The organism is Mycobacterium sp. 852014-52450_SCH5900713 (assembly GCF_001667075.1).
In the GTDB taxonomy this organism is placed as follows: domain Bacteria; phylum Actinomycetota; class Actinomycetes; order Mycobacteriales; family Mycobacteriaceae; genus Mycobacterium.
On record NZ_LZIL01000005.1, the window covers coordinates 1 to 57015 of the forward strand.

A 57015-nucleotide genomic window follows, 5' to 3' on the forward strand; every position below is an offset into this window, starting at 1 on the left:
GCCCAGGGGGGTGAAGAACGAGCGCGCCAACGCCATGCCCGGTTCTTCATAGCGGACCAGGGCCGGGCGCCGGTCGATGAGTAAGACCGGCGATCGAGAGACCTAGCGCACCGGCCGCCGGGCCGCCGGGCCGAGCACCCGCTGCTCGATCAGGTCCGCCCCGCGCTGCACACCTCCGGTCGCGGCGAACCCGGCAGCCACGCGGCGTGCGCCGTCCGCCATCGTCATCGCCGCGCGTACCTTCGCCCTCAGCCGTGCCACGGTGAGGTGTTTGGCCGCCAGGCGGGTGCCGCAGCGAGCGACCTCGACGCGCCGGGCGACTTCGGCCTGGTCCCGCGCGAACGGCACGACGCAGACGGGTACGCCGCGGTCGAGGGCCTTCAGCGTCGTCCCCATCCCCCCGTGCGTGATGGCGCAGCTGGCCCGCTCCAGTACCGCACCGTGGGGAACGAAGCGGCATATGGTCGCGTTCGGTGGCCGGGGAAGGTCGGGCGGTATGCCCGCGGGGAACGTCGCCACCACGTGCACGGGCTCATCGGCCAGCGCCCGCAGCGCGGTCCGCCCCAGCGCGGCGTCCGGCTGTTTGATCGAGGACGTGTTCACCAGCACCACTGGCTGCTCGATGGCGGCGACCCACTCCGGCGTGGGCCGCTGGGTGGGTTCGAATACACACGCGCCGATGTGGTGAACCAAACCGTCCCAGCCGGGGTGCCGATACTCGAATGGCTCGCCGCCGACGGCCAACAGCAGCGGTGCGCGCCGCACGAAGTCGTCGACCGAGGCGACCGGCGCCACCCCCAGCCCGGCGCGAATGGCGTTGACTCGCGGCAGCATTGGCCGATCGAACAGGTGCCGGACGATCGGTCGCACCGAGGCGTCCCGCAAGTCGCCGACAATGCCGGGAAGCGGTCGAAAGCCCGGGCCGAAGGGCGGAACGCCTCGGGACCGCAGGTATGGCGTGAAGGGCGAGAACACCAGCCATGGGATGCTTCCGGCATCCGCGGCCGACATCGCCCCCCAGCAGTTCGCGTCCACGATGACGGCGTCCGGGCGGACCGCGTCCACCGCGCGCCGCAGGTCCTCGACCTCGAGCACCGCGCGCCGGCAGAGCACGTCGATGGTCAACTTCAAGACTTCCAAGGCGTTTCGGGCTCGCCAATCCTCGCCGACGATCGCCTCGATGTCCGGGGCGACGGGCTCGGCGTGCACGCCGACCCCGCGCATCGTCGCGACGCCGGCCGCCATGGTGCGGGCATGAACCTCGTGACCCCGGGCGGCGAGCTCGGCCAGCAGCGCCCCGGCCGGCAGCAGGTGCCCGAGGGCCGGCGACCCGTAGGCCAGTATCACCGCCATGTCACACGCCGCTACGAGGCTGGCGTGAGGTCGACGGCGCGCAACCCCGAAAGGCTTGCGACACCGCAACCGTGCAGGCAGACGCGAAGCTCGTCGATGAACGGCTGCAGCCAATCGACAACGGCCGCAGCGGAATCGATCGCGGCTGGCAGCAGCGGCCGAGCCACCGCCACCACGTCGGCGCCCAACGCGATCGCCTTGGCCGCGTCCATACCCGTGCGGATCCCGCCCGAGGCCACCAGCGGGATCTCCGGCAGCACCTCCCGCACCTCGACGATCGCCGTGGCGGTCGGGATGCCCCAATCGGCCAGGTGCGGGTACCGCAGCTCGCCGTAGCGGACGAACTGCTCGACCCGCGACCATGACGTACCACCGGCGCCCGCGACGTCTATCCCGGAAACGGGCAAGTCCCCTTCGTCCCCAACGAGTTCCGCGGCCGCCGCGCCGCCGATCCCGTGGCCGACCTCCTTGAGCAGGACCGGGCAATCTATCGCGTCGGCCACATCCCGCAGCCTGGCCAACGACCCGGAGAAGTCGGTGTCACCATTGCTCTGCATCGCTTCCTGCAACGGATTAGTGTGCACCGCAAGCGCATCGGCGCCCACCCGGTCGAGAGCCTTCGCGAGCTCGGGCACGGCGGCCTCGGTCAGCTGGGCCAAGCCGATGTTGCCGAACAGCAAGACATCCGGGGCCACATCACGAACGGTGAAGCTGGCCGCCGCCCGCTCACCCAGCGCGCTGTCGAGCATTATCCGCTGCGACCCGAGCATCATCCCGACACCAAGCTGTTGAGCGGCCGCGGCCAAGTTCCGGTTGATGGTGCCCGACAACTCGGCGCCGCCGGTCATCGCACCGATCAGAATCGGCGACCGCAGGTTCGCACCGAAGAATTTGGTGGAAAGGTCGATGTCGCCGAGGCTGGTCTGGGTCAGCGCGTTGTAGGGCAACCGGTAGCGCTCCAGCCCGGTACTGAGCTGCTCGTAGTTGACCTGCTCACCGAGGCACACGTCGATGTGCCGGCGCTTGCGAGTGGTCAGCGGCCCGCGGTCGGCCGTCACAGCGGGCACCCCGGCGCGACGAACCCCCGGCCCCTGACATCCATAATGTTCATAGTGCCCCTTGTTGCGTGCCGTCGGCGCCCTAATGCGTGACGATGCGTAATTTCAGTTGATTAATGGTTAATATACTGAAAGACTTTGATCCGTGGTGTGGGATGGCTTGGCCGCAGCCCTGACGGGACGGCGCTCGTGGCTGTTCGCGCTGGGCGCGCTGCTGCTGGGCATTGGTTTCATGGTGGTCGTCGGCGCAAACGCGGCGGCGGGGCAGGCGCCGTTGTCCGTGCCGCCGGCTTCCGATTCGGCCCGGGTCGACGCCATGACACGCCAGTTTCCCGCCGGGGATCACGTTCCGTTGATCATGGTCGCCAGCCGCACCGACGGCGCCGCGCTCGCCCCGGCCGACATCACCGCCGCACAAGCGGCCCGCGACCGCATGCAGGCCGCCATCCGCCCGGACGGCGCCGTGGCGGCGCCACCGGCGCAGGTGTCCACCGACGGCAAGGCGGCCATCGCGGTGGTGCCCGTCAGCGCCGATCTTTCGGGGCTGACCCTGAGCGACGCGGTCGCCAACCTGCGCAAAACGGCCTCCACCGGCCTGCCGGCGGAGCTGCAGGTCCACGTGACCGGCGGCCCGGCGTTCGGCGCCGACATCGCCGGTGCGTTCACCAATGCCAACGTCACTCTGCTCGCGGTGACGGCCTCGGTGGTGGCACTGCTGCTGATCGTCACCTATCGCTCCCCGGTGCTATGGCTGCTGCCCCTGCTGGTGGTCGGGTTCGCAGACCGGGTCGCGGCGGCGGTGGGTACCGCCGTGGCGTCGCTGACCGGGCTGAGCTTCGACGGCGCCACCTCCGGAATCACCAGTGTCCTGGTGTTCGGCGCGGGCACCAACTATGCGCTGCTGTTGATTTCGCGCTATCGGCAGGAGCTTCGGCACACAACCGAACATCGAGACGCCTTGCGCCACGCGGTGCGAATGGCGGGGCCCGCGATCGTCGCCAGCAATGCCACCGTGGTGCTGGCGTTGCTTACCTTGCTGTTCGCCTCGACGCCCAGCACACGCAGCCTGGGCGCGCTGGGGGCGTGCGGACTCGTGGTCGCCGCGGTGTCGGCCCTGGTGATACTGCCACCGCTGCTGGGACTGTGCGGCCGTCGATTGTTCTGGCCCTTCATTCCCCGCCTCGAGGACAACCCGACCACGGATTCCGGTGTCTGGCATCGCGTCGGGGAGTGGGTGAACCGGCGTCCGGCACTGGTCGCGGCCGTCACGATCGCGGGTCTGGCGGCCCTAGCCACCGGCCTACTGGGCACGCGCATCGGTTTGTCGCAGACCGAGCAGTTCCGGGTCCACGCGGATTCGGTGGCCGGTTACGACATTGTGGCCGCGCATTTTCCGGCCGGCCTGGCCAACCCCACGCTCGTCGTCGCCCCCAGCGACCCGCGGGTGGCGCAGGCCATCACGGCGACCCCCGGCGTGACCTCGGCGACCGATTCCGGCCACTCGGCGTCCGGGCTGACGAAGTGGTCGGTGGTGATCGATGCGCCGCCATCCTCCGATCAGGCGTTCAATACCGTTGCCGCGCTGCGTGATACAACCAAGTCTGCCAACCCGGCGGCGCTGGTGGGTGGAGCGGATGCGCAGGCACTCGATGTTCGCAACGCGGCTACCCACGACCGGCATGTCCTGATCCCGGCGATTCTCGCGGTCATCCTCGTCGTGCTCTATGTCCTGCTGCGCTCCGCACTTGCGCCGCCCACGCTGCTCGCGGCGACGATCCTCGGGGCACTGGCCGCGCTCGGCCTGGGCGGCTGGGCGAGCGGCCACGTTTTCGGCTTTCCGGCGCTGGACAACAGCACGCCGCTGTTCGCCTTCCTGTTCCTGGCCGCCCTCGGGGTGGACTACACCATCTTCCTGGTCACCCGCGCGCGCGAGGAATCCGCGCGGCGCGGCGCACGGGCCGGGATGGTCGCGGCGGTGTCGGCCACCGGTGGCGTCATCACCAGCGCGGGAATCGTGTTGGCCGCCGTCTTCTGCGTGCTCGGCGTGCTGCCGCTGATCGTGCTGACCCAGCTGGGAATCATCGTCGGCCTGGGCATCCTGCTGGACACCTTCGTGGTCCGCACACTGGTCATCCCCGCGCTGTTCGCCGTCATCGGTGACCGTATCTGGTGGCCCGCCGCACCGAAACCCGCCAAAGCCGTTGCAGCACAAGTCGAGTATCAACACGAACGGAGCACGCCGTGAACAAGTCAACCCTGGCCGCGACAAGCCTCGCCGTCGCCATCGCCGGCGGATGCGGAAGCATCGCGAGCGCCAAGGCCGTTCCCGTCTGGTACGCGCGGCTGCGCAAGCCGCCGTACCAGCCTCCCAATGCCGCCTTCCCGGTGGCGTGGACCACCCTTTACGGCGACATCGCGGTCACGTCCGCCGTGGCCATCGACCGGTTTCGCGCGGCGGGACAACACGATAAGGCGCGCCGCTACGCCGTGGCGCTCGGGCTCAACCTTGTTCTCAACGCCGCGTGGAGCTGGATATTCTTTCGTTTCCACAAACTCGGCGCGTCCGCGGTCGGTGCCGCTGCCCTGACGGCTAGCAGCGTCGACCTCGCGCGCCGGACCGCACAAGCCGACCCGCGGGCCGGCCTAGCCTTGTCGGCGTACCCGCTATGGTGTTCGTTCGCGACCGTCCTGGCGACCCATGTTTGGCGGCTGAACCGCTGAGGAAACCAGCGAATCATGCCGACCCTCTTATGGTTTCGCCGCGACCTGCGGCTGAGCGACCATCCGGCGCTGAACGCCGCGGCCGCCGACGGCGAAGTGCTCGGCTGTTTCGTGCTCGATCCGAAGCTCGAGGCTTCCTCCGGCCGGCGCCGCCTCCAGTTCCTGGGTGACTCGCTGCGACAGCTGCGTGACGACCTGGATGGCCGGCTACTGGTGACCCGTGGGCGGCCCGACAAGGTGATCCCGCGCATCGCCGGGGAGGTCGGTGCGTCGGCCGTGCACATCTCCGGAGATTTCGCGCCGTACGGCACGCGCCGTGACGAAAAGGTGCGTGCCGCATTGGATTCCGTTCCCCTGGTGGCCACCGGATCGCCGTACCTGGTCTCGCCGGGCCGGGTCACCAAGAAGGACGGCACCCCCTACCAGGTGTTCACCCCGTTTCTGCGTCAGTGGCGCGAGTCCGGCTGGCGGGCACCGGCGAAATCGAGTGCCGGCTCCGCGCGCTGGCTCGATCCGGCGCAGCTGCCGTTCGAGCAATCCGAAATCCCAGATCCCGGTGCCGAACTCGACATCGCTGCCGGCGAGGCCGCGGCCCGCAAGCAGTGGAAGTCGTTCGTGGACAACGGGTTGCAACGCTACGCCGAGGAACGTAATCGGCCCGATATGCACGGCACCAGCCGGATGTCGGCGTATCTGAAGTTCGGCAGCATCCATCCCCGCACCATGGTCGCCGATCTCGACCTCCGTTCCGACGGGGCCCAGGCTTATGTGCGCGAGTTGGCATTCCGTGACTTCTACGCCGATGTGCTGCATCACCGGCCGGCCAGCGCCTGGCGCAATTGGAACAGCCAGTTCGACGGCATCCGTACCGACACGGGTTCCGACGCGAAACGCCGCTTCGAGTCCTGGAAGGCCGGCGAAACCGGCTTCCCGATGGTGGACGCCGGGATGCGTCAACTGCGCGAGACCGGCTTCATGCATAACCGGGTGCGGATGATCGTCGCATCGTTTCTGGTCAAAGACCTGCACTTGCCCTGGCAGTGGGGCGCCGAATGGTTCCTGGACCAGCTGGTGGACGGGGATATGGCAAACAACCAGCATGGGTGGCAGTGGTGCGCGGGGTGCGGTACCGATGCCGCGCCGTACTTTCGGGTGTTCAACCCGACCACCCAGGGCGAGAAGTTCGACCCGTCCGGGGAGTACATCCGGCGGTGGGTGTCCGAGCTGCGCTCGGTCGACGACGCACACCTGCGCACGGGCGAGCGGCCGGCCGACTATCCGGCACCGATCGTCGACCACGGCGCCGAGCGCGCAGAAGCGCTGCGGCGCTACCAGAGCATCTGAGCCACCAGCCACGCCAGCCCACTCGGCAACGAATTGTCGCGTGCGTGAATGTTTGCTCAATCGCCCTACCCGAAGCTAGTTGGCATGCAATTATCAGCCGATTCACAGTTGTCAAGCCGCTCGGGAGGCACTAATGGCCCACTCCATCGTTCGCACGTTGCTGGTCTCCGGTGCCGCCGCGGGATTGCTGGCCGGCGTCAGCGCCTGTTCGTGTTCCGTGGACTCGTCGCACACGGTCAGCAAGAGCGATGTGGCCAGCCAGATCACCTCGAAGCTCACCGACGCCGCGGGCAACAAGCCCGATTCGGTGAACTGCCCGAACGACCTGCCGGCAAAGGTTGGGGCGCAGCTCAATTGCGAGATGAAGGTCAAGAACCAGACGTTCAATGTCAACGTGACCGTGACGAGCGTGAACGGCAATGACGTCAAGTTCGACATGGCGGAGACGGTCGACAAGAACCAGGTCGCCAGCATCCTCAGCGACAAGCTGACCCAGCAGGTGGGCAGGCGACCGGACGCGGTGACCTGCCCCGACAACTTGAAGGGTGTCCAGGGCGCGACGCTACGGTGCCAACTCGTCGACGGCAACGACAAATACGGCATCGCGGTGACCGTCACCAACGTCGACGCCGGCGACGTCAACTTCGATTTCAAGGTCGACGACCACGCTGAGCCGGCCGCCTAGTAACTCTCTAGCGTGCAGCCTTCTTGCGCTCGATGTCGGCGAGCGCCGCGGCCAGTTCCGCCCGCTGGGCGGCCGAGCTCTCCCAGGCGAGCTGGCGGTTCTTGACCACCTTGGCCGGCGCGCCGACCGCGATCGAGTAGTCGGGGATGACACCGCGGACCACGGCATGTGACCCCAGCACGCAGCCACGCCCGACGGCCGTGCCGCGCAGCACCGTCACCTTCACCCCAACCCAGGTGTCGGGCCCGATCCGCACCGGCGACTTCACGATGCCCTGGTCCTTGATCGGCAGGTTGATGTTGTCCATGCGGTGGTCGAAGTCGCAGACGTAGCACCAGTCGGCCATCAGGACCGAATCGCCAAGCTCGATGTCGAGGTAGGCGTTAATGACGTTGTCGCGGCCCAGCACCACCTTGTCACCGAACCGCAGTGAGCCCTCGTGGGCACGGATCGTGTTCTTGTCGCCGATGTGCACCCAGCGGCCGATCTCCAGCTGCGCGAGTTCGGGCGTCGCGTGGATCTCCACGTCCTTGCCCAGGAAAACCATCCCCCGGGTGATGATGTGCGGGTTGGCGAGCTTGAACTTCAGCAGCCGCCAATACCGCACCAGATACCAGGGTGTGTAGGCGCGGTTGCGCAACACCCATCTCAGCGACGCCAGCGTGAGGAACTTGGCCTGGCGCGGGTCCCGCAGGTTCGATCCACGCCAGCGGCGATGGACCGGCGCGCCCCACATGCTCGTCATGGCCGGACAGCCTAGCGATCAACCGCGCCGAGATCTCCACGGGTTACCCTCACCTGTACTCGATCGCTGCCCATGCCGACGTCCGCGGAAAGGATCTGGGGAATCCAAGTGCGTGCCCGACATCTGCTGCGTGGGCTTCGGCGTTGGTCATCCGCGCTGCTGGCCGCCGCGACCACGATGGGGCTCGGCGGTTGCGCCAACACCGACTCCTGGGTCGAGGCGTCAGCCTCGGCCGGCTGGCCCGCGCAATACGGCGACGCCGCCAACAGCAGCTACACCGGCACCAACGGCGCCACCAAGCTGGCGCTGGGGTGGACGCGCTCCGTCAAGGGGAGCTTGGCCGCGGGCCCGGCGCTGAGCGCGCGCGGCTACCTGGCCCTCAACGCGCAAACGCCGGCCGGATGTTCGCTGATGGAGTGGGAGAACGACCACAACGGCCGGCAGCGCTGGTGCGTGCGGCTGTTCCAGGGCGGCGGCTTTGCGGGCCCGCTCTTCGACGGGTTCGACAACCTCTACGTCGGCCAGCCCGGCGCGTTCCTCTCCTTCCCGGTGACGCAGTGGACGCGGTGGCGACAGCCGGTGATCGGAATGCCCGCGACGCCGCGGTTTCTGGGACACGGGCAGCTGCTCGTGGCGACGCACCTGGGCCAGGTGCTGGTCTTCGAGGCGCACCGCGGCGCGGTGGCCGGCAGCCCGATGGATCTGGTCGACGGCGTCGATCCCACCGACTCGACGCGCGGGTTGGCCGATTGCGCGCCGGCCCGGCAGGGCTGCCCGGTGGCCGCCGCACCCGCTTTTTCGGCGGCCAGCCAGATGGCGGTGCTCGGCGTATGGCAGCCGGGCGCCCCGGCCGCGGGACTGGTCGGGCTGAAGTATCACCCCGGGCAGACGCCCTTGCTGTCCCGGGAGTGGACCAGCGACGCCGTCGGGGACGGTGTCATCGCCAGCCCGGTGTTGTCCGCCGACGGGTCGACCGTCTATGTCAACGGCCGCGACCAACGACTATGGGCCCTGCACGCCGCCGACGGGAAGGTGAAATGGTCGGCGCCGCTGGGGTTCCTGGCACAGACCCCGCCCGCGGTCACGCCCGACGGCCTCATCGTGGCGGGCGGCGGGCCCGACACCCGGCTGGTGGCATTCAAGGACGCGGGCGATCACGCCGATCAGGCGTGGCGCCGCGACGACGTCGTCCCGCTGTCGTCGTCGAGCCTGGCCGGCGCCGGCGCCGGGTACACGGTCGTCAGCGCCCCGACCGCAAACGGCGCGCCCGGTATGTCGCTGCTGGCCTTCGATCCGGGGAATGGCCACACGCAGGGCAGCTACCCGCTCCCGGCAGCCACCGGATATCCGGTGGGGGTCGCGGTCGGCACCGATCGCCGCGTAGTGGCCGCGACCAGCGATGGCCAGGTGTACGGTTTCGCACCGGCATGACCGGGCCATACTGAGCCCATGGCCACCGATGACGACGAGATGCAGGGCGCTGTCGCCGCCTACTCCAGAAAAAGCGAGCGCAACCTGGCGGTGGACCGCACCGCGACCATTGTGCTGCTCGCCGTCCACGCTTTCCTGGTCGCCGTCACAATCGGCGTGCTGAGCCTGTTCGTCATGGGCACCGACCCGTGCGGCTCCCGGAAGTGCGGCGACCCGGCATGGATCGATCGCGCCATGTTCCTGGGTCTCGGCGGCGGCGCCCTCGTCTTCGTTATCGCCCTGGTCGTCGCCATCCGTCGCCTCACCCGGCGCCGCACCGCCTTCTTCGTTCCGCTGCTCGGTTGCCTCGCGCAGGTGGCGCTGGCCGTGGGCGCCGCGGCGATGGAGACACTGGCCGGGCCGGTCTAGCTGTCAGAGCGTCAGCGGCGGGATGGCGTTGCGGGGCACCTCGGCTTGGACCGGCCCGGCAAACGCCGGCAGCATCTCACCGGGCGCGAAGTAGAAGATCAGCTGATCGTCGGTGATCGCAAAGTTCTGATAGTGCGTCGGATCGTGGCCGGTCGAAGGCAAAATGGTTGCGCCCAATGGGGTTTGGCGTGCCAGGTCGCGCTGCACGACCGGGAAGATGCTGTCCAGCGGCGTGGTGCCCGGCGCAAACAGGTTGTCGAAGGTGATGGGCTGCTTCGTCCCGAGGTTGTAGTTGAACGCCTTGTACCAGATGGAGGGGTGCGACCCGCCGAGGTCCTGGAAGAGCTTGAGCACCACGCTGCGGGTGTTGTGCGGCGGCTGACCGGAGCTGCGTTGCTCGGTGGTGGCCTCCAATTGGTAGGGCTGATCGCGCGACCCGGAGCTCTGCGCGACGTTGACGAAACCGTCCCGGTTTTGCGTGATGTAGTCGGTCAGCGCCTGCTCGTCGGGATAGTCGGCGGGAAACACCATGTTGAGCATGTACGTGGGACCGGTGGCGCGCACACGGCACATCTGGCCGTCCTCCATGGCGCCGCCGAGGCTGACGCACGACGGTGGGGCGGCGGCGGCCGGCCAGCCCAGCAGGGCGGCCGATGCGAGCACCACGGCCGCTATCAGATAACGCATCCTTCTATTGTCCTTGCAGATTGGGCGGGGCTGGCGCCTCCAAGAGCGATCCCACCAGCCTACCGCGAGGGCCTGCATACGAACGCCGTCGCGCGACCGGCGGCGCCCGACCCGATGCGCGTGATGACCACGGACAGGGGCCGGCCACCGCGCAGCCGCATCCGTCGGCGCAGCGCGTCCGGATCGACCCGTACTCCGCGAACCAGGACCTCCAGCGTCCCGCAGTCCAGCGCCGACAACGCCTGGCGGAGCCGTCGCTCGTCGAACGCCAGCCGCTCGAGCACCTCGAAGCCGCGGACCGCCGCCGGCAGTGTGTCCCCCGACAGGTAGGCGATGTCGGGGTCGAGTTGCCACAGCCCGTGCCGCGCCGCGTAGTGGCGAACCAGCCCCGCCCGGACCACGGCGCCGTCGGGATCCACTATCCATCGCCCGGCGGGCCGCACCGGGCAGTCGTCCGGGTCGGTGTCCGTGATCTGCTCACCCCGGTCGAGGACGCTGGCCCGTCGGCGGACGCCGCTCTGCGCCAGTCCGCGCGACCACAGGCACGCCTCCCGTACCGCGCCGCGATAGGACGTCACCTCGATCTCGCCACCGAAGCCGAGTCGGCCCACTTCGTCGAAATCTATTCCGGGAGCAGATTTTACGACGAGATCACGGTCCTGATAGGTGTCGATCAAGGCTCCGAGGCCCGGCCGGTAGTCATCGATGCGCAAGCGGCGGCGCCCGCCGCCACGGCGCGCCGGGTCCACGAGCACCGCGGTGTCGCGGGTCACCGGCACCAGCGCGTCGGCGCGGCAGAGGTGGGCCGCCTCGCCCAGGTTGTGCCGGGCCATCGCCAGCCGCACCGCATCGATGTCGCTGCCCACCGCCCTGACCCCGACCCGGCGCAGCGCGGCCAACTCGGTGCCGATCGAACAGGTCGCGTCGTGCACGACGACTCCCGCCTCGGCGAGCCGCCTGGCGCGGTGCAAAGCCACCGGGGCCGCGGTGGCCTGCTGCAGCGCCTCATCGGTGAAAAGCCATTCTGACACCGGGATTTCGGAGCCCAGCGCGCTCAACTTCTCGGTGGCGCGCCGGCGCAGCAACGTCGTTTCCACCAACACCGCCGCCCGGTCGCCGAATCGGGCGCGCGCGGCGGCGATATCGGCGACTCGGGTGGCGTCGGTCAGCTCGAGCTCGGCGACCTCCGCCAGCGCCGCGGCACCCGATTCCGACCGCAGATAACGGACGTCCCCGGCGCCGAACGTGAGGCCGTCACTCAGGAGGGCTTGACCCCGGTGATCATCACGTTGTAGAACCAGCCCTTCGGCGCCAGGTGGCGCATGACGTTGGCGTCGAGCCAACTCAGTGTCTTCCAGCTGGTGAACGCGAACTTCGCCCAGCCCCAGCCGAGCCGCCCGGGCGGCACCGCGCATTCGAACGTGCGCAGCGGCCAGCCCAGCATCGCGGCGGTGAATTCGACGGTGGCCGTTTCAACTTCGGCCGCACCGGCGTCGACGGCCAGCCGCTCCAGGTCGTCCGGCGTGAAGGTGTGTAGGTCGACGACGGCCTCCAACGCCGCGGCGCGGGAGGATTCGTCGAGTTCGGCCTGCGGTCGCCGCCAGCCGTCCAGACCGGGCAGCTTGGTGACGTTGGTGGCGACGCGCCAGGTCAGGGTCGACAACGTGCGGGCGTAGGTGTCGCCGACGGTGGTCGGCTCGCCGGCGAATACGAACCGGCCGCCCGGCCGCAGCACCCGGACGACCTCGCGCAGGGCCAGCTCTACGTCGGGGATGTGGTGGAGCACGGCGTGCCCGACCACCAGGTCGAATGTGTTGTCCTCGTACGGAATGCCCTCGGCGTCGGCGACCCGGCCGTCGATGTCCAGCCCCAGCGACTGCCCGTTTCGGGTGGCGACCTTGACCATCCCGGGCGACAGGTCGGTGACCGATCCGCGGCGGGCGACCCCGGACTGGATCAGGTTGAGCAGGAAAAACCCGGTGCCGCAACCTAATTCGAGTGCCCGATCGTAGGGCAGCTCGCGCAGCACCTCGTCGGGCACGATGGCGTCGAAGCAGTCCCGCGCGTAGTCCACGCAGCGCTGGTCGTAAGAGATCGACCACTTCTCGTCGTAGGACTCGGCTTCCCAGTCGTGGTAGAGGACCTGCGCCAGCTTGCTGTCATGCCGGGCGGCTTCCACCTGCTCGGCCGTCGCATGCGGGTTGGGAACGGCATCGGTCGAACTCGTCGTCATGCAGGGCAGCCTAACGGGCGCCGGATTCGGAGTCGTCTTCACCGCTTCCACCAGCGGCGAACACGTCGGCGTAGCGGCGCCGCTCGGCGGCGGCCCGGTCGGCCGGGCCCAGCTCGAACACGTCGTTGATGCCGGCCTTCGCGGCGGCCAGCGCGTGCCGCGGGCCGTCGAGGAAGCGGCGCGCCCACCCCGCGGCGGTGTCGTACACGTCGTCGGGGGCCACCATCTCGTCGATCAGGCCCAGCTCCAGCGCCTCCTCGGCGTCGAAAAACCGGCCGCTGAACACCAGTTCCTTCGCCTTGCTCGCCCCGGCCGCGCGGGTCAGCCGGGCCATGCCGTCACCGCCGGGGATGAGGCCGGCCAGGACCTCCGTCGCGCCGAACTTCACGTTGTCACCGCTGACGCGCCAATCGGCGGCCAGGGCCAGCGTGAGCCCGGCGCCCAGCGCGTACCCGGTGATCGCGGCAACGGTCGGCTTCGGGATCCGCGCGACGGCGTCGATGGCCTGCTGCCGCGCCCGGGCCGCCGTCTCGGCCTCCGGTCCGGACAGCGTCCTCAGCTCGGGCATGTCGTCGCCGGCCGAGAAAATCTCGTGGCCACCGAACAGGATGACCGCCGCCACGTCGTCGCGCTCCCCCAGTTCGGCGGCCGCGGAGACGATCTCCCGGTAGAGCTGACGGGTCATCGCGTTCGTCGGGGGTCGCGACAGCAGCAGCATGGCCAGCCCGGCGTCTTGCGAGCCGTCGCTGACCACGGTGCTGACGAACTCGCTCAATGCCGCCACCCCATCCCGCCGGCTTCGCGTGCCTGGTGGTAGCGGTCGGAGTCGAAGAACTCGAAGACCCAGTTGTCGCCCTGGATCTCCAGGTGCGGCTGCACGGTGACGATCTGCCGTTCGACGGCCAGCACTTCCGCGACGGTGCGCCCAGCCAGTGAATCCAGCTGAGTCCACGTCGGCGGCAGCAGAAAACAGCGGCCGGCCGAGAAGTCGTCGATGGCGGCCTGCGGCGTGGTCCAGCCGGCGCGGTCGGATTCGGTGTTCTCGCCGTCGGCCCGCTGCCCGTGCGGCAGTGCGCCCACAAAGAAGTAGGTGTCATAGCGGCGGGTGCGCTCGGCTTCGGGGGTGACCCAGTTGGCCCACGGCCGGAGCAGGTCGGAGCGCAGCTCGAGGTTCTCCCGGCGCAGGAAATCCGCGAACGACAACGTGCCGTCGGCGAGCGCGCGGCGGGCGTCGGCGTACACCGAGGCGTCGCCGACGATACCGTCCGGGTCACCCGCGGGCCCCGCGAACAGCACCCCGGATTCCTCGAAGGTCTCCCGGGCCGCCGCGCAGACCAGCGCCTCGGCCAAGTCGGGCTCGATGCCGAACCGCTGCGCCCACCACTGTGGCGGCGGGCCGGCCCACGCGATGTCGGCGTTACGGTCGCGGTCATCGACGCCGCCGCCGGGGAACACCATCGTCCCGGCCGCGAACTCCATCTTGGCGTGCCGGCGCATCAGGAAGACCGCGATACCGCCCGGGTCGTCGCGGACCAGCATCACGGTCGCCGCGGGCCGCGGCACCAGTGGGGCCTCTTCTTTCGGTGACGTCATAGCTGCCTCCGGTGGGCTGCGCGGGTGCGGACGCGGCGGGCGAAATAGCGCCCGTCGACCACGTCGAGGGCGATCGACTGGCCGAACGCGGTGGACAGGTTCTCCGCGGTCAGGACGTCGGTCAGCAGCCCCGCGGCGACCACCTGTCCTTCGGACAGCAGCATGCAGTGGCTGAAGCCGGGCGGGATCTCCTCGACGTGGTGGGTGACCAGCACCAGCGCGGGCGCGTCGGGGTCGGCCGCGAGGTCGGCCAGCCGCGCCACCAGCTCCTCGCGCCCACCCAAGTCCAAACCGGCAGCCGGTTCGTCGAGCAGCAGCAGCTCCGGATCGGTCATCAAAGCGCGGGCGATCAACACCCGCTTGCGCTCGCCTTCCGACAGCGTTCCGTAGCTCCGAGACGCGAGGTGCTCGGCGCCCAGGCTCTCCAGCATGTCGACGGCCCGGCGGTAGTCGACGTCCTCGTAGCGCTCCCGCCAGCGGCCCAGCACCGCGTAGCCGGCCGAGACCACCAGGTCGCGCACCACCTCGTCGGTGGGCACCCGCTGCGCCAGGGCCGACGAACTCAAACCGATCCGGGAGCGCAACTCCGACACGTCGACCCGGCCCAGCCGCTCGCCGAGCACGAAGGCCACACCCGACGAGGGGTGCTCGGCGGCCGCGGCAATCCGCAGCAGCGACGTCTTGCCGGCCCCGTTCGGGCCGACGATCACCCAGCGCTCGTCGAGTTCGACCGCCCAATCCAACGGCCCGACGAGGGTGTGGCCGCCGCGCCGCAGCGACACTTTCCTGAAGTCGATCAGCAGATCGGGGTCGGCCGCCTCACTCATCTGGTCGGCTCCACCCCCGGATTCTCTCGAATCCTCGAGGCTCACCTCCGGCGTCCATTTTTGGGCACCCGACCATCGTGCCGTACCGGGGCCGCTACTCGTCGGGCGGGATCTCCACCCTGCGGACCTCGCCGTCCACCGCGTCGGCGGCCTCGATTTCGCCGCGGGTCACGCCCAGCAGAAACAGCACCGTGTCCAGGTACGGGTGGCTCAGCGAGGCGTCGGCCACCTCACGCAACGCCGGCTTGGCGTTGAACGCCACCCCCAGCCCGGCCGCGGCCAGCATGTCGATGTCGTTGGCGCCGTCGCCGACGGCGACGGTCTGCGCCATCGGGACCCCGACCCGCTGCGCGAAGTCCCGCAGGGCCGCCGCCTTGCCGGCGCGGTCGACGATCGGGCCGATGACCCGCCCAGTGAGTTTGCCGTCGACGATCTCCAGCTCATTGGCGGCGACGTAGTCCAGCATCAGCTCCTCGGCCAACGGCTCGATGATCCCCCGGAAGCCGCCGGACACCACACCGCAGTGAAAACCCAAGCGCCGCAACGTCCGCAGCGTGGTCCGGGCCCCGGGCATCAGCTCCAGCTGATCGGCGACCTCGTCGATCACCGTGGCCGGCAGACCCGCCAGGGTGGCCACCCGCTGTTCGAGCGACTGCGCGAAGTCCAGCTCGCCCCGCATGGCTGCGTCGGTGATGGCGGCGACCTTCCCCTCGGCGCCCGCCCGGGCGGCCAGCATCTCGATCACCTCGCCCTGCACCAGCGTCGAGTCCACGTCGAACACGATCAGCCGCTTGGCCCGGCGCTCCAGGGTGTAGTCCTCGACGGCCACGTCGACGCGTTTCTCGGCGGACACCTGGTTCAGGGCCGTCCGCAGCGCGGCGTCCGATCCCGGCGGCACCGAGACGCGCAGCTCCAGGCCGGTCACCGGGTAGTCGGAGACGCCGCGGATGAGATCGATGTTGACCCCCAGGCCGGCCACCGCCCGGGCCACCGCGCCGAACGCACCGGCGGTGATGGGCCGGCCCAGCACGAAGATGGTGTGCGTCGAGGGTTCCCGGATGATCGGCACGTCGTGGCTGTGCTCGATGGTGACGTCCAGGCCCACCCCGCGGATGGCCGACTCAACGTCACGGCGCAGGTCGGGACCGTCGGCGACGTCCGCGGGACAACACACCAGCACGCCCAGGGTCAGGCGGTGCCGAATCACCACCTGTTCGACGTTGAGCAGCTCGACGCCGTGCCCGGAGAGCGCCTCGAAGAGGGCCGAGGTGACGCCCGGTTGGTCCACTCCGGTGACGGTGATCAGCACCGACACCTTCGGTGGTGTGCTCACCCCCGACTCAGCCGCTACTGCTCAGGGGTCGAGCGATCGGGCTCGGTCCGTGGACCGAATCCCTTCGGCGATTCCAGAGCCGTGGCGTGGCGCCCCACATGCGCCTCGGCGCGCAGCCGCTCCACCATGTGCGGGTAGTGCAGCTCGAAAGCCGGTCGCTCCGAACGGATCCGGGGCAGCTCGGTGAAGTTGTGCCGCGGCGGCGGGCAACTGGTCGCCCACTCCAGCGAGTTGCCGTAGCCCCACGGGTCGTCGACGGTCACCACCTCGCCGTAGCGCCAGCTCTTGAAGACATTCCAGACGAACGGGAACATCGACGCGCCCAGGATGAAGGCGCCGACCGTCGAGGCGATGTTGTACGGCTGGAAGCCGTCCGAGGGCAGGTAGTCGGCGTAGCGGCGGGGCATGCCCATGTCGCCGAGCCAGTGCTGCACCAGGAAGGTGGTGTGGAAGCCGATGAAGGTCAGCCAGAAGTGCAGCTTGCCCAGCCGCTCGTCGAGCAGCCGGCCGGTCATCTTGGGGAACCAGAAGTAGACGCCGGCGAACGTCGCGAACACGATCGTGCCGAACAGCACGTAGTGGAAGTGCGCGACCACGAAGTAGGTGTCGGTGACGTGGAAGTCCAGCGGGGGGCTGGCCAGCATCACGCCGGTCAGACCGCCCAGCAGGAAGGTCACCAGGAAGCCCACCGAGAACAGCATCGGGGTCTCGAAGGTGATTTGGCCCTTCCACATCGTGCCGATCCAGTTGAAGAACTTGATCCCCGTGGGCACCGCGATCAGATACGTCATGAACGAAAAGAACGGCAGCAGAACGGCTCCGGTGGCGAACATGTGGTGTGCCCACACCGCGACCGACAACGCGGCGATCGACAGCGTCGCGTAAACCAGGGTGGTGTAACCGAATACCGGCTTGCGGGAGAACACCGGGATGATCTCGGTGATGATCCCGAAGAACGGCAAGGCGATGATGTACACCTCGGGATGGCCGAAGAACCAGAACAGGTGTTGCCACAGCAGCACCCCGCCGTTGGCCGCGTCGTAGACGTGGGCCCCTAGATGTCGATCGGCGGCCAGCCCGAACAGCGCGGCGGTCAGGATCGGGAACGCGATCAGGATCAGGATCGACGTCACGAGGATGTTCCACGTGAAGATCGGCATCCGGAACATCGTCATGCCGGGCGCGCGCATGCACACCACGGTGGTGATCATGTTGACCGCACCCAGGATGGTGCCCAGACCGGCGACGATCAGGCCCGTGATCCACAGGTCTCCCCCGGCGCCGGGCGAGTGGACGGCGTCGGACAGCGGCGTGTAGGCCGTCCAGCCGAAGTCGGCGGCGCCACCCGGGACGATGAAGCCCGCCGACGCGGTCAGACCGCCGAACAGGAACAGCCAGAACGAGAAGGCGTTCAGCCGCGGGAAAGCCACGTCGGGCGCGCCGATCTGCAGCGGCAGCACCAGGTTGGCGAACCCGAACACGACCGGCGTCGCGTACAGCAGCAGCATGATCGTGCCGTGCATGGTGAACAGCTGGTTGTACTGCTCATTCGACAGGAACTGCAGCCCCGGCGCGGCCAGCTCGGTGCGCATCAACAGGGCCATCAGTCCGCCGATGAAGAAGAAGACGAAGCAGGTGACCGTGTACATGATCCCGATCATCTTGTGATCGGTGGTGGTGATCAGTTTGTAGACGAGGTTCCCTTTGGGGCCGGTCCGGTCCGGGTACGGACGAACGGCCTCGAGTTCTCCCAAGGGGGGCGCTTCGGCTGTCAACAGCTTCTCCAAACATCCGGATAGGACAGGGGCCCCAAAAACAGAGCTGACACGAATCTTAACCGTCGATCCTGCCGACGTCAGGGCTGGTCCTACAAACTGTCGTAAACGGGTCGGCGGCGCGCTGTGTCCGTTCGGAGGGCCAAGCCGCGAGCCGGCGGGTGTTAGCGTCTGACGCGTGCTTTTCGGCGTGACCCGACCCGTGTCCCTGCGCGCGGCCGCCGCGCTGACGGCGGCGCTCGCCGTCGCGTGCAGCGGTTGCGGATCGGGCAAGCCCGGAACTATGGCGCCGACTCCCACGCTGGTCACCCCCACCACCCAGATCGCCGGGGCGGGTGTGCTCGGAAACGACCGCCGCCCCGACGAGTCGTGCGCACGGGATGCCGCCGCGGCCGATCCGGGGCCGAAGACGCGGCAGGCCCACAACGCGGCCAGCGTCACCCCGGACATGGTGCAGGTGCCCGCCGAGCCTCAGCGCATCGTGGTGCTCTCGGGCGACCAGCTCGACGCCCTGTGCGCGCTCGGCCTGCAATCGCGGGTGGTCGGCGCCGCGTTGCCGGACGGGTCCTCGAGCCAGCCTGCCTACCTGGGCAGCGCGGTGCGCGGCGTGCCCGGCGTCGGGACCCGCAGCAACCCGGACCTGGCCGGCATCGCGGCGACCCACCCCGACCTCATCCTGGGCTCGCAGGGGTTGACGCCCAAGCTCTACCCGCAGCTGGCCGCGATCGCCCCGACGGTGTTCACCGCGGCCCCCGGGGCGGCCTGGGAAGAGAACCTGCGCGGCGTGGGCGCCGCGACGGCGCGCGGTGCCGCGATGGACGCGCTGCTCAACGGCTTTGCGCAGCGGGCCAGCGACGTCGGCGCCAGGCATGACGCGTCCCACTTTCAAGCGTCCATCGTGCAGCTGACCACCGACACGATCCGGATCTACGGCACCAACAACTTCCCGGCCAGCGTGCTGGGCGCCGTCGGGGTGGACCGGCCGGCGGCCCAGCGGTTCACCGACAAGCCGTACATCGAGATCCGCGCCACCGACGACGACCTGGCCAAGAACCCGGACCTCTCCGCCGCCGATGCCGACGTCGTCTATGTGTCGTGTGCGTCACCGGCGGCCGCCCAGCGCGCCGCCACCGTGCTGGACAGCAACCCGTGGCGCAAGCTGTCCGCGAACCATGACAACCGCGTCTACGTCGTCAACGACGAGCTGTGGCAGACCGGCGAGGGCCTGGTCGCGGCCCGCGGCATCGTCGACGACCTACGCCTGGTCAACGCCCCCATCAATTAGCGCGCGGGCGAGCGGATACCCGCGGCCCTAAGGTGAGAACGAGCGGCCTCCGGTTGGCCCGGGACCATTACCTTAGCTAAACTTTTGCAGACGCGACCACATCGAAGAGGGATATTCATGAGCACTGTTTCGGCGTACGCCGCGACGTCGGCGACCGAACCGTTGACCAAGACCACCATCGAGCGGCGTGACCCCGGCCCACACGACGTAGCGATCGACATCAAGTTCGCCGGCATCTGCCACTCCGACATCCACACCGTCAAGGCCGAGTGGGGTACGCCGAACTACCCCGTGGTGCCCGGCCATGAGATCGCCGGCGTCGTCTCCGCGGTCGGCTCCGACGTCACCAAGTACAAGGTCGGTGACCACGTCGGCGTGGGCTGCATGGTGAACTCCTGCGGCCAGTGCAGCAGTTGCAAGGCCGGGCTCGAGCAGTACTGCAAGCCGGGCGCGACCTTCACCTACAACTCCGTCGACAAAGACGGCACGTCGACACAGGGCGGCTACAGCCAGGGGGTCGTCGTCGACGAGAACTTCGTCGTGCGCATCCCCGACTCGCTGCCGCTGGACAAGGCGGCGCCGCTGCTGTGCGCGGGCATCACGCTGTTCTCGCCGCTGCGGCATTGGAAGGCCGGCGAGGGCACGCGGCTGGCGATCATCGGCCTGGGCGGCTTGGGGCACATGGGCGTCAAGCTCGGTGCGGCGATGGGCGCCGAGGTGACCGTGCTGTCGCAGTCGCTGAAGAAGATGGAGGACGGCCTGCGGCTGGGCGCCAAGCACTACTACGCCACCGCCGACCCCGACACCTTCAAGAAGTTGCGGAACAGCTTCGACCTGATCCTGAACACCGTGTCGGCAAACCTGAAACTCAACGACTACCTGAGCCTGCTCGACGTCGACGGCACCCTCGTCGAATTGGGCATTCCCGAGCATCCCATGGAGGTGGGGGCGTTCCCGCTGGCGCTGGCGCGGCGCAGCCTATCCGGGTCGAACATCGGCGGGATCGCCGAAACCCAGGAAATGCTGGACTTCTGCGCCGAACACGACGTGACGCCCGAAATCGAGCTGATCGAGCCGGATTACATCAACGAGGCCTACGAGCGCGTCCTGGCGAGCGACGTTCGCTACCGCTTCGTCATCGACATCTCGAAGCTATGAGGCGACCTCGGACGGCTCTTCGGGCGTGCGGTCACGGGCGATTACTTCGGCCGCCTCCGCGTGCTCGTCGTCGGGGACAACCTCGCTGACGTCGATGCCGGCCAACGGCCATCCGGCCGCGGCCAATGTGGCCGCCACCCGGATGATGTTTTCCTTGCCGGCGTCGAATTGCGTCATGTCGGAAATGAATTCGGCGATCTCGTCGCGATCGATGGGGTGATCGATGGTCTCCGGAGACCCTTCCGTCGCGGTGATGTGACGCACCACCTCGCGGATCTGGTCTTCGGTCAGCGGTGTGCTGCGCAGCAATGCCATCAGCGGCACGCGGTCCGGGCCGGGGACGCCGTTCGGGTAGCCGACCTGCAGCCACTGGATCACTGAGCGGCAGAAATGGTGGCGGTGATCCTTCTCGGAGGATGCGGTTTTCGTCACCAGAACAGTGTCAGGGCAGTGGCATCACCGGCGCTAGCGAGCCGTCGCTCCCTGCCCACAATTCACATGCCGTTCATTGCCCGAACATGTCCGGGACGGGCGCGGCGCCTGAGGTTAAATGGCACGTCTTGTCGCTGCCCATCCCTACGATCGAGGCGTGCTCAAGGCGCTCGTCGTGCTCCCGTTGGCCTGCGGCGTGGTCGTCGGCGTCGTCGACCACAGCCCTGCGACGGGTTTCGTGGCGTTCTACCTGATGCTGCTGCTCGAGGTGCTGGTCGGGTGGTCCACCAACCGGCAATGGCCGCGCGGGGGACGGGCCGTATTCGCGGCCGTTGACGCGATGGACGGGGTCGAGTTCGAGGGCTATGTGGCCGCCCGCCTGCGCCGCGCGGGGTGGCGGGTCGCGTTCACGCCGCCGGTCGGCGACTACGGCGTCGACCTGATCGCGGAAAAGGGTGGCCACTCGGTGGCCGTCCAGTGCAAGCGCCACGGCAAATCGGTGGGCATCGCCGCCGTCCAGCAGGTGGTCTCCGGCGCCCGCCACCACGGGTGCGTCAGGAGCATCGTGGTGAGCAATCAGGAATTCACCCGGGCCGCAAAGCAATTGGCGCATACCCATGGCTGCCAATTGATCGGCCGCAAAGTATTGCAGGCTTGGGTGCCGCCGCCGGCATGGAGCGCCAAGAATCCCGCGGGAAGAAAATCGGCCCAGCCGGCGTCTGAATAGGAGATCGGGCCGGCCCCAGTCCCTCCCCCCCGACGTGTGCGGCCGGCCCGATTCTCACCAACCTGCGGTTTTAGAAGTCCCAGTCCTCGTCTTCGGTGACGACGGCCTTGCCGATCACATAGGACGAACCCGAGCCGGAGAAGAAGTCGTGGTTCTCGTCGGCGTTGGGCGAGAGCGCCGAGAGAATCGCCGGGTTCACGTCGGTCTCGTCCCGCGGGAACAGCGCCTCGTAGCCGAGGTTCATCAGCGCCTTGTTGGCGTTGTAGCGCAGGAACTTCTTGACGTCCTCGGTCAGCCCGACCTCGTCGTAGAGGTCCTGGGTGTACTCCACTTCGTTGTCGTAGAGCTCGAAGAGCAGCTCGTAGGTGTAGTCCTTGAGCTCGGCGCGCTTGGCCTCGTCGACGAGCGCCAGCCCGCGCTGGTACTTGTAGCCGATGTAGTAACCGTGCACGGCCTCGTCGCGGATGATCAGCCGGATCATGTCGGCGGTGTTGGTCAGCTTGGCCCGGCTCGACCAGTACATCGGCAGGTAGAAGCCGGAGTAGAACAGGAAGCTTTCCAGCAGCGTGGAGGCCACCTTGCGCTTCAGCGGCTCGTCGCCCTTGTAATACTGCATGACGATCTCGGCCTTGCGCTGCAGGTTGGGGTTCTCCTCCGACCAGCGGAAGGCATCGTCGATCTCGGCGGTCGAGCACAGCGTGGAGAAGATGTTGCTGTAGCTGCGCGCGTGCACCGACTCCATGAACGCGATGTTGGTGTAGACGGCTTCCTCGTGCGGCGTCAGCGCGTCCGGGATCAGGCTGACCGCGCCGACCGTGCCCTGGATGGTGTCCAGCAGTGTCAGCCCGGTGAACACCCGCATCGTCAGCTGCTTCTCGCCGGGGGTGAGCGTTGCCCACGACGGGAGGTCGTTGGACACCGGCACCTTCTCGGGCAGCCAGAAGTTCCCGGTCAGCCGGTCCCAGACCTCGGCGTCCTTCTCGTCCTGCAGCCGGTTCCAGTTGATCGCCGAAACGCGGTCAATCAGCTTCATGTTTTCGGTCACCAGAACCCCACTTCACCCGCCGTTTTGCCTGAGGGACGTCAGGCTCCAAACACTACCCCTGGGGTGCGACAACGGAGCGGAACACAAGAACTTGTGTTTGCGTGTCGCGGACACACCCGCATTCATCTGGAGTCCCCTCCCAGTATCTACCCAAGACCGCACGCGCGATGTACCATTTGGTACATGCTTATCGAAGACAGTGTCGAGATCGATGCGTCGCCGCAGCTGGTGTGGGATGTCTTCAGCGAGGTGGAACGCTGGCCCGAGTGGACAGCGTCGGTGACCTCGCTGGCCGGCCGGGACGGGCCCACGCTCGGGGTCGGCAAGCGGTTCACCATCAAGCAGCCCGGCATGTCGAAGCTGGTCTGGAAGGTCACCGAGATCGACCCGGGCTCGTCCTGGACCTGGGTGCAACGCTCCCCCGGCGTGCGGGTGAGCGCCCGGCATGACGTGATCCCGCAATCCGGCGGCCGCACCCTGGTGCGCCAGCAACTGGATCAGCGCGGTCCGCTCGGCGCGTTGGTCGGGCGGTTGATGCTCAAGAAGACCAAGCGATTCCTGGAACTCGAGGCGCAAGGACTCAAGGCCCGGTCTGAGCAGCTCAGCCGCGCCAATGGCTCGCACTCCTGACTCGCTGCGGCGCCGCGAACTACTGCATGCCTTGTTCGAGGAGTTCGCCGCGAACGGCATCGGCAACCGCTCGCTCCGCGATGTCGCAGCCGCGGTCGGCACCAGTCACCGAATGTTATTGCACCACTTCGGCTCTCGAGACGATCTGCTGATCGCGGTCGTGGAGGAGGCCGAGCGCCGCCAGATGGCCATGGTCCCCGACTTGCCCACCGATCCGGCCGAGGGCTTCGCCGCCATGTGGGCCGACCTTCGCCGCCGGGACCTGCGCCAGCTGGAGCGGCTGTTCTTCGAGTGCTATGCCCGCGCGGCCCAGGGCGAAAAGCCTTTCACGCGAATGGTTCCCGGGGCGGTCGACGGCTGGCTTCGTGAGGTCGAGACCGCCGCCGCCGGCGTCGCCTATAACGGCGCGCTGGCAAGGCTGGGGCTGGCCGTCACCCGTGGCCTGCTGCTGGACCTGGTCGCCACGAACGACGAGGCCGGCGTCGACGCGGCCGCGGCCGCTTTCGCGCAGCTGCTACGCGGATACGGCCCAACGGTCGGCGCGTGACGGCTGGCGCCAAACGATCGATGCCTCAGGCGGTGGTGTAGACGATCAGCACGTCGGTTCTGGCCCTGCGGGAGACTTCGGATGGGACCGATCCCAGCAGCCGCCCGGCAACGCTGCTGAGCCCGACGTTGCCGACGACGAGCAGGTCGGCCTCGATCTCCTCGGCGAGTTGCACCAGCGCATTGATGGGAGCACCGACGATCGGCTTTTCCTCGACGTTCGTGGCCCCGGCTTGGTGCGCCCGCTCCCTGGCGTTCTGCAGGATCGCGAAGAACGGGGCCTCGCCCACCGTGCGGTAGTCCTGACCGTGGTCGCTTCCCGGTGGGATGGCGTAGCGGCCCTTTTCCAGGGGAACGGGAAGATGCGCGGTCGCAACGATCAATTTCGCGCCGTGATGCGCAGCGATCGCGGCTGCGCGGTCCACCGCGCGCAGCGACGAATCCGAGCCATCGGTGCCGACCACAACGGTCTGGTAGGCAGTCATTTCCCTCCCAGTGTAAGACCAGACAGCGGCTCAACACCCGCTCAGAGAAGAATTCATGGAGAGCCCGACTCGAGCCATGCCTACCCGGCGGCTCAGCCCCGCGCGGCCGCCGCCATGCGCTTGGCGCCCGACCCGTTGCCGAAGAATTCGTACTCCTCCGGCTTGACCGAGCGGGTGTCCCGCCAGTACTCCCAGGTGTAGCCGCCCCACAGCACCGTGTTCTTGCCGTGCTCGTCGAGATACCAACTGGCGCAACCACCGCTGTTCCACACCGACGGCCCCAGCCGGCGCTGCAACTCGTCGTTGAAGGCGTCCTGCGCGGCGCGCGTCGGCGCCAGCGCCTGCACGCCGAGCTTGTCGCAGGTCTTGATCGCGCTGGCCACGTAGCGAATCTGGGACTCGATCATGAAGACCACCGAGTTGTGTCCCAGGCCGGTGTTGGGCCCCAGCAGGAAGAACAGGTTGGGCATGTCGGCGACGGTGATGCCGCGGTGGGCGGCGATGCCCTCCCGGTTCCAGCGGTCCACCAGGTCCTCACCGTTGTGGCCCTTGATCTGGACGTAGGTGTAGGAGTCGGTGACGTGGAATCCGGTGCCGTACACGATGACGTCGGCCTCGCGCTCTTTGCCGTCGGCGGTGACGATCCCGGTGGGCGTGATTCGCGCGATGTGATCGGTGATCAGTTCGGTCTTCGGGTCGGCGACCGCACGATAATAGGTGGAGGAGTTCAGGATTCGCTTGCAGCCGATGCGATAGTGCGGGGTCAGCTTGCGACGCAGTTCGCGATCCTTGACCGACCGGCGGATGTTGTATTTCACGTAGGCTTCGATGAACTTCAGCGCGTTGGGGCGCTTGGTCATCCCGACGGCCAGCGCCTCTTGACCCCAATAGATCGCCACACGCGTCAGCGCCCGCAAGCCCGGGACGTTCGCCATGGCCCGGCGCAGTGCGACGGGAATCTCGGGGTTGGAGCGCGGCACCACCCACGGCGGAGTGCGTTGGTAGAGCTGAAGTTCGGCGACCTGCCCGACGATCTCCGGCACGATCTGGATCGCGCTGGCGCCGGTCCCGATCATCGCCACCCGCTTGCCGATCAAATCGACGCTATGGTCCCATTCCGCGGAATGGAAAGCAGGACCGCGGAATTCGTCGCGGCCGTCGATGTCGGGCAGGGACGGGATGTGCAACGCCCCCGCGCCGGAGATCAGGAACTGCCCGACGAATTCGCGGCCGTCTTCGGTGAAGACATGCCAGCGCTGTTCGTCGTCGTCCCAGTGGGCCCGATCGACGTGCGAGTTGAACTCGATGTACCGGCGCAGGCCGTATTTCTCGGTGACGCCTTTGAGGTAGTCCCAGATCTCGGGCTGATAAGAGAACGGGTTCTTCCAGTCGGGCTTGGGATCGAAGGAGAACGAATACAGGTGCGACGGGATGTCGCAGGCGCAGCCCGGGTAACTGTTGTCGCGCCAGGTGCCGCCGACGTCGTTGAACTTCTCCAGGATCACGAAGTCCACGCCCTGCTGCTGCAGCTTGATCGCCATGCCCAGGCCAGAGAACCCGGTCCCGATGATGATGGCGCGCGCGTGCACGGGCTGGTGTGCGGATGTCGGTTCGGCGTGTGTCACAACGTCGGTCACAGTGGATCGGTCTTCCTGTTAGCTCCCCAAATACCCAGTACCCAGGGTATCGAATGGCACGAGTGTTGACGATCGCCGGAACGATGTCAACGTGCCAAAGGTCCTCAGCCTCAGCTCGCCGCAGGGTTGCTGGGCACCACGCTGTGAACCGGCTGGTCGGGGTCCATCGTGATGCCGAGCACCTCGGCGGTGCCGACGATGACCCCCACCATGATGGTCGTCAGGTGGGCGACGAACTGGTCGCGCGGCATGCGGCGCGCGCTCTGCGGGTCCGGACCCAGCCACCACTCGGTGGCCGATGCAGCCGAGCCGAAGGCCGCGTGCGCGGCGAGCTCGAACGCCGCATGGTCGAGCTCCATCTCGCGCAGCTCGTCGTCGAACAGGTCGGCCATCGCCAACGTGATGCCGCGACCCTCGTTGAGGATCTGGGGGCTGGCCGACGAGCGGCCCTGGATGAACACCCGCAACACGTTGGGGTGCTGGTCGACGAGGCCGACGTACTCGTCGACGGCCCGCCTGATCACCTCGCGCGCCGAGTCGACCTTCAGATCGACCGACGGGAAGATCGCCGTCCAGAGCATGTCGCGCAGGCGTTCCCCGATGGCCTGGAACAGATCGGACTTGTCGTGGAAATGCCGGTAGATCTTCGGCTTGGCGGTGCCGGCCTCCTCGGCGATCTCCCGCACGCTCAGCTCGGGCCCCAGGCGGTCGATGGCGCGAAACGCCGCATCCACGATCTCGCCGCGCACCTTCTTGCGGTGTTCGCGCCACCGCTCGCTGCGCGCGTCGACCTTGGCCCCCGGCGGCTTGACGCTGGGGTGGGGTGGTCGCGGAATTCTCACCACGTCAAGCACCATACCCCTCTGGGACCGCCCTGAGCCGCTGACCTGGGCAGACTGCGCCCCAGGAGCCGGCTGCGACGCTCAGAGCATGCAGGACACGCAGCCCTCGACCTCGGTGCCCTCCAAAGCCATCTGCCGCAAGCGGATGTAGTAGAGCGTCTTGATGCCCTTGCGCCAGGCGTAGATCTGCGCCTTGTTCACGTCGCGGGTGGTCGCGGTGTCCTTGAAGAACAGCGTCAGACTCAGGCCCTGGTCCACGTGCTGGGTGGCCGCGGCGTAGGTGTCGATGACCTTCTCGTACCCGATCTCGTAGGCGTCCTGGAAGTACTCCAGGTTGTCGTTGGTCATGTAGGGCGCCGGGTAGTAGACGCGGCCGATCTTGCCTTCCTTGCGGATCTCGACCTTGCTGGCGATCGGGTGGATCGAGCTGGTGGAGTGGTTGATGTAGGAGATCGACCCGGTCGGCGGGACGGCCTGCAGGTTCTGGTTGTAGATGCCGTACTCCTGCACCGACTCCTTCAGCCGCTTCCAGTCGTCCTGGGTGGGGATCCGGATGTCCGCGTCGGCGAAGAGCTGACGCACCTTCTCGGTCTGCGGCTCCCACACCTGCTCGGTGTACTTGTCGAAGAACTCCCCCGATTTGTACTTCGACCGCTCGAAACCGCCGAACGCCCTGCCCCGTTCGATGGCAATGCGATTCGACGCCCGCAGCGCGTGGTAGAGCACCGTATAGAAGTAGATGTTGGTGAAGTCGATGCCTTCCTCGGACCCGTAGAAGATGCGCTCCCGGGCGAGATAGCCGTGCAGGTTCATCTGTCCCAGCCCGATCGCGTGGGATTCGTTGTTGCCCTGCTCGATCGAGGGCACCGACGTGATCGACGTCTGGTCACTCACCGCGGTCAGCGCGCGGATCGCCACCTCGATGGTCTGCGCGAAGTCGGGCGAGTCCATCGCCTTGGCGATGTTCAGCGACCCGAGGTTGCACGAAATGTCCTTGCCCACTTTGGAGTACGAGAGGTCATCGTTGAACTCCGACGGCGTGGACACCTGCAGGATCTCCGAGCACAGGTTCGAGTGCGTGATCTTGCCCTCGATCGGATTGGCCCGGTTCACCGTGTCCTCGAACATGATGTAGGGGTAGCCCGACTCGAACTGCAGCTCGGCCAGCGTCTGGAAGAACTCCCTCGCCTTGATTTTCGTCTTGCGGATGCGCGCGTCGTCGACCATCTCGTAGTACTTCTCGGTCACCGAGATGTCGGCGAAGGGCACCCCGTAGACCCGCTCGACGTCGTACGGCGAGAACAGGTACATGTCCTCGTTCTTCTTGGCCAGCTCGAAGGTGATGTCGGGGATCACCACGCCCAGGCTCAGCGTCTTGATCCGGATCTTCTCGTCGGCGTTCTCCCGTTTGGTGTCCAGGAAGCGGTAGATGTCGGGGTGATGCGCGTGCAGGTACACCGCGCCGGCCCCCTGGCGTGCGCCCAGTTGGTTGGCGTAGGAGAACGAGTCCTCGAGCAGCTTCATGATGGGGATGACGCCCGAAGACTGGTTCTCGATGTTCTTGATCGGCGCGCCGTGCTCACGAATGTTGGTCAGCAGCAACGCGACTCCGCCGCCGCGCTTGGACAGCTGCAGGGCGGAGTTGATCGATCGCCCGATCGACTCCATGTTGTCCTCGATGCGTAACAGGAAGCAGCTCACGGGCTCGCCGCGCTGCTTCTTGCCCGAGTTCAAGAACGTCGGGGTGGCCGGCTGGAAGCGGCCGTCGATGATCTCGTCGACCAGCTTCTCGGCCAGTCCGGTGTCGCCGGCGGCCAGGGTGAGCGCCACCATGACCACGCGGTCCTCGAAGCGCTCCAGGTAGCGCTTACCGTCGAAGGTCTTGAGCGTGTAGGAGGTGTAGTACTTGAACGCGCCGAGGAACGTCGGGAACCGGAACTTCTTGGCGTAGGCGCGGTCCAGCAGCTCCTTGACGAAGTTGCGCGAGTACTGGTCGAGAACCTCGCGCTCGTAATAGTTTTCGCGAATCAGGTAGTCGAGCTTCTCGTCCTGATTGTGGAAGAAGACCGTGTTCTGGTTGACGTGCTGCAGGAAGTACTCGCGAGCCGCCAGCACGTCCTTGTCGAACTGAATCCTGCCGTCGGCGTCGTACAGGTTCAGCATCGCGTTCAGGGCGTGGTAGTCCGTCTCGCCCGGTAGCGTGTGCGCGCCGGAGGTTACAGGCTCTGCAGTGACGGTTGGTGGCACGTCTGTTCCTTCCAGAAATCTTCCAAACCCGCGCGGACGGCTTCCACGTCGTCCGGGGTTCCCATCAGTTCGAAGCGGTAAAGGTAGGGAACGCCGCATTTGCGTGAGATCACGTTGCCCGCATAGGCGAATTCGGCGCCGAAGTTGTTGTTGCCCGCGGCGATGACGCCACGGATCAACGACCGGTTGTGCTCGTTGTTCAGGAAAGCGATGACTTGCTTGGGAACATAGCCACCGGCATTCAGGTCCGGGGTGGCCCGGCCGCCGCCGTACGTGGGCAGTATCAGCACGTACGGCTCGTCGACCTCGATGGGGCCATGCAGCGGTATCCGCGTGGCGGGAACGCCCAGCTTTTCCACGAAGCGGTGGGTGTTCTCCGACACGGAGGAGAAATAGACCAGGTTGCGCGACTGCACCGCAACCTCCTTACCTGACGTCTGCCGCTAACTGCTCAGGCGCTAAGCGCCGATTCCGCGATGGCCCTGATGCGGTCCGGCCGGAACCCCGACCAGTGGTCGTTTCCGGCCACCACGACGGGGGCCTGCAGGTAACCCAGCGCCATCACGTAGTCGCGCGCCTCGTTGTCCAGCGTGATGTCGACCTTCTCGTAGCCGATGCCCTGCTTGTCCAGGGCCTTGAACGTGGCGCTGCACTGCACGCATGCCGGCTTGGTGTACACGGTGATGGTCATAGAAGCCGCTCCTTTGCGGAAGGTGGGACTTGTACGGACTGGCAACTACTCGGGTACTGCAACGAACTCTGTCCTCGCTGTGTTACAGCGGCCCGTCAAGTCCCCCGATTCCCGTCCTGCGGCCGTCGGGGTCGAATGACCTATCGAGCCGATTTCGGGTGGTGAACCAGGCCCCGGTCGGGCTGGTGAACCTGGGATCTGCCGGTGCTCGAAACACTACACCTAGTGGCTGACAAGATATCGAGATACAAGATGTTCGGAATAACATTTCTGAAATTCGCTGGTAGTAAGCACTCTGGACGACACGCGCCCGGCGTGTCGCAGGTCACATTCGCCGCGTGAGTCATCCATGCGAACGGGTATATCACCGGCCACCGACAACTCCCCGCCGGCGCGGCGCGGGCCCCCCAACCCGTCCCGCCGCCAGCAAAGCCGCCAGCCGGGGCTGGCGGCTTCTGCTATCCGGTTACAGCAACCTCGCTGGTCGTCCGGCGACCGGCTTGTTGACTTCCGCCAATCAGTCGACCTCGGCGACCAGTTTCCCGACGACATCGCGCACGTTCCCCGAGAGCTCGGCGTGCTCCGCGGGCGCCTTGCCTTCCAGTGTTTTGAACGGCACCGAGAGCTTGATCGACTCGACCACGCGGGCACCGGCAATCCCGAACGACTTGCGGGTTTCGTCGTGCGCCCAGACCCCGCCGTACTGGCCGAACGAGCCGCCAATGACCGCCAGCGGCTTGCCCTTCAGCGCGCCGTCACCAAACGGGCGGGACAGCCAGTCGATCGCGTTCTTGATGACGGCCGGGATGCTGCCGTTGTATTCCGGGGTGACCACCAGCGCGGCGTCGGCCTCGGCCGCCGCGGTGCGCAGGGCGGTCACCGGGGCCAGCGGCGGGGCGTCGGCAGTCATCGCCTCATCGATCTCCTCGTTGTAGAACGGCAGGTCCGCCAGCCCGTCGAACACCGTCACGGTGACGCCGTCGGGGGCGATGTCGGATGCCAGTTCGGCGATCTGACGATTGATCGACGCCGCGCGCAGGCTCCCCACTAACGCCAAGACCTTGATGTTGTCTGCCACCGTCGCGTTTCCCTTCATTAGTAGGTCCATCCTCGCACACACAACCGGACTAGAGTCCGGTTGTATTCCCGCGGCGTTAAAGTACAGGAATGAGCAGTGTCGAGCGGTTGGGTGAACTACCCGTCTACCCGCTCCAAGCGGCCCAGCCGGAGCGGGGCGACGCGGCGCGCAACCGTGCCCTCCTGCTGGATGCCGCCCGTAGGCTGATCGCCGAGCGCGGCGCGGACGCGGTCACCATGGATGACGTCGCGGCCGCCGCCGGTGTCGGCAAGGGCACGTTGTTTCGCCGGTTCGGCAGCCGCGCCGGCCTGATGATGGTGCTGCTCGACGAGGACGAGCAAGCCAGCCAGCAGGCCTTCCTGTTCGGCCCGCCTCCACTGGGACCCGACGCCGCGCCGGTCGACCGGCTGGTGGCGTTCGGTCGGGAACGCATCTGTTTCGCCCATACCCATCACGAACTGCTGTCGGAAGCACACCGCGATCCGCAGGCTCGCTACAGCGCGCCCGTCCTGGTGCACCACACCCACATCCGGGTGCTGCTCCAGGCGGCGCACACCACCGGCGACCTCGACGCTCAGACCGATGCCCTGTTGGCCCTCCTCCACGTGAACTATGTCGAGCACCAGCTCAACGAACGCGGCCACACCCTGCAGACGTTGGGTGACGCATGGGAAAGCTTGGCGCGCAAGCTTTGTGGGCGCTGATGAGCTCGGCCTGGGTCCTGCACGTCGACCTCGATCAGTTTCTGGCGTCGGTGGAGTTGCGCCGCCACCCCGAACTGGCCGGGCTGCCGGTCATCGTGGGCGGCAACGGCGACCCGACCGAGCCCCGCAAGGTCGTCACCTGCGCCTCCTACGAGGCCCGGGAATTCGGCGTGCACGCCGGCATGCCGTTGCGGGCCGCTTCGCGCCGCTGCCCCGATGCGACGTTTCTGCCCTCGGATGCGGCCGCCTACGACGCGGCGTCCGAAGAGGTGATGGGGCTGTTGCGAGACTTGGGGCATCCGGTCGAAGTGTGGGGCTGGGACGAGGCCTATGTCGGGCTGAACGGCGACGCGGCGGCCGATCCGGCCGCCGTGGCCGAAGAGATTCGCACGATCATCTCGTCGGAAACCGGGCTGTCCTGCTCGGTCGGAATCAGCGACAACAAGCAGCGCGCCAAGATCGCGACCGGCTTCGCCAAACCGGCGGGCATCTTCAAGCTCACCGATGCGAACTGGATGACCCTGATGGCGGATCGCCCGGTCGACGCACTGTGGGGCGTGGGGCCGAAGACGGCGAAAAAGCTTGCCACACTGGGAATTACGACAGTCTGGCAGCTCGCGCACAGTGATGCCGAGTTGCTCACCTCTGCGTTCGGCCCGCGCACCGGCCTGTGGCTGCTGCTGCTGGCCAAGGGCGGCGGTGACGCGCAAGTCAGCGCCGAGCCGTGGATTCCCCGCTCCCGCAGCCACGTCGTCACCTTCCCGCGAGACCTCACCGATCGCGCCGAAATGGATTCGGCCATAACGCAACTGGCCGAACAGGCGTTGGCTGACGTGCTCGCGTCCGGCCGGATCGTGACGCGGGTGGCGGTTACCGTGCGAACCGCGACGTTCTACACCCGCACCAAAATCCGCAAGTTGGACGCGCCCACCACCGACCGCGACACCATCGTCGCCGCGGCGCTGCGCGTGCTGGAACTATTCGAGCTCGACCGCCCGATCCGGCTGCTCGGAGTGCGCCTCGAACTGGCCATGCCGGACTAGCGGCGCCGGAGCCGGCCGCAGCGCCCGGGTGAAGATGACGTTGACCTGACGCATCGCCACGCTGTAGGGCCACCAGGCCAGCCGCTTGAAGGCGTACAGCGCCCGGATGTCCGGTGAGGTGTAGATCAGGTAGCGGTTCTTGGCCACCCCGGCCAAGATCTTCTCGGCCGCCTTCTCCGGCGAGACGGCGTGGCCGCTGAACCGGTTCACCCAGCGCGCGACCTTGGGGTCTTCGCGGTCCACGCCGGCGATCTCGACGGTTTGCACCAGTGGGGTGTTCACCGCTCCCGGCACCACGACCGACACCCCGATGCGGTGGCGGGCCAGGTCGAAGCGCAGCACCTCCGACAGGCCGCGCAGGCCGTACTTGCTGGCGCTGTAGGCGGCATGCCACGGGAGCGCGACCAGCCCGGCCGCCGACGACACGTTGACCAGGTGCCCGCCATTGCGGGCGGCCACCATCGGCGGCACGAAGGATTCGATGACGTGGATCGGACCCATCAGGTTGATCGCGATCATCTTGCTCCACTGGTCGTGCGTCAGCCGGTCGACGGTGCCCCAGGCGGAGACTCCGGCGATGTTGAGCACGACGTCCATGCTCGGACGGTCGCGGTGGACGTCGGCGGCGAACGCCGCCACCTGGTCGTAGTCGGCGATGTCGAGCGCCCGGTGCGCGGGCACCTGAGCGCCCAGCGCGCGGGCGTCGGCCACGGTGAGCTCGAGGCCCTCCCGGTCCCGGTCGGTCAGATAGAGTTCGGCGCCCTGTGCGGCCAGCCGCAACGCGGTGGCCCGCCCGATGCCGCTGGCCGCGCCGGTGACCAGACACCGCTTGCCTGCGTAATACCCCTGCTGCCCCATTGCCGTGACGATACCGGCGGTAACGCCCTACGGGCGCCCGCCCCAGAGCGCGTGTAGCCACAACCGCTCGAGTACGCGCACGCGGCGGTCGCGATCGCTGTCACGGCCGGCCAGGATGGGATCGCCGGTCAGCATCAACGCGGTGGTACCGGCCAGGGTGCGGATCAGTGTCGGCAGGTCGTCGCTGATCGGGCTGGCGGTCCCGGCCTTCATCTCGGCCTCGACGATGGCGACGATCTGACCCAGCACCACCTCGAATTGTTGATCCATCAGGTTGCGAATCTCGACGTCGGTATTGCGGGCCTCGTTGCAGGCGGTCATCACCGGGTCGTTGTGCGCATAAACGGCCGCCGCGCTGCCGACCATGCGCTCGGCGAACTGCTCCGGCGACTCGCCCGGCTGGCGAGGGGCGAAATCCTGGGTTAGCGCTTCGAGTTCCTCGGCGGCCTCGGCCATCAGCTGGGCGAGTACGGCGTACTTGGAGTCGAAATAGAAGTAGAAGCCCGACCGGGCCACCCCGGCCCGGAGGCTGATGGTGCTGACCGACAGCTCCGCGAATGGCTTCTCCTGCAGCAGTTCCCGCACCGCCTGCAGGATCGCCTGGCGCTGCTTGTCGCCGCGCCGTTGCCCGCCCGGCTCCGGACTGGCGGGATGGCTGCTCATTCCCTGACCTTGCACCACGCCGGTCAAAAAGCAAACTTGACAGCCGTCAAGTTTTTTCCGAAGGTTATAAGACAGTGACGGCTGTCACCTCGGAGGGAACGCAAAGGAGCGTCTATGACCGCCACGATCAGCACCCCGCAGTACCTGCTGGACCAGGCGCGGCGCCGGTTCACCCCGACGCTGAACACCATCCCGGGGATGGGTGCGGTCGAAAGGCGTCTGCTCAGCCACGACTGGGAAACCAAGGTGCTGGCCGAACCGCCCGCCGGCAGCGGCCTCAAGCCCGTGCTGGGTGACGCCGGCCTCCCGATCCTCGGGCACATCATCGAGATGTTCCGGGGCGGGCCGGACTACGCACTGCATCTATATCGCACCCGCGGCCCCCTGCACTTCCTCGACTCGCCGATCATGCCGGCGGTGACCGCGCTGGGCCCGGACGCCACCCAGGCCGTGTTCTCCAACAAGAACAAGGACTTCTCGCAGCGGGGCTGGCACCCGGTGATCGGGCCGTTCTTCAACCGGGGCCTGATGATGCTGGACTTCGACGAGCACATGTACCACCGGCGCATCATGCAGGAGGCCTTCATCCGCAGCCGGCTGACCGGCTACGTCGAGCACATCGATCGGGTGGCCAGCGACATCGTCGCCGACTGGCCGACCAACGACGCGCGGTTCCTGTTCCACCCGGCGATGAAGGAACTCACCCTCGATATCGCATCCCTGGTGTTCATGGGGCACGAGCCGGGCACGGACCACGACCTGGTGACCAAGGTCAATCAGGCGTTCACGATCACGACGCGCGCGGGCGGCGCGATCATCCGGCAACCCCTTCCGCCGTTCAAATGGTGGCGCGGGCTGCGGGCCCGCAAGCTCCTCGAGGACTACTTCATCGAGCGGGTGAAGGAGCGCCGCAACGCCACCGGCAATGACATGCTCACGGTGTTGTGCCACACCGAGGACGACGACGGCAACAGCTTCACCGACGAAGACATCGTCAACCACATGATCTTCTTGATGATGGCCGCCCACGACACGTCGACGTCGACGACCACCACCATGGTGTACAACATGGCCGCGAACCCGGAGTGGCAGGAGCGGGCCCGTGAGGAGTCGGCTCGGCTCGGCGACGGCCCGTTGGACATCGAGGCGCTGGAGAAGCTGGAGACGCTCGAGCTGATCATGAACGAGTCGCTGCGCATGGTGACGCCGCTACCGTTCAATATGCGGCAGGCCGTGCGCGACACCGAGCTACTCGGCCATTACATCCCCGCCGGGACCAACATCACCATCTGGCCGGGCATGAATCACCGCCTGCCCGAATTGTGGACGGACCCAGACAAATTCGATCCCGACCGCTTCGCCGAGCCCCGCTCCGAGCACAAGAAGCATCGCTACGCCTTCGCGCCGTTCGGCGGCGGCGCGCACAAGTGCATCGGCATGGTGTTCGGTCAGCTGGAGGTCAAGACCGTCGTGCACCGACTGCTGCGACGCTACCGGCTGGAGCTGGCCCGGCCGGGCTATCAGCCGCACCTGGACTACGGCGGCATGCCGATACCGATGGACGGCATGCCGATCGTCCTGCGCCCGCTGTAGGCCTCAGGCGAGCAGTCGGTTAGCGCAGGCGATCACCGCGCGCAACGCCGACTGCGTCGAATCGTCCGACCAGCCCATCGCCCACTCGTCGCGGGCGCCGTTGCTGCCGCGGACGAAAGTGGCGGCGTGGCCGTCCGAGCCCAGCTGATGAAACTTGACGATCTCCACCGCGATCCCGCGATCATGCAGCATCGCAATCAGCGCCGCGATCGGGCCGCATGCGGCGGCGGTTGAAGTTCTGATGTGGTCGCCGACGGCGATGACGGCCTCGAAGTTGCGGGCCTGCGGTCCCGGCCGGGCGGTGTCGATGCACGCCCAGCCGCCCAGCCGGACGGGCCCGCCCGTGTGGGCGTAGGTCGCAACGAAATCTTCCCAGCACATCGCGTCGGCCTGTTCCCGCAGACCGCGGGGTAACGGCGCGCCGAACTGCTGGGCGAACCACACCGTGGCGGCGCACTGGCTGGCTTGGTTACTGGACGGGTCGAGCCGCTCGAAAAGAGTCATCGTGCCGGTCTTCTTCGGTCGAAAGGAGTGACCGACGGCGTAGCTTCCGACCCACAGCGGGGGGTCGGTCTGGGTCAGACCCCGCTGCGGGTGCTAGCTACTACGGCCTTCTTGAAGGCGCGATCGAGAAGACGCACGAGCGACGACATTAGCCGCATACGGCCCTGACATGCAAGTTTGCATAACGCGTCGGTCCGTCGCGAAATAAGTCAAAAATTTTGGTTTACGCGTGTGCAACAGGGGGTATGGGCGGGGGCAACAGTCGTTCAACGGCTGTGCAACAACCCCTCGGAAGAATGGTGAAAGAAGGCTCATCATGCAGGCGAAAACCACCAAGAAAATCCTTAAAACTGTCGCAGCCGCCACCGGGTTGGCCGCGGCGTTAATACTCCCCACCGGATGTGCATCGACGGCCGCCACAGGCGGCACAGGGCTGGGCGGGGGCGGAACCACTTGCGTGGGGCCTGTCTGCGTTGGCCTGTAAGTAATTTTCAAGTGGCCCTCGGGAAGCGATTCCCCGGGGGCCGCTTGCGTTCAGCCGTTCGGCCCGGCCGACGGATCGAACCGCAGATACGCCTGAATCGTCGTGCCGCGGGCGGTCGTGTGGGTGCGCACCAGGTCCGAGATGGCATTGACCAGGTATAGCCCGCGGCTAGCGGGGCCGCACGGCCCCGGGTCCATTCGGCCCACCAGCGGATCTTCGAAGCACCCGCTGTCGCGAGCCTCGCACACCAGATAGCCGTCGTCGTGCCAGAAGGCGAGCTGGCACGCGCCGTCGGTGTACATCAGGCTGTTGCTGGCCAGCTCGGTCGCGACCAATTGCAGGTCCTCGATCCCGTCCTGGGACAACCCGATCCACCCGGCGTAATTCGTGGCGAACGAACGCGCGGGGCTGAGGTCCGACGACTTTTTGACCAAGTAGGTGACGGCGCGCGGATTGCCGGGGAGCGGCCGGTTGCAGCGCCGCAACGCGGCGTCGGGCGCGTAGTCGGCGCTGCGCTGCAGCGCGTCGCCGCTCCACAGCAACGGGTGCGTCGCTCGGACGTCCGCCAGCACGTCGTCGTCGAGCCGGCTTCCGTCGTAGAGGCACAAACCGGTCACCTGGTAGCCGTCCATTGCTCCGTTGACCAGGGCCTCGTGCTCCACGCAGGCGACCAGCTCTTCCGCGGTGCGGCCGGGCCAGGCAACTTGACTGACGATCCGCACCCGCTGGTCGGGGTGGTCGTCGACGAAAGCCCCCTCCATTGCCATCAGCCGGCTGGGGTTGCGGGCGACCTCGGTGATGTCGACCATCTGCAGATCTGCCGACGACTCGGCCGTGCCCAGCGCGTCATGGAGTAGCGCCAGTTGTTCCGACGGCACGGCGACCATGACCGCCTCATCCATCGCCAGCCCGTCGCTGACGAAGCGGCTCACGAAATCCAAGTACTCAGGCTGGGATTGGTAGATGAGTGCCGAATGGAGGAACCCGAGCTTTCCGATTTGGGTGCTTGCCGTCACTCCAGCACTCTCGCTCTCGATCACTAACGCCAACCCCCTGCTGGACCGGCCGTTCACTTCCTCCCTCCCCAGTACCCCCGACGGGCCTTCGCTATACCGCGCTGCAGATCACATCTGCGAACTACAGCCACCAGGACGCGGCGGCGTCCAGATGACGCCGCACGCGATACCGGGCCAGGCTCTCGTCACCCGCCTCGATGGCGTCGACGATCCGCAGGTGAGCGTGGTGGACGGCTAGGACGTCCGCCCAGGTCGGCGGCGCCTGCCCGGTGCTCGACCAGTGCCGCCGGAACAACTCGACGATGATGCGCAGGAACAAGTCGAGCAGCGAATTGCCCGCCAGTTGGGCCAATCCGACGTGGAACCGGAATTCCTCCACGGCGGCGTCGGCGACGTCGCCGGGCTTTTCGTCGACCTCGGACCGATGGGCGGACAGGAAGGCGGCCACCTCGGATTCGCCGCGCCGCTTGACCACCTTGGCGACGTTGTCGATCTCGATGGCGTCCCGGACGCACCGTAAGTCCTCGCGGCTCGGGTCGCGGTACTGGAGGTACAAAGCGATGGTGTCAATGCTCGCCTGCGCCTGCGGTGTGGCGATGACGAGCCCGCCGCCGGGCCCGCGGCGCATGTACGCGATCGAGTGGTATTCGAGCAGCCGCACCGCTTCGCGGAACACCGCGCGGCTCACCCGATAGCGCTCGAGGAGGGCCGTTTCGGTGCCGAAAACCGAACCGACCTTCCAACCGCCGGCCGCGATGTCGTCGCCGATAGTGGCCGCCAGCATCTCCGCCAGCTTGCCGCGGGGCATCTCGATGTTGAGCGGCCTGGGCCTGCGCCGTCTGCTCGCGTTGCGGGGGTGATGGTGCTGAAGCCAGGCGGTCACGGCCTCGACGTGTCGTTCGCTGAGGGTCTTGGCCCGCGCCGAGTCGCCGGACGTGACGGCCGCGACGATCTCGGAGTGGTCGACGTGCATCCGGTCGACCGCCTCGATGGCCTCGCTGGCCGTGTCCGTCCGCGACTGCAGGGCGTAGCGGGTGGTGAGCCGCATCAGCACGTCGATAAACAATTGCAGGACAGGGTTTTTCGATTGCTCCGCCAGGGCGATGTGGAACTCGTCCCGCGGTGTGGGCAACCCCGGCTTCCACTGTTCCTCGCCCCGCAACACGGCCCGCAGCCGAGCGATGCCCGCTTCGTCGATTCGTTCGGCGGCCAGCGAGGCCGCCAACGGCTCGAGCACCAGGCGCGCATTGAGCAGGTCGCCGAGCGTCGTGCCGAGGTATTCGAGATAGATGACGACGGCGCGGGTGGCGGGGCCGGCATCGGGCTCGCAGATGATCAGCCCGCCGCCCGGCCCGCGGCGCATCCGGGCCACCTGATGATGCTCGACGAGCCGGACGGCCTCGCGCAGCACCGAACGACTCACCCCGAAGCGCTCCTGCAGAGCGTGTTCGGAGCCCAGCGATTCGCCGATGGCCCAGCCGCGGCGGACGATCTCGGCCTCGAGGTCGCGCGCGATCTTGGAGGCCAGTTTGTTCCCGAGACCAGTGCTCATGTCAGGCCCAGCGGCGTTTTGGCGCAAGCCTTTTCAGCATGTGAGCAACATGCAGCCGGCGACGGGGCCGCCTCCGACGGAAACGACGCCGACGTCCGGGCGCTGCGCCACCTGCCGCTCCCCCGCCTCGCCGCGCAACTGCAGGCAGCCCTCGTGCAACGCCCAGTAGCCGTGCATGCGCCCGGCCGAGAGTTGGCCACCGTAGGTGTTCAGGGGGAGTTCGCCGTCGCGGGCGATGCGGGCGCCGCCTTCGACATAGGGCCCGGACTCGCCGTCGCCGCAGATTCCCAGGGCTTCCAGCCAGGCCAAGGTGAGATAGGTGAACCCGTCGTAGAGCTCGGCGACCTTGAGGTCGGACGGTTTCAGGTCGGTCCGCGACCACATCTGCGCCGCCGCATCCGACATCGCCATCTTCGGGTAGTCGTCGCGGTGGAACCAGCCGCCGGCGCCGTCGGATCCGCCGATCGCCTCCACCGCCACCGCGCGGTGCGGGCAGTCACGCGCGTACTCGGCGTGCGAGACCACCACCGCGATCGAGCCGTCGATCGGCACGTCGCAGTCCAGCAGCCCGAACGGCGTGGAAACCGGCCGCGCGCTGAGGTAGTCGGCCATGGTCATCGGGTCGCGGTACACCGCACGCGGATTCAGCGCGGCGTTGCGCCTGCCGTTGAGCGCCACCCAGCCCAGCTGTTGTTTGGTGGTCCCGTACAGCTCCATGTGGCGACGGCAGTTGAGTGCCAGCCAGTTCGCGGCGGAGTAGGCGTTGGCCGCGACCAGATCGTTGACGTCGTCCATCGCGCCGACGGCGGGCCGTTCGGCACCCTCAGGCGCCTCGAACATCCGCGCGAGCGGGGGCGCGGGCGCGTTCTCCTGCGGCTTGACGGGAACGGTGCCCCCGAGCATTTGGATGGTCCGGTACACCACCACGTGGCGGGCGCGACGCTCGGCGACCGCGCGGCACGCCGACATCACCGGGCTGAGCAACCCGCCGGTGCCGAAGCCGGATCCGCAATCCGCCGCCTCGATCCCCAGCTGGGCGTTGACGTCCCCGGCGGGGGTATCGCCCAGCGTCGCGATGCCGTCGACGTCGGACGGGACCAACCCGGCGTCCTCGATGGCGGCCCGCACCGATTCCATGGTCAGGTCAAGACCCGCGATGCCGCTGCGGCGACCGATCCGCGATATGCCGATGCCGGACAGGATCGCGTCCTTCTCGAAATGCGTCATGCACACCGCCCGTCAGCCCACCAGCCCCGCATCGGATCAATTGAGTGTACTGTATTCGTCGTGCCGGACGAGCCGCTGCTCATCGAATATTGCGACCATTGCGCCCATTGGGTGCATCCGGCGGCCGGCGAATGCCGCACGTGCGCAGGCCCGCTGGTGGCGCGGCCGGTTTCCGGCCGCGGCACGGTGTTCACCTATACGGTCAACCATCACCCGTACAACCCGGAGATTCCCGTCCCGTACGTGATCGCCATCGTCGAACTCGCCGAACAACAAGGTCTGCGGGTGGCCGCCAACATCGTTGACTGCGAACCCGATTCGGTCAGGTGCGGCATGACCGTCGACCTTCGGCCGGAAAAGGGCAGCGGCGGGGCGCCGTTGTTCGCACCCGCCTGACCCGGGCGGCTAGTTGATCAGCGGGTCGCGCGGCATGCCGAGGATCCGTTCGGCGATCTGATTGCGGGTGACCTCCGACGTGCCGCCGGCGATCGCCATGCCGCGCGCTCCCATCGCCAGCCGGCCCACCACCGCTCCGGGCCCATCCATGAGTGCGACCTCCGGACCGGCCAGTGCCGCCCAGATCGCGGCGCCGTCCACCATGTGGTCGGCCAGCTTCAGCTTGGTGATGTTGCCTTCCGGGCCGGGCCCGGCCCCCTCGACGCTGCGCGCGGCGCGACGCAGGTTCAGCAGCCGCAGCGCGTGATCGTCGGCGAGGAAGAATCCGATCCGAATCGGCGCGCCCGCCAAGCGATCTGACTGCTGCGCCGCGAGCTGCACCAGGGTGGACGCCAAGCCCTCGTAGAACGATCCGCTGCCACCGATGCTCACCCGCTCGTTGCCCAGCGTCGCGCGGGCGACCGTCCACCCCGAGTTGGGCGTCCCGACGACGTCCTCGTCGGGAACGAACACGTCGTTGAAGAACACCTCGTTGAATTCCGAGCCGCCGGTGATCTGCCGCAGCGGCCGCACCTCGACGCCCGGGCCCTTCATGTCGATGATGACGGTGGTGATGCCGGCGTGCTTAGGAACTTCGGGGTCGGTGCGGACGGTGGCCAGGCCGCGCGCGCAATACTGGGCCCCGCTGGTCCAGACCTTCTGCCCGTTGATCTTCCAGCCGCCGTCCACCCGGGTGGCTCGGGTCTTGACCGATGCCGCGTCGGAGCCGGCCTCGGGTTCGGAGAACAACTGGCACCAGATCTCCTCTTGGCGCAGCGCCTTCTCCACAAATCTCTCGATCTGCCAATCGGTTCCGTGCTGGATCAGGGTCAGGATCACCCACCCGGTGATCGAGTAATCGGGCCGCTTGATGCCGGCCGCCCGGAACTCCTCCTCGATCACCAGCTGCTCGACCGCATCGGCGGCGCGACCCCACGGCTTGGGCCAGTGCGGCATGACGTAACCCGTCTCGATCAGCTTGTCGCGTTGCGCCGTTTTGTCCAGGGCGGCGATCTCGGCGGCGTCGGCATGGATCCGCGTGCGCAATTCTTCGGCCTCGGGCGGCAGGTCCAGGCTGTTCTCCCGCTTGGCGCCGACGGCCGTGCGCTCGAAGACATCCCTTGCCGGCGCGTCACCGCCGAACAGCGCCGCGATCACCAACGCGCGGCGCAGATGCAGATGGGCGTCGTGCTCCCAGGTGAATCCGATGCCGCCGTGCACCTGAATGTTCAGCTCGGCGTTGCGTGCATAGGCGGGGAAAGCCAGGGCCGCGGCCACCGCGGCGGCCAGCTGGAACTGGTTCTCGTCCTCGGACGCCGCGCGCGAGGCATCCCACACCGCGGCGACCCCCGACTCGGCTGCCACCAGCATGTTCGCGCAATGATGCTTGACCGCTTGGAAAGTGGCGATGGTGCGCCCGAACTGCTGCCGCACCTTGGCGTAGTCCACGGCGGCGTCCACGCAGTCCGCCGCGCCACCCACCGCCTCGGCGGCCAACAGCGTCCGCGCCCGGGCCAGCGCCGATGCCCGCGCGCCCACCAGGACGTCGTCGGCGTTGACGTTCACGTTCTCCAGGCGGACCCGTCCGGAGCGCCGGGTGGGGTCGAAGTTGTTCGGCACCTCGACCGACACGCCGGCGCGATCGCGCTCCAGCAGCAGCACGTCCTCGCCCGCGGTGATCAGCAGCAGCTCGGCCAGCCCGGCGCCAAGCACGATTCCGGCGTCACCGTCGGCGATCCCGTTCTTGAATTGCACCTGGCCGTCCAAGCCGATGCCCGCGGTGACGGTCCCGTCGATCAGCCCGGGCAGCAGCCGCGACTTCTGTTCGGCGCTACCGTCTTTGGCGATCACCGCCGAGGCGATGACGGTCGGCACGAACGGTCCGGGCGCGACGGCACGGCCGAGTTCCTCGACCACCACCACGAGTTCGGGCAGACCGTAACCGGAACCGCCGTGTTCTTCGTCGACGTGCAGGCCGAGCCAGCCCAGCTCGACGAGGTTCTGCCAGAAGGGTGGCCGGGATTCCTCGGCGGCGTCGAGCAGGGACCGCGCCGCCCAGCGAGCCTTCTGCGAGGTCAGGAACCCGCGCGCGACCTCGGCGAGTTCACGGTGGTCGTCGGTCAGTGCGATACCCATGAGGGGCCCTCCTCGCTACCGGCTGGGTAGCCGGCCCCGCTTCGAGGGGAAGCGGGGCGGCTACCTAAAGAGTGTACTTAATGCGAGGAGGGCGACCCGTGGGGGTGGCTACTTGGGAGCGAACCGCTGTCCGGCGTCCAGGCGCAGGCACTGGCCGTTGAGCATCGGGTTCTCCACGATGGCCGCCACCAGCTTGGCGTACTCGATCGGCCGGCCGAGACGCTTGGGGAAGGCCGCGTCCTTGGTGAGGGCCGCGGCGAATTCGTCCGGAATGCCCTGCGTCAATCCCGTGGCGAACAGGCTGGGCGCGATCGCCAGCACGCGGATGCCCAGCGAGCCCAGATCGCGGGCCATGGTCAGGCACATGCCGGCGATGCCGGCCTTGGCGGCGGTGTAGGCGACCTGCCCGATCTGCCCTTCGAAGGCCGCGATCGACGCGGTGTTGATGATCACGCCGCGCTCTTCGTCCTCGGGCTCGTTCTTGGCCATGTGCGCCGCCGCGAGCCGGCTGATGTTGAAGGTGGCGATGAGGTTGAGGTCGATCACGGACTGGAAGGATTCGAGGTCGTGGGGGCCGGACTTGGTCATCGTCCGCTTGGCGATGCCACCGCCGGCGGTGGTGATGATGACGTGCAGGCCGCCCAGCTTGTCGACGGCGGTCTGCAGGGTCTCCTCGGTGCCCATGAAGTCGGTGACGTCGACCGGGTAGAACGCGCCCCCGATGGCCTCGGCCACCTCTTTCCCGTCGGAACCCTCACGGTCGAAGATCGCGACGTCCGCCCCGCGCTCGGCCAGCAACTCCGCGGACGCACGGCCCATCCCCGACGCGCCGCCGATGACGACGACCTTCTTCCCGTTGATCTCCATCCGGACCCTTCCTTTCGGGTTGTCAGATCTCTTGCAATCTGTAACGTTACGTAGGCACGCTAGCGTGTCTGTCCGGCAGGGGTGACCCCGCCTTGTTCAAGAGCCATGCCAAGCTGATTTCGTGCTCCTTCTCGACGTCGCGACGACCTCACTTGACGTGGGCGGCACGTCGTCACGGCTGAGCAAGGTCGCCCACATCGCCGACCTGTTGCGCCGCGCGGCGGCCGACCCCGACGGGGTCGCGATCGTGGTCTCCTGGCTGTCGGGGGAGCTGCGCCAGCGCCAGATCGGGGTCGGCTGGGCGTCGTTGCGGTCGCGGCCGGCGCCGGCGTCGCGCCCGACGTTGACCGTCGCCGGTGTGGACGCCAGCTTCTCGGAGATCGGGGCGGTGTCGGGCAAGGGGTCACAGGCGCGGCGTGCCGAACTCGTGGCGGGACTGTTCGCCGCCGCGACCGACACCGAGCAGTCCTTCCTGGTGCGGTTGCTCGGCGGGGAGCTGCGCCAGGGCGCGCTGGCGGGCATCATGGCGGACGCGGTGGCCAGGGCAGCCGACATCCCGGTTGCGTCGGTACAGCGCGCCGCGATGCTGGGCGGGGACTTGCCGGCAGTGGCGGCCGCCGCCCTGAGCGGCGGGACCGGGGCGCTGGACGCGTTCGCCCTGCGGGCCGGCCGGCCGGTCGGCCCGATGCTGGCGCAGACCGCTACCGGGGTGGCCGATGCGCTCGAACGCCACGGCGGCACAACCATTTTCGAGGCGAAGCTGGACGGCGCCCGGGTGCAGATTCACCGGGCCGGCGATCAGGTCACCGTCTACACACGAAGCCTTGACGACGTCACCGCCCGGCTGCCCGAGGTGGTGGAGGCGACGCTGGCCCTGCCGGTGTGCGACCTCATCGCCGACGGTGAGGCGATCGCGCTGCGGCCCGACAACTCCCCGCATCGCTTCCAGGTCACCGCGTCGCGGTTCGGTCGATCGGTCGATGTGGACGCGGCCCGTGCGGCGCAACCACTTTCGGTGTTCTTCTTCGACATCTTGCACCGCGACGGCGCCGACCTGCTCGACGCGCCGACCGCCGAGCGGCTGGCCGCCCTGGACGCGCTGGTGCCGGCCGCGCAGCGGGTCGACCGGTTGCTCACCTCGGACGCCGCCGAGGCCGCCGGCTTCCTGGACGCGACACTGGCCGCCGGCCACGAAGGCGTGCTGGCCAAGGCGCCGGGCGCGCCGTATCAGGCGGGCCGGCGCGGGGCGGGCTGGCTGAAGGTCAAGCCGGTGCACACGCTGGATCTGGTGGTGCTCGCGGTGGAATGGGGATCGGGGCGCCGAAGCGGCAAGCTCTCCAACATCCATCTCGGGGCGCGCGACCCGGCCACCGGTGAATTCGTCATGGTGGGAAAGACTTTCAAGGGAATGACCGACGCCATGCTGGACTGGCAGACCGCACGGTTCAGCGAACTCGCCGTCAGCGGAACCGATGGTTACGTCGTGCGGTTGCGGCCCGAGCAGGTGGTCGAGGTGGCGTTGGACGGCGTCCAGAAATCCTCGCGCTACCCCGGCGGTGTGGCGCTGCGTTTCGCCCGGGTGGTGCGCTACCGCGACGACAAAGGCCCGGCGGACGCCGACACGATCGACGCCGTACGGGCGCTGTATTAAGTCGCGCGCTGTTCTTCTTCCGCGCGTAGGGTTTCCGCCGTGGCAGTGAAAGCGCGCGACGACGACGTCAGCTACATCCACACCGACGAGGAGCTGCCGCCCGTCGCGATCGTGGACCGCTCCCCCATCACCGTCCGGCACAAGATCGTGTTCGGAGCCGTCGCCGTGATCGGCGCGGTCGCGTGGGCGATCATCGCGTTCGCGCGCGGCGAGGCGGTGAACGCGGTCTGGTTCGTGGTCGCGGCGATCTGCACCTACCTCATCGGCTTCCGGTTCTACGCCCGGCTGATCGAGATGAAAATCGTCCGCCCGCGCGACGATCACGCCACGCCGGCCGAAGTGTTCGAGGACGGCACCGACTATGTGCCCACCGACCGGCGGGTGTTGTTCGGTCATCATTTCGCCGCCATCGCCGGAGCCGGACCACTCGTCGGCCCGGTGCTCGCCGCGCAGATGGGCTACCTGCCCTGCAGCATCTGGATAGTCATCGGCGCCGTGTTCGCCGGCGCGGTGCAGGATTACCTGGTCTTGTGGATCTCCACCCGGCGGCGGGGACGTTCCCTGGGCCAGATGGCCCGAGACGAACTCGGCGCCACCGGCGGCGCGGCCGCCCTGGTTGGGGCGTTCGTCATCATGGTGATCATCATCGCGGTGCTGGCGCTGGTGGTGGTGCGGGGCCTGGCCCAAAGCCCCTGGGGCGTGTTCTCCATCGGCATGACCATCCCCATCGCCCTCTTCATGGGGTGCTACCTGCGGTTCCTGCGGCCCGGGCGGGTCGCGGAGGTGTCGATCGTCGGATTCGTGCTGCTGATGCTGGCCGTGGCTTCCGGCAACTGGGTCGGTGAAACACCTTGGGCCGCAACGTGGTTGACCATCTCGCCGGTGACGGTTTCGTGGTTGATCATCGGCTACGGTTTCGTGGCTTCGGTGCTGCCGGTCTGGCTGCTGCTGGCCCCACGCGATTATCTCTCCACATTCATGAAGGTCGGCGCCATCGCTTTGCTCGCGGTCGGCATCTGCCTGGCCCGCCCGCTCATGCAGGCACCCGCGATCTCGCGGTTCGCCGCCAGCGGCGACGGGCCGGTGTTCCCCGGCTCGCTGTTCCCCTTCCTGTTCATCACCATCGCGTGCGGTGCGCTGTCCGGATTCCACGCGCTGATCTCGTCGGGGACGACGCCCAAGCTGCTGGAGAAGGAAAGCCAGATGCGGTTCATCGGGTACGGCGGCATGCTCACCGAGTCGTTCGTCGCCGTCATGGCCCTGATCAGCGCATCGATCCTCGACCAACACCTGTACTTCGCCCTCAACGCCCCGGCGGCGCAAACCGGCGGCACCGCGGCCACCGCCGCCGACTACGTCAATCGGCTCGGCCTGTCGGGGGCCCCGGCGACCGCGGACCAGCTCACCAGGGCCGCCGCCGGCGTGGGAGAAAAGTCGATCGTGTCGCGCACCGGTGGAGCCCCGACGCTGGCGGTCGGCATGTCGGAGGTGTTGCAGCGGGTCTTCGGCGGGGCGGGCCTCAAGGCGTTCTGGTATCACTTCGCGATCATGTTCGAGGCGCTGTTCATCCTGACCGCCGTCGACGCGGGCACCCGCGTCGCGCGGTTCATGCTGTCCGATGCGCTCGGCAACCTCGGCGGCCCGCTGGCCAAACTTCGCAACCCGAGCTGGCGCCCGGGCGTCTGGCTGTGCAGCCTCGCCGTGGCCGCGGCCTGGGGCAGCATCCTGCTGATGGGCGTCACGGATCCGCTGGGCGGTATCAACACCCTGTTTCCGCTGTTCGGAATCGCCAACCAGCTGCTGGCCGCCGTCGCGCTGACCGTCGTCACCGTGATCGTCGTCAAGAAGGGCCTGCTGAAGTGGGCGTGGATTCCCGGGATTCCGCTGCTGTGGGACTTGGCGGTCACGCTCACCGCGTCTTGGCAGAAGATCTTCTCGGCGGATCCCAATGTCGGTTACTGGACGCAACACTTCCAATTCCTCGCGGCGAGAAACGCCGGCAAGACGTCGTTCGGTTCGGCCAAGAACGCCCATCAACTCGACGACGTCATCAGGAACACCTTCATCCAGGGCACGCTGTCGGTTCTGTTCGCGCTTGTCGTCGTCATCGTGGTGATCACCGGGGTGGTCGTCGCGCTGGGCGCGATGCGCGGCGCGGGCAGGCCGCTGACCGAGGATGAGCCGGTGCCGTCGAAGCGGTTCGCGCCGTCGGGTCTGGTCGCGACCGCCGCCGAGCGGGAGTTGCAAAAACGATGGGACGCGCCGGTCAAAAAGGTCGTGTCGAACTCCCCAGCGCGGTCCTAAGATTGCGCGATGAGAGTCGGCATCGACTTTGGCACCACACACACTGTCGTTGCGGCCGTCGACCGAGGCAACTACCCCGTCATCTCGTTTGACGGCGTCGACGCGTGGCCGTCGATCGTTGCGGGCAACGCCGCCGGGGACTTGCGGTTCGGCGCGGAGGCCGCCGCCGTCCGCCACGACCCGGGGTGGTTGGTGTTGCGATCGTTCAAACGTCTGCTCAACGACGCCGGGCCCCAGACCGAGGTGAGCCTGGCCGGCCGCAGCCATCGACTGGCCGACCTGCTCACCGGCTTTCTGGCACAGCTCAAGAGCGACTTACTGCGCCACTCCAACGCCAGCCTCACCGCGGGGGAAACCATCGAGGCCGCTATCAGCGTGCCGGCCAACGCCTCGAGCGCCCAGCGCCTGCTGACACTGGATGCCTTCGTCGCGGCGGGGTTCCACGTCGTCGCGCTACTCAACGAGCCGTCGGCCGCGAGCCTGGAATACGCGCACCGGTACCGCTCCACGATCACCGCCAAACGGGAATACGTCCTCATCTACGACCTGGGCGGCGGCACCTTCGACGCGTCGCTGCTCAAGATGACCGGGCACGCGAACGAGGTCGTCATCAGTGAGGGCATCCAGCGCCTGGGCGGCGACGACTTCGACGAGGCGATCGTCGACCTCGTCCTGGCCGGTTCGCGGCTCTCCGGGGTGGACGACGCCGCCCGCGACCTGCTGCGGGAGGAGTGCGCCGCACGCAAAGAGGCCGTGGGTCCGCAGACCCGCCGCTTCCTGGTGGACCTGTCGGGCGTCGACGGGGCGGACCGGCCCCCGTTCTCGTGTCTGGTCGACGACGTCTATGCGGCCTGCGCGCCGCTGGTCGACAAGACGATGAAGCTGCTCGAACGCGTCCTGCACAACCCGGCGCCGGGCGGCGCCGACGTGACCTGGTCGGAGGTCGCCGGCATCTACGTCGTGGGCGGCGCCGGAAGCTTCCCGCTCGTTTCGCGGATGCTGCGCACCGCCTTCGGCGACAAGCGGGTCAAACGCTCACCGCACCCCTTCGCGGCCACCGCGATCGGCCTGGCCGTCTTCCTCGACAAGGAATCAAATTTCGCACTCGCCGAACGCTTCTCGCGCAACTTCGGCGTTTTCCGCGAGGCCGAGGCCGGCGCCGGTGTCATCTTCGACCCGATCGTGTGCAAGGACGTCTCATTGCCCGCCGATGGGCGCACCCCGCTGGTGGTGAAGCGGACCTACCGGGCGGCGCACAACATCGGCCACTTCCGGTTCGTCGAGTGCAGCCGCCTGGTCAACGGCCGACCCGACGGCGACGTGACGCCCTACGATCCGGTGTTGTTCCCGTTCGACCCGGCCCTGCACGGGCGCGACGACCTCGGGCGCCAGCCCGTCGGCCGGTGGCGGGACGGGCCCGATGTCGAGGAACGGTACGTCATCACGCCGAGCGGTGCGGTCGAAGTGACCCTGACGACGCAGCCGGCCGGATTCAAACGCACCTTCCGCCTGGAGCGCCGCGCCTCCGCGAGCGCGTGACGCGGCCATGGAGCTGTACGACGTCATGCGGACGACGTTCGCGGCGCGCGACTTCACCGACGACCCGGTGCCCGACGAGGTGTTGTGGCGCATCTTCGACAACGCCCGGTTCGCCCCGAGCGGGGGCAACCGGCAGGGCGCCCACATCACCGTGGTGCGCGACCCAGACACCCGTCGCCGCCTCGCCGAGCTGGGCGTGACCGCGGCCCGGCGCTACTACGCCCAGCTGCAGGCGGGTGAAAACCCTTGGAATTCAATCCATCCCAGCGGCGTGCCGCAGGACGTCATCGACCAGACCGAGATCCCCGACACTTTCGTCGCGCCGATCGCGAAAGCGCCAGTCGTTCTTGTGGTTTCGGTCGACCTGACCGTCGTCGCATCCATCGATCAGGACCTGGACCGCGTCGGCCTGGCCGGCGGCGCGTCGGTCTACCCGCTGATCTGGAACATTCTGCTGGCCGCCCGTAGCGAGGGGTACGGCGGCACCATCACGACCATGGCCATCGCGGCCGAGGACCGGGTCCGCCGGCTGCTGGGAATCCCCGACCTGCACGCGCTCGCCGCGGTTGTGCCCCTTGGCAAACCGGTGCGCCAGCCGACCAAGCTGCGCCGCCGCCCGGTCGGGGAATTCATCACTCGCGACCGTTTCGATGGTCCGGCGTTCGAGGGCTGAGGGGCTGTCCGTCCCTATTCGATGACATCGGCGTAGATGTCCAGCAGGCGGAACCTTGTCGCATCGAGATGCTCTCCGAGAACCGCGATCACACGCTTCTGCAGCTCGTACCCCAGTTCGTGGTCCTCTTCGCACTTGCCGCGCAGGCACTTGCCGTCGAAACCGATGGCGCGCGTCGTCTCGACCGCCCGCGCGTCGAACCGCCAGTTGTACGGTGGCACCAACCACGACCAGCCAAGGATGTCTCCGTCTCCGAGTGTCTGCACCGTCAAGCTGCCACGGCCCAGCGCGGGGGTTTCCAGCGCGATCCTGCCGGCGCGGATGAGGTAGAAGTGATCGGCGGGCTGGCCCTCGCGGAAGATCAACTCACCCGCGGTGAAGCGCAGGTTTGCCGCACACCCGACCGCCAACTGCACATAGCGCGGGTCCATCCCGCGGAAGAACGGGTGTCTGGCTAGAACGCCCTCTAGCGTCCGCACTGCCTGTTTCCTTCACCGGTGCCGATCAATCCTTAAGACGGACGATAGTTGATGATGAAGGCCAACGTTCGGCGATCGAAGAGAAGAATTACCACGGCATAGCCCTGCCTTGCGTCTCGGCGATAAGGAGCCATCCGAATGTCCACCTGGTTCATCACCGGCTGCTCGACCGGACTCGGTCGCGCGCTTGCCGAGGCCGTCATCGGGGCCGGTCACAACGCCGTCGTCACCGCGCGCGACGTCGCGAAGGTCGCCGACCTGGCCTCGGCCGCGCCCGAGCGGGTGCTCGCCGTCGCCCTCGACGTCACCGCCCCCGCACAGGTCGCCTCGGCGGTACGCGAGGCCCACGCCCGGTTCGGCGTCCCGGACGTACTGGTCAACAATGCCGGCTACGGGTACCGCGCCGCGGTCGAGGAGGGCGACGACGCCGATGTGCGCACGCTGTTCGAGACGCACTTCTTCGGCACGGTCGCCATGACCAAGGCCGTCCTGCCCGGCATGCGGGCACGCCGCAGCGGCGCGATCGTCAACATCTCCTCGATCGGCGCAACGGCGACTCCGGTGGGCTCCGGCTACTACGCGGCGGCCAAGGCGGCCATCGAAGGCATGAGCGGCGCTCTGCGCGGTGAGCTTGCCCCGCTGGGCATTTCGGTGACCGTCGTCGAGCCGGGCGCGTTCCGCACCGATTTCGCCGGACGCTCGCTCGTGCAGTCGTCCACCGTCATCGACGACTACGCCGCGACCGCCGGGCAGCGCCGTAAGGAGAACGACACCATGCACGGGAACCAGGCGGGCGACCCCGCCAAAGCGGCCACCGCGATCATCGCGGCGGTCGAATCCGACGAGCCGCCCGGCTTCCTGCTTCTCGGTCCGGACGCTCTTGGTCTTTATCGCTATGTCGCGGAGGCGCGCGCGGTTGAGATCGCGAAGTGGGAAGGGCTGACGAGCGGCACTAACTTCGGGCCGTAATCCGGCGGCGCCAACGTGCGAAGCTCCTCCATCGGCCGGCGGCGTGGTGCGCGGCGCTGACGCCGGCCGGGATGCCCAGCGGGGCAGCGATAATGACGACGATGGTGATGAGGGTCATGGCCGCTTCAGAACCGGATCAGGCCGCGGAGATTGACCCCGGCGTGCAAGTCGGCGTAGCCGGTGTTGATCTCGTCGAGGGTGTATTCCCGGGTGACGAGCTCGTCGAGCTTCAGCCGTCCGGCGCGGTACAGGTCGAGCATCCTGGGTATGTCGTGCCGGGGATTGGATGACCCGAAAAGCGAACCGCGAACCTGCTTTTCGTACAGGGTCAAATCGAAGAGCGACATGGCGACGGACGTGTCGGTCGGATGCGGGATCGCGGTCATCACCACCCTGCCGCGCTTGCCGACCAGGCTCAGCGCCTGAGCCACATACGCGCCTTCGGCCGAGTCGGTGCTGACCACGCAGACGTCGGCTCTCTGGCCGCGCGTCAGGTCGGTGATCAGGGCTTGCGCCTCGTCGACCGTCGCCGCGGTGTGGGTGGCGCCGAACTCCAGTGAACGGCCCCGCTTGTACTCCACGGGATCCAGCGCGACGATCACGCGTGCCCCCGCGATCCGCGCGCCTTGCACCGCGTTCATGCCGATCCCGCCCACGCCCATGACCACCACCGTGTCGCCGTCACGCGCTTCGCCGGTGCGCACCATGCTGCCGTAGCCGGTGGTGACTCCGCATCCCACCAGGGCGGCGGTGTCGAGCGCGGTGGATGGATCGACCTTGATCACCGATGCCAGTGGGACCACCGTGTATTCGGAGAACGTTCCCAGCACGCACATTTGGCCCAGCGCTTGGCCTTTCGCGTGGAATCGGAAAGTGCCGTCGAGTTGCGGTCCCGCGATGATGGCGGCGCCGAGCACGCACAGGTTGCTCATGCCGCGCGAACACGGTTCGCAGCGGCCGCAGGCGGGGATGAAGCTGAGCGCAACCGAATCGCCTTCGGCGACTTCGGTGACGCCCGGGCCGACATCGACGACGACGCCGGCGCCCTCATGCCCACCGACGACCGGTAGCTGCATCGGCATGTCGCCGGTGATCAGGTGGTCATCGGAGTGGCACAGCCCGGCGGCGGCCATCTTGACCAGGACCTCGTTCTCCTTGGGCCCGTCGAGATCGACCTCTTCGACCTCCCACTTCTGGTGCAGCCCCCACAGCACCGCTGCTTTCGTTTTCATCGAAAACTCCTTGGGATCAGCGCTTCTCGGGTGTCCAGGTTGCCGGCAGGCTGTTGACACCGTTGATGAAGTTGGCCAGGGCGTAATTGGGCCGCGGTGCCGAGATGTCCGGGATGCGCGTGTAGACCTCGGTCAGCAACGCCTTGAGCATGGTGCGCGCCAGCGCCGCGCCCAGGCAGAAGTGCGGACCGCCGCCGCCGAAGGCGATGTGCGGGTTCGGGTTTCGCAAGATGTTGAACAAGTGCGGGTCTTCGAAGACTTCCTCGTCGCGGTTGCCGGAGTAGTACCACAGCACCACCTTGTCGCCGGCCTTGATCTCCGAGCCGCGCACGGTGATGTCCTGGGTGGCGGTGCGGCGCATGTGCAGCAGCGGCGACCCCCAGCGCAACACCTCCTCGACGGCGGTGCCGACCCGGCCCTCGACGTCCTCGACGAGCAGGGCGCGCTGGTCGGGGAATTTCGAGAGGGCGGCGATGGCGTGGGCCGAGGCGTGCCGCGTGGTGTCGTTGGACGCGACACCCATCAAAACGAAGAAGGCCTTCAGCTCGTCGTCGGTCATCTTCTTGCCGTCGAACTCGGCCTGCACCATCCAGGTCATCAGGTCGTCGCCGGGGTTGGCCCGCCGCTCGGGGATCAAGACCGTAGCCACCGCGTGCAGATCCATCACGGCGCCCATGAACAGTTCGAGTTCGCTCTGCTCGCCGCGAATGTTCGGGTCTGTCCAGCCCACGAGCCGCTGCGCGGCGCTGACGGCCTGGTCACGCAGTTCACCTTCGGGCAGGCCGAAGAAGCTGCCGAAAATGCGGCCGGGCAGCTTGACCGAGACGAGTTGGACGAAGTCACCCTCACCCAGGTGCGCCATCTCGCTGACCAGGTCGTGGGCGTGGCCACGGATCCAGCCTTCCAAGCGGCGCACGTTTTTGGGCTTGAAGGCCTCCGTCGTGATTCCGCGCAGCTGGGTGTGCCGCGGGGCGTCCATGGCGATGAACGACTGGGCGATCTCCACCGCCTCGGGGGCGAAGTCCTCCATGGTGATGCCCTGCGCCGAGGAGAAGATCTCCGGGTGGCGGCTGGCCATCCGGATGTCCTCTTGTTTGGTCAGGGACCAGAAGCCCCTGGTGTTGAGCTCGGGAGGCAGCAGATCCGACTCCGCGGGGCGGCTCCAGGGCACGGGGTCCTCCGCGCGCAGGACGGCGAAGGCGGCGTCCCGCTGTTCCGGGGGTTTCGCCCAGAACTCGCGGGCGCTCAGATCGATGTCTTTATGGGTAGGCGCGGTCGTGGGTGCGGTGGTCATCGGGGGCCCTTTCTGGCGGTGGGCAGTGGTGCACGTCACCGCGGTTAGCACCCATGCTGGTCAGCGCGGTGGCGGCGCGGCACAGGCGCGAGTGCCAAACACTGGCCTGCGCGGGCCAGCCCACGGAACCGGCGATCAGGCGACCGGTGCCCGGAAGGTGGCCACCAGGCCCCCGCCGTCGCGCGCGGCGAAGTCGACCCGTCCGCCCATCGCTTCGGCGATCTGCTGCACAATCCACAGGCCGAGTCCGGCGGTGCCACGTTGGCCGCCGACGCTGACGTACTTGGTGGTCAGCTCGCCCAGGCTGTCGGCCGGGATCCCAGGCCCCCGGTCGGCCACCGCGCAGACCAATTCGTCGCCTTCCCGCGAGCACGTGACGTCGACCGGTTCACGCCGGCCGTGCCGGGAGGCGTTCTCCAGGAGGTTGGTCAGCAGCCGGCGCAGCCCTTGGGCGTTCACGGCCACGGCGCCAACGTCGCCACTGACGCTCAGCCGCAACCGCGGCGCCGCCAGACCGACGGCGTCGGCGGCGGCAACGATGAGGTCGGCCACGTCGACGCGACGGACCCGCCCAGTCGAGAATGTCGGCCGGCGACTCAGCGCGACGTCGGAGAGCGCGTCGAGCATGTCGGCCAGGTGGTGGACGTGGCGGGCCACCAGCTGCAGACTGGTTTCCCGGTCGGCCTGCGACATTGCCCGCTGCGAAGTCAGTGCCTCGGTCAGCGCCTCCAAAGACGTGACGGGAGTGCGGAATTCGTGCACCAGCACCTGAAGTCCGTCCTGTTGCGACTGGTATGAGCGCAGCAGGCGGGCCCGCAGGTCGCGTTCCTCTTCGGCGGCAGCGTGTTCGGTCTCGGCCTCTACCAGCGCCCGCACCCGGGAACGGTGTTCGCGTTCGGCGAGCGCGGAGAGCCCCGCGGTGATGATCGCGACGAAGATCAGATACACCGCCGACCACCCCGCCAGTAGGGCCGGAGCCGCGGCGACCGGAAGTCCGGGCGACGAAGTCAGCGCCACCGGAACATAGGCGGCGCCCAAAAGGATTGCGACCAACAAGGTTTCACCGAACGACAGCCGCGCCGCCGAGGCGATGACCGCCAGCGCCAGCACCGCTACCACCGGACTGTAGACGCCGCCGCTCAAGGCGATGAGCGCCAGCGTGAACGCCGAATCGAAGCCGGTGACCAGCCACGCGTACCTGGTGCGCCGCACCTCCAGCTGCGGATAGGCCATCACGACGGCCGCGTAGAGCATCGCGGCGCCCAACACCGCGACCGTGGCCGCGGTGTGCTGCCGGACCCACTGGGGTCCGATCGCCAGTAGCACCCCGATTGAGATGACCACGGCGACCCGCACCGCGACGACGATGCGGGCCAGCCCGTAGTCCTCGCCGTCGAAGTCCGTTCGATCGAGCGGTCTCACCCAGCTGACCATAGGGTTCGGGCTAGCATCGCGGCAATGACTCGTTCGCCGTTTGTCGTGGTGATCGTCGACGACCATGAGCTGTTCGCGCAGGGCCTGGCCCTGTTGCTCACCCGCGAATGGGGCGAACTGTTCACCGTCGGCGGCCAGACGACGTACGTGGAAGAGGCCGCCGACCTGGTGGCTCGCTGCGACGCCGATGTCGCGATCATCGACCTGTCGATGCCTCCCCTGGGCGGGGTCGCCGCCATCCGGCACATCAAGGCGCGCCACCCGAAGACCCGGATCCTGGCGCTTTCGGGGACCGACGACCTGGGGCTGGCCGAAGAGGCGTTGCGGGCCGGAGCCGACGGTTTTCTGCCCAAAACCGCCAGGCCGGAGGCGCTGGCGGGGCCACTATGGACGATCGCCGAGGGGTTGCGGGTCGTCGACGGCGCCCTGCTCGATGGGCTGCTTAGCAACACCCGCAAGCCGCCGTCCGAGCTGCTGGACAGCCTCAGCGCGCAGGATTTCCAACTGTGGACGCTGCTCGCGACCGGCATGGAGACCGGTGACATCGCCCAGCGGATGCTGGTGTCGGAGCGCACCGCCAAACGCATGGTCGCCGGGCTGCTGCACAAACTCGGAGTCAACAACCGCATCGCCGCTGCCGCGTTGGCGGGGCGCTACCGGTTGCTCGATGACGTTGCCGAAACCGGTCGGATCAGTTGAGGATCCGGATCGCTTGCGCGGGGCACATCGCGGCCGCCCGAATCACCCGTTCGCGGTCGGCTTCGGGCGGGTCCGGCTCGAGCACCACCACCTGTTCGGCACCGTCGGGAATGTCGAACACGTCGGGAGCCGCCAGCAGGCATTGCCCGTGCCCCTCGCAGAGGTCGTAGTCGACGGTGATGCGCATGATCGCAGTATCGGCCCCTCCGGGGCACCGCGGACGGTCCGCCCGCGCCAGATGTGGCCTGGCCGGGCCAGCTAGTCCAGGGCCTTTCAGCCCTAGGCGGACGACGCAGCATCTGCTCATTCTGGAGACCCTTAGCGTTCCCTTCCTGAGCCGAAAACCCGATCATGACCACTACCCGAACTCAGACCGCCTCGCCCCTCGAAGCGCCCGCCGTCACAGAACAGCGCATCCGCGAAGTCGATGCGATCGTCGACGCGGCGGCCGAGGCGGCCCGAGACTTCCGCAAGCTCGATCAGCAGCAGGTCGATGCGATCGTCGAGGCGATGGTGCGTGCCGGAGTCCGCGCGGCCGGCGAACTGGCCAGCGTGGCGATCGAGGAGACGGGCTTCGGCGTCTTCGAGGACAAGGTCGTCAAGAACTATGTGGCCACCGAGTTCCTGCACGACTATTTGCGCGACAAGAAATCGGTGGGAGTC

55 protein-coding genes and 1 pseudogene (1 of these 56 only partly in view) are annotated in these 57015 nt (G+C 67.8%); 22 read left to right on the top strand and 34 right to left on the bottom strand.

Annotated elements, in window-relative coordinates; genetic code table 11:
• From A5773_RS25875 to fni, 3 genes and pseudogenes are all read right to left on the bottom strand, one after another.
• A pseudogene (locus tag A5773_RS25875) lies at positions 1-75 on the bottom strand (MarR family transcriptional regulator); the annotation flags it as partial.
• Positions 76-102: 27 nt separating this feature from the next.
• The gene (locus tag A5773_RS00850) at positions 103-1353 is read right to left on the bottom strand and encodes a glycosyltransferase (protein ID WP_066952387.1); all 1251 of its coding nucleotides are present in this window, start codon (positions 1351-1353) and stop codon (positions 103-105) included.
• Positions 1354-1364: 11 nt separating this feature from the next.
• Entirely contained in the window at positions 1365-2411 is a 1047-nt protein-coding gene (gene fni, locus A5773_RS00855; RefSeq protein WP_067266006.1) for a type 2 isopentenyl-diphosphate Delta-isomerase, read from the bottom strand.
• 145 nt (positions 2412-2556) lie between these two features.
• Here fni and A5773_RS00860 point away from each other — a divergent pair, with 145 nt between their 5' ends.
• The 4 genes from A5773_RS00860 (at position 2557) to A5773_RS00875 (ending at position 7161) form a co-directional block, all read left to right on the top strand.
• Positions 2557-4656 (top strand): MMPL family transporter, encoded by a 2100-nt coding sequence (locus tag A5773_RS00860; RefSeq protein ID WP_067266003.1) that lies wholly within the window; start codon positions 2557-2559, stop codon positions 4654-4656.
• On the top strand, positions 4653-5132 hold the full coding sequence (locus A5773_RS00865; protein ID WP_067266000.1) for a TspO/MBR family protein: 480 nt from the start codon (positions 4653-4655) through the stop codon (positions 5130-5132). Before A5773_RS00860 ends, A5773_RS00865 begins: the two co-directional genes overlap by 4 nt.
• Positions 5133-5147: 15 nt before the next feature.
• On the top strand, positions 5148-6476 hold the full coding sequence (locus A5773_RS00870) for a deoxyribodipyrimidine photo-lyase (protein WP_066952378.1): 1329 nt from the start codon (positions 5148-5150) through the stop codon (positions 6474-6476).
• A gap of 133 nt (positions 6477-6609) precedes the next feature.
• On the top strand, positions 6610-7161 hold the full coding sequence (locus A5773_RS00875) for a DUF4333 domain-containing protein (protein WP_067788945.1): 552 nt from the start codon (positions 6610-6612) through the stop codon (positions 7159-7161).
• Between the two features lie 7 nt (positions 7162-7168).
• On the opposite strand, the gene A5773_RS00880 is transcribed toward A5773_RS00875, so the two are convergent.
• Complete coding sequence (locus A5773_RS00880; RefSeq protein ID WP_066952374.1) at positions 7169-7906, bottom strand: acyltransferase; 738 nt, start codon at positions 7904-7906, stop codon at positions 7169-7171.
• Positions 7907-8083: 177 nt separating this feature from the next.
• Here A5773_RS00880 and A5773_RS00885 point away from each other — a divergent pair, with 177 nt between their 5' ends.
• Positions 8084-9337, top strand: a complete 1254-nt coding sequence (locus A5773_RS00885; protein WP_066952676.1) for a PQQ-binding-like beta-propeller repeat protein — start codon at positions 8084-8086, stop codon at positions 9335-9337.
• Positions 9338-9355: 18 nt separating this feature from the next.
• Positions 9356-9745 carry a DUF6264 family protein gene (locus A5773_RS00890; RefSeq protein WP_067265998.1) on the top strand — a complete coding sequence of 130 codons (390 nt, stop codon included), beginning with the start codon at positions 9356-9358 and terminating at the stop codon, positions 9743-9745.
• A 3-nt stretch (positions 9746-9748) separates the two neighbouring features.
• Here A5773_RS00890 and A5773_RS00895 read toward each other — a convergent pair whose 3' ends face one another.
• From A5773_RS00895 to ctaD, 8 genes are all read right to left on the bottom strand, one after another.
• Complete coding sequence (locus tag A5773_RS00895; RefSeq protein WP_066952370.1) at positions 9749-10432, bottom strand: esterase; 684 nt, start codon at positions 10430-10432, stop codon at positions 9749-9751.
• A 59-nt stretch (positions 10433-10491) separates the two neighbouring features.
• Entirely contained in the window at positions 10492-11694 is a 1203-nt protein-coding gene (locus A5773_RS00900) for a class I SAM-dependent methyltransferase (protein WP_197505521.1), read from the bottom strand.
• On the bottom strand, positions 11691-12665 hold the full coding sequence (locus A5773_RS00905) for a class I SAM-dependent methyltransferase (RefSeq protein WP_066952368.1): 975 nt from the start codon (positions 12663-12665) through the stop codon (positions 11691-11693). The genes A5773_RS00900 and A5773_RS00905 overlap by 4 nt, the downstream gene beginning before the upstream one ends.
• A gap of 10 nt (positions 12666-12675) precedes the next feature.
• Entirely contained in the window at positions 12676-13440 is a 765-nt protein-coding gene (locus A5773_RS00910; RefSeq protein WP_067789101.1) for an enoyl-CoA hydratase, read from the bottom strand.
• Positions 13437-14258, bottom strand: coding sequence for an NUDIX domain-containing protein (locus A5773_RS00915; protein WP_067788948.1), 822 nt, complete (start codon positions 14256-14258; stop codon positions 13437-13439). Before A5773_RS00915 ends, A5773_RS00910 begins: the two co-directional genes overlap by 4 nt.
• Positions 14255-15085 carry an ABC transporter ATP-binding protein gene (locus A5773_RS00920; protein ID WP_067788951.1) on the bottom strand — a complete coding sequence of 277 codons (831 nt, stop codon included), beginning with the start codon at positions 15083-15085 and terminating at the stop codon, positions 14255-14257. Before A5773_RS00920 ends, A5773_RS00915 begins: the two co-directional genes overlap by 4 nt.
• Before the next feature lie 94 nt (positions 15086-15179).
• Positions 15180-16418 (bottom strand): phosphoserine phosphatase SerB, encoded by a 1239-nt coding sequence (gene serB / locus A5773_RS00925; protein ID WP_066952362.1) that lies wholly within the window; start codon positions 16416-16418, stop codon positions 15180-15182.
• 14 nt (positions 16419-16432) lie between these two features.
• Positions 16433-18193 carry a cytochrome c oxidase subunit I gene (gene ctaD / locus A5773_RS00930; RefSeq protein ID WP_067210920.1) on the bottom strand — a complete coding sequence of 587 codons (1761 nt, stop codon included), beginning with the start codon at positions 18191-18193 and terminating at the stop codon, positions 16433-16435.
• Positions 18194-18395: 202 nt separating this feature from the next.
• On the opposite strand from ctaD, the gene A5773_RS00935 reads away from it, so the two are divergent.
• Together A5773_RS00935 and A5773_RS00940 are read left to right on the top strand one after the other, a co-directional pair.
• Complete coding sequence (locus tag A5773_RS00935; protein WP_232001784.1) at positions 18396-19478, top strand: iron-siderophore ABC transporter substrate-binding protein; 1083 nt, start codon at positions 18396-18398, stop codon at positions 19476-19478.
• A gap of 117 nt (positions 19479-19595) precedes the next feature.
• A complete protein-coding gene (locus A5773_RS00940) occupies positions 19596-20636 on the top strand; it encodes an NAD(P)-dependent alcohol dehydrogenase (RefSeq protein WP_066952360.1) in 1041 nt (346 codons plus the stop codon).
• On the opposite strand, the gene A5773_RS00945 is transcribed toward A5773_RS00940, so the two are convergent.
• Positions 20631-21068, bottom strand: coding sequence for a DUF3349 domain-containing protein (locus A5773_RS00945; RefSeq protein ID WP_066952358.1), 438 nt, complete (start codon positions 21066-21068; stop codon positions 20631-20633). The two genes, A5773_RS00940 and A5773_RS00945, sit on opposite strands and share 6 nt — an antisense overlap.
• 118 nt (positions 21069-21186) lie before the next feature.
• Here A5773_RS00945 and A5773_RS00950 point away from each other — a divergent pair, with 118 nt between their 5' ends.
• Positions 21187-21795, top strand: a complete 609-nt coding sequence (locus A5773_RS00950; protein ID WP_082948027.1) for a restriction endonuclease — start codon at positions 21187-21189, stop codon at positions 21793-21795.
• 70 nt (positions 21796-21865) lie between these two features.
• Here A5773_RS00950 and nrdF read toward each other — a convergent pair whose 3' ends face one another.
• Positions 21866-22840 carry a class 1b ribonucleoside-diphosphate reductase subunit beta gene (nrdF, locus tag A5773_RS00955; protein ID WP_170826133.1) on the bottom strand — a complete coding sequence of 325 codons (975 nt, stop codon included), beginning with the start codon at positions 22838-22840 and terminating at the stop codon, positions 21866-21868.
• Between the two features lie 183 nt (positions 22841-23023).
• Between nrdF and A5773_RS00960 the strand changes: the two genes are divergently transcribed.
• Together A5773_RS00960 and A5773_RS00965 are read left to right on the top strand one after the other, a co-directional pair.
• Positions 23024-23470, top strand: a complete 447-nt coding sequence (locus A5773_RS00960) for an SRPBCC family protein (protein WP_067788956.1) — start codon at positions 23024-23026, stop codon at positions 23468-23470.
• The gene (locus tag A5773_RS00965; RefSeq protein ID WP_067788959.1) at positions 23454-24017 is read left to right on the top strand and encodes a TetR/AcrR family transcriptional regulator; all 564 of its coding nucleotides are present in this window, start codon (positions 23454-23456) and stop codon (positions 24015-24017) included. Before A5773_RS00960 ends, A5773_RS00965 begins: the two co-directional genes overlap by 17 nt.
• Positions 24018-24042: 25 nt before the next feature.
• Here the strand turns inward: A5773_RS00965 and A5773_RS00970 are convergent, their stop codons facing one another.
• The 7 genes from A5773_RS00970 to A5773_RS01000 form a co-directional block, all read right to left on the bottom strand.
• Complete coding sequence (locus A5773_RS00970) at positions 24043-24501, bottom strand: universal stress protein (protein WP_066952350.1); 459 nt, start codon at positions 24499-24501, stop codon at positions 24043-24045.
• Positions 24502-24593: 92 nt separating this feature from the next.
• The gene (locus A5773_RS00975; RefSeq protein ID WP_067788963.1) at positions 24594-26138 is read right to left on the bottom strand and encodes an NAD(P)/FAD-dependent oxidoreductase; all 1545 of its coding nucleotides are present in this window, start codon (positions 26136-26138) and stop codon (positions 24594-24596) included.
• Positions 26139-26248: 110 nt separating this feature from the next.
• Complete coding sequence (locus A5773_RS00980; RefSeq protein ID WP_156744679.1) at positions 26249-26983, bottom strand: TetR/AcrR family transcriptional regulator; 735 nt, start codon at positions 26981-26983, stop codon at positions 26249-26251.
• Between the two features lie 78 nt (positions 26984-27061).
• The gene (gene nrdE, locus A5773_RS00985) at positions 27062-29227 is read right to left on the bottom strand and encodes a class 1b ribonucleoside-diphosphate reductase subunit alpha (protein ID WP_082948029.1); all 2166 of its coding nucleotides are present in this window, start codon (positions 29225-29227) and stop codon (positions 27062-27064) included.
• Positions 29197-29643 carry a class Ib ribonucleoside-diphosphate reductase assembly flavoprotein NrdI gene (nrdI, locus tag A5773_RS00990; RefSeq protein WP_067788966.1) on the bottom strand — a complete coding sequence of 149 codons (447 nt, stop codon included), beginning with the start codon at positions 29641-29643 and terminating at the stop codon, positions 29197-29199. Before nrdI ends, nrdE begins: the two co-directional genes overlap by 31 nt.
• A 35-nt stretch (positions 29644-29678) precedes the next feature.
• The gene (gene nrdH, locus A5773_RS00995) at positions 29679-29918 is read right to left on the bottom strand and encodes a glutaredoxin-like protein NrdH (RefSeq protein WP_066952340.1); all 240 of its coding nucleotides are present in this window, start codon (positions 29916-29918) and stop codon (positions 29679-29681) included.
• A 517-nt stretch (positions 29919-30435) separates the two neighbouring features.
• Positions 30436-31014 carry an NAD(P)H-dependent oxidoreductase gene (locus A5773_RS01000; protein WP_067788968.1) on the bottom strand — a complete coding sequence of 193 codons (579 nt, stop codon included), beginning with the start codon at positions 31012-31014 and terminating at the stop codon, positions 30436-30438.
• 71 nt (positions 31015-31085) lie between these two features.
• On the opposite strand from A5773_RS01000, the gene A5773_RS01005 reads away from it, so the two are divergent.
• Together A5773_RS01005 and A5773_RS01010 are read left to right on the top strand one after the other, a co-directional pair.
• Positions 31086-31700 (top strand): TetR/AcrR family transcriptional regulator, encoded by a 615-nt coding sequence (locus tag A5773_RS01005; RefSeq protein ID WP_067788971.1) that lies wholly within the window; start codon positions 31086-31088, stop codon positions 31698-31700.
• Complete coding sequence (locus A5773_RS01010) at positions 31700-32743, top strand: DNA polymerase IV (RefSeq protein ID WP_067788972.1); 1044 nt, start codon at positions 31700-31702, stop codon at positions 32741-32743. The genes A5773_RS01005 and A5773_RS01010 overlap by 1 nt, the downstream gene beginning before the upstream one ends.
• Here the strand turns inward: A5773_RS01010 and A5773_RS01015 are convergent.
• Both A5773_RS01015 and A5773_RS01020 read right to left on the bottom strand, forming a co-directional pair.
• Complete coding sequence (locus tag A5773_RS01015) at positions 32678-33601, bottom strand: SDR family oxidoreductase (protein WP_066952332.1); 924 nt, start codon at positions 33599-33601, stop codon at positions 32678-32680. The two genes, A5773_RS01010 and A5773_RS01015, sit on opposite strands and share 66 nt — an antisense overlap.
• A 27-nt stretch (positions 33602-33628) precedes the next feature.
• Positions 33629-34264 carry a TetR/AcrR family transcriptional regulator gene (locus A5773_RS01020; protein WP_066952330.1) on the bottom strand — a complete coding sequence of 212 codons (636 nt, stop codon included), beginning with the start codon at positions 34262-34264 and terminating at the stop codon, positions 33629-33631.
• Between the two features lie 114 nt (positions 34265-34378).
• Between A5773_RS01020 and A5773_RS01025 the strand changes: the two genes are divergently transcribed.
• Positions 34379-35857: a cytochrome P450 gene (locus A5773_RS01025; RefSeq protein ID WP_066952328.1), complete on the top strand. Its 1479-nt coding sequence runs from the start codon at positions 34379-34381 to the stop codon at positions 35855-35857.
• Between the two features lie 3 nt (positions 35858-35860).
• Here the strand turns inward: A5773_RS01025 and A5773_RS01030 are convergent, their stop codons facing one another.
• The 4 genes from A5773_RS01030 to A5773_RS01045 all read right to left on the bottom strand — a co-directional run bounded on the left by A5773_RS01030 (position 35861) and on the right by A5773_RS01045 (position 40640).
• Entirely contained in the window at positions 35861-36361 is a 501-nt protein-coding gene (locus tag A5773_RS01030; RefSeq protein ID WP_066952326.1) for a homocitrate synthase, read from the bottom strand.
• A gap of 534 nt (positions 36362-36895) precedes the next feature.
• Positions 36896-37885: a sensor histidine kinase gene (locus A5773_RS01035; protein WP_066952324.1), complete on the bottom strand. Its 990-nt coding sequence runs from the start codon at positions 37883-37885 to the stop codon at positions 36896-36898.
• Between the two features lie 97 nt (positions 37886-37982).
• Complete coding sequence (locus A5773_RS01040) at positions 37983-39413, bottom strand: FadR/GntR family transcriptional regulator (protein ID WP_066952322.1); 1431 nt, start codon at positions 39411-39413, stop codon at positions 37983-37985.
• Positions 39414-39446: 33 nt separating this feature from the next.
• A complete protein-coding gene (locus A5773_RS01045) occupies positions 39447-40640 on the bottom strand; it encodes a thiolase family protein (protein ID WP_066952664.1) in 1194 nt (397 codons plus the stop codon).
• 60 nt (positions 40641-40700) lie between these two features.
• Here A5773_RS01045 and A5773_RS01050 point away from each other — a divergent pair, with 60 nt between their 5' ends.
• Positions 40701-41036, top strand: a complete 336-nt coding sequence (locus A5773_RS01050) for a Zn-ribbon domain-containing OB-fold protein (protein WP_066952320.1) — start codon at positions 40701-40703, stop codon at positions 41034-41036.
• Between the two features lie 9 nt (positions 41037-41045).
• Here A5773_RS01050 and A5773_RS01055 read toward each other — a convergent pair whose 3' ends face one another.
• The gene (locus A5773_RS01055) at positions 41046-43211 is read right to left on the bottom strand and encodes an acyl-CoA dehydrogenase (RefSeq protein WP_067788974.1); all 2166 of its coding nucleotides are present in this window, start codon (positions 43209-43211) and stop codon (positions 41046-41048) included.
• Positions 43212-43319: 108 nt separating this feature from the next.
• Entirely contained in the window at positions 43320-44078 is a 759-nt protein-coding gene (locus tag A5773_RS01060; RefSeq protein WP_066952316.1) for an SDR family NAD(P)-dependent oxidoreductase, read from the bottom strand.
• 121 nt (positions 44079-44199) lie between these two features.
• Between A5773_RS01060 and A5773_RS01065 the strand changes: the two genes are divergently transcribed.
• The 4 genes from A5773_RS01065 to A5773_RS01080 are packed head-to-tail and all read left to right on the top strand — an operon-like array spanning position 44200 to position 50245.
• A complete protein-coding gene (locus A5773_RS01065) occupies positions 44200-45729 on the top strand; it encodes an ATP-dependent DNA ligase (protein WP_066952314.1) in 1530 nt (509 codons plus the stop codon).
• 39 nt (positions 45730-45768) lie between these two features.
• Complete coding sequence (locus tag A5773_RS01070; RefSeq protein ID WP_066952312.1) at positions 45769-48033, top strand: carbon starvation CstA family protein; 2265 nt, start codon at positions 45769-45771, stop codon at positions 48031-48033.
• A 9-nt stretch (positions 48034-48042) separates the two neighbouring features.
• Positions 48043-49572, top strand: coding sequence for an Hsp70 family protein (locus tag A5773_RS01075; protein WP_067265926.1), 1530 nt, complete (start codon positions 48043-48045; stop codon positions 49570-49572).
• Positions 49573-49579: 7 nt separating this feature from the next.
• Entirely contained in the window at positions 49580-50245 is a 666-nt protein-coding gene (locus A5773_RS01080) for a nitroreductase family protein (protein WP_066952307.1), read from the top strand.
• A 14-nt stretch (positions 50246-50259) separates the two neighbouring features.
• On the opposite strand, the gene A5773_RS01085 is transcribed toward A5773_RS01080, so the two are convergent.
• Entirely contained in the window at positions 50260-50724 is a 465-nt protein-coding gene (locus A5773_RS01085; RefSeq protein ID WP_066952305.1) for a cyclic nucleotide-binding domain-containing protein, read from the bottom strand.
• Between the two features lie 138 nt (positions 50725-50862).
• Between A5773_RS01085 and A5773_RS01090 the strand changes: the two genes are divergently transcribed.
• On the top strand, positions 50863-51693 hold the full coding sequence (locus A5773_RS01090; RefSeq protein WP_066952303.1) for an oxidoreductase: 831 nt from the start codon (positions 50863-50865) through the stop codon (positions 51691-51693).
• Positions 51694-51818: 125 nt separating this feature from the next.
• On the opposite strand, the gene A5773_RS01095 is transcribed toward A5773_RS01090, so the two are convergent.
• The 3 genes from A5773_RS01095 to A5773_RS01105 form a co-directional block, all read right to left on the bottom strand.
• Positions 51819-52925, bottom strand: a complete 1107-nt coding sequence (locus tag A5773_RS01095) for an NDMA-dependent alcohol dehydrogenase (protein WP_066952301.1) — start codon at positions 52923-52925, stop codon at positions 51819-51821.
• Positions 52926-52941: 16 nt separating this feature from the next.
• Positions 52942-54219: a cytochrome P450 gene (locus A5773_RS01100; protein WP_066952299.1), complete on the bottom strand. Its 1278-nt coding sequence runs from the start codon at positions 54217-54219 to the stop codon at positions 52942-52944.
• Positions 54220-54354: 135 nt separating this feature from the next.
• Positions 54355-55641: a sensor histidine kinase KdpD gene (locus A5773_RS01105; RefSeq protein WP_232001781.1), complete on the bottom strand. Its 1287-nt coding sequence runs from the start codon at positions 55639-55641 to the stop codon at positions 54355-54357.
• Positions 55642-55677: 36 nt separating this feature from the next.
• On the opposite strand from A5773_RS01105, the gene A5773_RS01110 reads away from it, so the two are divergent.
• Positions 55678-56352, top strand: coding sequence for a response regulator transcription factor (locus A5773_RS01110; protein ID WP_197505507.1), 675 nt, complete (start codon positions 55678-55680; stop codon positions 56350-56352).
• On the opposite strand, the gene A5773_RS01115 is transcribed toward A5773_RS01110, so the two are convergent.
• Positions 56345-56539 carry a ferredoxin gene (locus tag A5773_RS01115; protein ID WP_066952295.1) on the bottom strand — a complete coding sequence of 65 codons (195 nt, stop codon included), beginning with the start codon at positions 56537-56539 and terminating at the stop codon, positions 56345-56347. The genes A5773_RS01110 and A5773_RS01115 overlap by 8 nt on opposite strands.
• A gap of 164 nt (positions 56540-56703) precedes the next feature.
• Between A5773_RS01115 and adhE the strand changes: the two genes are divergently transcribed.
• Positions 56704-57015 carry the beginning of a bifunctional acetaldehyde-CoA/alcohol dehydrogenase gene (gene adhE / locus A5773_RS01120; protein WP_067788977.1) on the top strand. The gene runs 2322 nt beyond the window's last position, so 312 of the gene's 2634 nt are visible here — the first part of the coding sequence; it begins with the start codon at positions 56704-56706; its stop codon lies off the right edge, out of view.

Bases quoted from the DNA above. Each gene is read 5' to 3' on its own strand.
- A5773_RS00850 (WP_066952387.1), bottom strand. From the start codon at position 1,353: ATGGCGGTGATACTGGCCTACGGGTCGCCGGCCCTCGGGCACCTGCTG.
- A5773_RS00870 (WP_066952378.1), top strand. From the start codon at position 5,148: ATGCCGACCCTCTTATGGTTTCGCCGCGACCTGCGGCTGAGCGACCAT.
- A5773_RS00875 (WP_067788945.1), top strand. From the start codon at position 6,610: ATGGCCCACTCCATCGTTCGCACGTTGCTGGTCTCCGGTGCCGCCGCG.
- A5773_RS00880 (WP_066952374.1), bottom strand. From the start codon at position 7,906: ATGACGAGCATGTGGGGCGCGCCGGTCCATCGCCGCTGGCGTGGATCG.
- A5773_RS00885 (WP_066952676.1), top strand. From the start codon at position 8,084: ATGGGGCTCGGCGGTTGCGCCAACACCGACTCCTGGGTCGAGGCGTCA.
- A5773_RS00890 (WP_067265998.1), top strand. From the start codon at position 9,356: ATGGCCACCGATGACGACGAGATGCAGGGCGCTGTCGCCGCCTACTCC.
- A5773_RS00895 (WP_066952370.1), bottom strand. From the start codon at position 10,432: ATGCGTTATCTGATAGCGGCCGTGGTGCTCGCATCGGCCGCCCTGCTG.
- A5773_RS00905 (WP_066952368.1), bottom strand. From the start codon at position 12,665: ATGACGACGAGTTCGACCGATGCCGTTCCCAACCCGCATGCGACGGCC.
- A5773_RS00915 (WP_067788948.1), bottom strand. From the start codon at position 14,258: ATGACGTCACCGAAAGAAGAGGCCCCACTGGTGCCGCGGCCCGCGGCG.
- A5773_RS00920 (WP_067788951.1), bottom strand. From the start codon at position 15,085: ATGAGTGAGGCGGCCGACCCCGATCTGCTGATCGACTTCAGGAAAGTG.
- A5773_RS00940 (WP_066952360.1), top strand. From the start codon at position 19,596: ATGAGCACTGTTTCGGCGTACGCCGCGACGTCGGCGACCGAACCGTTG.
- A5773_RS00950 (WP_082948027.1), top strand. From the start codon at position 21,187: ATGGCACGTCTTGTCGCTGCCCATCCCTACGATCGAGGCGTGCTCAAG.
- A5773_RS00960 (WP_067788956.1), top strand. From the start codon at position 23,024: ATGCTTATCGAAGACAGTGTCGAGATCGATGCGTCGCCGCAGCTGGTG.
- A5773_RS00965 (WP_067788959.1), top strand. From the start codon at position 23,454: ATGGCTCGCACTCCTGACTCGCTGCGGCGCCGCGAACTACTGCATGCC.
- A5773_RS00970 (WP_066952350.1), bottom strand. From the start codon at position 24,501: ATGACTGCCTACCAGACCGTTGTGGTCGGCACCGATGGCTCGGATTCG.
- nrdH (WP_066952340.1), bottom strand. From the start codon at position 29,918: ATGACCATCACCGTGTACACCAAGCCGGCATGCGTGCAGTGCAGCGCC.
- A5773_RS01000 (WP_067788968.1), bottom strand. From the start codon at position 31,014: ATGAAGGGAAACGCGACGGTGGCAGACAACATCAAGGTCTTGGCGTTA.
- A5773_RS01005 (WP_067788971.1), top strand. From the start codon at position 31,086: ATGAGCAGTGTCGAGCGGTTGGGTGAACTACCCGTCTACCCGCTCCAA.
- A5773_RS01010 (WP_067788972.1), top strand. From the start codon at position 31,700: ATGAGCTCGGCCTGGGTCCTGCACGTCGACCTCGATCAGTTTCTGGCG.
- A5773_RS01015 (WP_066952332.1), bottom strand. From the start codon at position 33,601: ATGGGGCAGCAGGGGTATTACGCAGGCAAGCGGTGTCTGGTCACCGGC.
- A5773_RS01020 (WP_066952330.1), bottom strand. From the start codon at position 34,264: ATGAGCAGCCATCCCGCCAGTCCGGAGCCGGGCGGGCAACGGCGCGGC.
- A5773_RS01025 (WP_066952328.1), top strand. From the start codon at position 34,379: ATGACCGCCACGATCAGCACCCCGCAGTACCTGCTGGACCAGGCGCGG.
- A5773_RS01030 (WP_066952326.1), bottom strand. From the start codon at position 36,361: ATGACTCTTTTCGAGCGGCTCGACCCGTCCAGTAACCAAGCCAGCCAG.
- A5773_RS01040 (WP_066952322.1), bottom strand. From the start codon at position 39,413: ATGAGCACTGGTCTCGGGAACAAACTGGCCTCCAAGATCGCGCGCGAC.
- A5773_RS01045 (WP_066952664.1), bottom strand. From the start codon at position 40,640: ATGACGCATTTCGAGAAGGACGCGATCCTGTCCGGCATCGGCATATCG.
- A5773_RS01055 (WP_067788974.1), bottom strand. From the start codon at position 43,211: ATGGGTATCGCACTGACCGACGACCACCGTGAACTCGCCGAGGTCGCG.
- A5773_RS01060 (WP_066952316.1), bottom strand. From the start codon at position 44,078: ATGGAGATCAACGGGAAGAAGGTCGTCGTCATCGGCGGCGCGTCGGGG.
- A5773_RS01075 (WP_067265926.1), top strand. From the start codon at position 48,043: ATGAGAGTCGGCATCGACTTTGGCACCACACACACTGTCGTTGCGGCC.
- A5773_RS01080 (WP_066952307.1), top strand. From the start codon at position 49,580: ATGGAGCTGTACGACGTCATGCGGACGACGTTCGCGGCGCGCGACTTC.
- A5773_RS01090 (WP_066952303.1), top strand. From the start codon at position 50,863: ATGTCCACCTGGTTCATCACCGGCTGCTCGACCGGACTCGGTCGCGCG.
- A5773_RS01095 (WP_066952301.1), bottom strand. From the start codon at position 52,925: ATGAAAACGAAAGCAGCGGTGCTGTGGGGGCTGCACCAGAAGTGGGAG.
- A5773_RS01100 (WP_066952299.1), bottom strand. From the start codon at position 54,219: ATGACCACCGCACCCACGACCGCGCCTACCCATAAAGACATCGATCTG.
- A5773_RS01110 (WP_197505507.1), top strand. From the start codon at position 55,678: ATGACTCGTTCGCCGTTTGTCGTGGTGATCGTCGACGACCATGAGCTG.
- A5773_RS01115 (WP_066952295.1), bottom strand. From the start codon at position 56,539: ATGCGCATCACCGTCGACTACGACCTCTGCGAGGGGCACGGGCAATGC.